59 protein-coding genes and 1 riboswitch (1 of these 60 only partly in view) are annotated in these 54,120 nt (G+C 74.3%); of the genes, 30 read left to right on the top strand and 29 right to left on the bottom strand.

The window, feature by feature from the left end; all coding sequences use genetic code 11:
* Positions 1–261, top strand: partial view of a TetR/AcrR family transcriptional regulator gene (locus ACWERV_RS21085; RefSeq protein WP_452935159.1) — the end only. 492 nt of this gene lie to the left of the window's left edge; 261 of the gene's 753 nt are visible here — the last part of the coding sequence; the start codon falls outside the window, past its left edge; its stop codon occupies positions 259–261.
* Between the two features lie 43 nt (positions 262–304).
* Here ACWERV_RS21085 and ACWERV_RS21080 read toward each other — a convergent pair whose 3' ends face one another.
* From ACWERV_RS21080 to ACWERV_RS21060, 5 genes are all read right to left on the bottom strand, one after another.
* On the bottom strand, positions 305–1,261 hold the full coding sequence (locus tag ACWERV_RS21080) for a cytochrome c oxidase assembly protein (protein WP_452935157.1): 957 nt from the start codon (positions 1,259–1,261) through the stop codon (positions 305–307).
* A 128-nt stretch (positions 1,262–1,389) separates the two neighbouring features.
* Positions 1,390–2,415, bottom strand: coding sequence for a 6-phosphofructokinase (locus tag ACWERV_RS21075; protein ID WP_452935154.1), 1,026 nt, complete (start codon positions 2,413–2,415; stop codon positions 1,390–1,392).
* Positions 2,416–2,616: 201 nt separating this feature from the next.
* On the bottom strand, positions 2,617–3,348 hold the full coding sequence (locus tag ACWERV_RS21070; RefSeq protein ID WP_398190233.1) for a type 1 glutamine amidotransferase: 732 nt from the start codon (positions 3,346–3,348) through the stop codon (positions 2,617–2,619).
* Positions 3,349–3,383: 35 nt separating this feature from the next.
* Positions 3,384–4,622 carry a MurT ligase domain-containing protein gene (locus ACWERV_RS21065; protein WP_398190229.1) on the bottom strand — a complete coding sequence of 413 codons (1,239 nt, stop codon included), beginning with the start codon at positions 4,620–4,622 and terminating at the stop codon, positions 3,384–3,386.
* 185 nt (positions 4,623–4,807) lie between these two features.
* Positions 4,808–5,449 carry a TetR family transcriptional regulator gene (locus tag ACWERV_RS21060; protein ID WP_452935152.1) on the bottom strand — a complete coding sequence of 214 codons (642 nt, stop codon included), beginning with the start codon at positions 5,447–5,449 and terminating at the stop codon, positions 4,808–4,810.
* 148 nt (positions 5,450–5,597) lie between these two features.
* On the opposite strand from ACWERV_RS21060, the gene ACWERV_RS21055 reads away from it, so the two are divergent.
* Positions 5,598–6,827 (top strand): acyl-CoA dehydrogenase family protein, encoded by a 1,230-nt coding sequence (locus ACWERV_RS21055; RefSeq protein ID WP_398190222.1) that lies wholly within the window; start codon positions 5,598–5,600, stop codon positions 6,825–6,827.
* A 24-nt stretch (positions 6,828–6,851) separates the two neighbouring features.
* Here ACWERV_RS21055 and ACWERV_RS21050 read toward each other — a convergent pair whose 3' ends face one another.
* Positions 6,852–7,004 carry a hypothetical protein gene (locus tag ACWERV_RS21050; RefSeq protein WP_398190219.1) on the bottom strand — a complete coding sequence of 51 codons (153 nt, stop codon included), beginning with the start codon at positions 7,002–7,004 and terminating at the stop codon, positions 6,852–6,854.
* Positions 7,005–7,056: 52 nt separating this feature from the next.
* The gene (locus ACWERV_RS21045) at positions 7,057–9,159 is read right to left on the bottom strand and encodes an FUSC family protein (protein ID WP_452935148.1); all 2,103 of its coding nucleotides are present in this window, start codon (positions 9,157–9,159) and stop codon (positions 7,057–7,059) included.
* A gap of 473 nt (positions 9,160–9,632) precedes the next feature.
* On the opposite strand from ACWERV_RS21045, the gene ACWERV_RS21040 reads away from it, so the two are divergent.
* Complete coding sequence (locus tag ACWERV_RS21040) at positions 9,633–10,238, top strand: winged helix-turn-helix domain-containing protein (RefSeq protein WP_452935145.1); 606 nt, start codon at positions 9,633–9,635, stop codon at positions 10,236–10,238.
* Between the two features lie 173 nt (positions 10,239–10,411).
* Entirely contained in the window at positions 10,412–10,759 is a 348-nt protein-coding gene (locus ACWERV_RS21035; protein WP_452935143.1) for a metalloregulator ArsR/SmtB family transcription factor, read from the top strand.
* Here ACWERV_RS21035 and mgtA read toward each other — a convergent pair.
* The 6 genes from mgtA to ACWERV_RS21005 form a co-directional block, all read right to left on the bottom strand.
* Positions 10,742–13,429, bottom strand: coding sequence for a magnesium-translocating P-type ATPase (gene mgtA, locus ACWERV_RS21030; RefSeq protein WP_452935141.1), 2,688 nt, complete (start codon positions 13,427–13,429; stop codon positions 10,742–10,744). The genes ACWERV_RS21035 and mgtA overlap by 18 nt on opposite strands.
* Entirely contained in the window at positions 13,413–13,766 is a 354-nt protein-coding gene (locus ACWERV_RS21025) for an ArsR/SmtB family transcription factor (protein ID WP_398190203.1), read from the bottom strand. The genes mgtA and ACWERV_RS21025 overlap by 17 nt, the downstream gene beginning before the upstream one ends.
* A gap of 77 nt (positions 13,767–13,843) precedes the next feature.
* Positions 13,844–14,095, bottom strand: coding sequence for a hypothetical protein (locus ACWERV_RS21020; protein ID WP_398190200.1), 252 nt, complete (start codon positions 14,093–14,095; stop codon positions 13,844–13,846).
* A gap of 68 nt (positions 14,096–14,163) precedes the next feature.
* Positions 14,164–15,381, bottom strand: coding sequence for a cation:proton antiporter (locus ACWERV_RS21015; protein ID WP_452935138.1), 1,218 nt, complete (start codon positions 15,379–15,381; stop codon positions 14,164–14,166).
* A 5-nt stretch (positions 15,382–15,386) separates the two neighbouring features.
* Positions 15,387–15,869, bottom strand: coding sequence for a cation:proton antiporter regulatory subunit (locus tag ACWERV_RS21010; RefSeq protein ID WP_452935135.1), 483 nt, complete (start codon positions 15,867–15,869; stop codon positions 15,387–15,389).
* Between the two features lie 119 nt (positions 15,870–15,988).
* Positions 15,989–16,453 (bottom strand): universal stress protein, encoded by a 465-nt coding sequence (locus tag ACWERV_RS21005; RefSeq protein WP_398190191.1) that lies wholly within the window; start codon positions 16,451–16,453, stop codon positions 15,989–15,991.
* Between the two features lie 224 nt (positions 16,454–16,677).
* Here ACWERV_RS21005 and ACWERV_RS21000 point away from each other — a divergent pair, with 224 nt between their 5' ends.
* Entirely contained in the window at positions 16,678–17,259 is a 582-nt protein-coding gene (locus ACWERV_RS21000; RefSeq protein ID WP_452935132.1) for an SRPBCC family protein, read from the top strand.
* A gap of 124 nt (positions 17,260–17,383) precedes the next feature.
* Here ACWERV_RS21000 and sigJ read toward each other — a convergent pair whose 3' ends face one another.
* Entirely contained in the window at positions 17,384–18,433 is a 1,050-nt protein-coding gene (sigJ, locus tag ACWERV_RS20995) for an RNA polymerase sigma factor SigJ (RefSeq protein WP_452935129.1), read from the bottom strand.
* Between the two features lie 224 nt (positions 18,434–18,657).
* Here sigJ and ACWERV_RS20990 point away from each other — a divergent pair, with 224 nt between their 5' ends.
* Positions 18,658–19,278, top strand: a complete 621-nt coding sequence (locus ACWERV_RS20990) for a hemerythrin domain-containing protein (RefSeq protein ID WP_452935128.1) — start codon at positions 18,658–18,660, stop codon at positions 19,276–19,278.
* Between the two features lie 29 nt (positions 19,279–19,307).
* On the opposite strand, the gene ACWERV_RS20985 is transcribed toward ACWERV_RS20990, so the two are convergent.
* On the bottom strand, positions 19,308–20,405 hold the full coding sequence (locus tag ACWERV_RS20985; protein WP_452935125.1) for a baeRF3 domain-containing protein: 1,098 nt from the start codon (positions 20,403–20,405) through the stop codon (positions 19,308–19,310).
* 237 nt (positions 20,406–20,642) lie between these two features.
* Here ACWERV_RS20985 and ACWERV_RS20980 point away from each other — a divergent pair, with 237 nt between their 5' ends.
* The 7 genes from ACWERV_RS20980 (at position 20,643) to ACWERV_RS20950 (ending at position 28,858) form a co-directional block, all read left to right on the top strand.
* Positions 20,643–21,218, top strand: a complete 576-nt coding sequence (locus ACWERV_RS20980; protein ID WP_452935123.1) for a hypothetical protein — start codon at positions 20,643–20,645, stop codon at positions 21,216–21,218.
* A 126-nt stretch (positions 21,219–21,344) separates the two neighbouring features.
* Positions 21,345–22,466 carry a DUF4129 domain-containing protein gene (locus ACWERV_RS20975; protein ID WP_452935120.1) on the top strand — a complete coding sequence of 374 codons (1,122 nt, stop codon included), beginning with the start codon at positions 21,345–21,347 and terminating at the stop codon, positions 22,464–22,466.
* Positions 22,463–22,978 carry a hypothetical protein gene (locus ACWERV_RS20970; protein ID WP_452935117.1) on the top strand — a complete coding sequence of 172 codons (516 nt, stop codon included), beginning with the start codon at positions 22,463–22,465 and terminating at the stop codon, positions 22,976–22,978. The genes ACWERV_RS20975 and ACWERV_RS20970 overlap by 4 nt, the downstream gene beginning before the upstream one ends.
* A 96-nt stretch (positions 22,979–23,074) precedes the next feature.
* A complete protein-coding gene (locus ACWERV_RS20965; RefSeq protein ID WP_452935234.1) occupies positions 23,075–24,046 on the top strand; it encodes an AAA family ATPase in 972 nt (323 codons plus the stop codon).
* Positions 24,043–25,389 carry a DUF58 domain-containing protein gene (locus ACWERV_RS20960; RefSeq protein ID WP_452935114.1) on the top strand — a complete coding sequence of 449 codons (1,347 nt, stop codon included), beginning with the start codon at positions 24,043–24,045 and terminating at the stop codon, positions 25,387–25,389. Before ACWERV_RS20965 ends, ACWERV_RS20960 begins: the two co-directional genes overlap by 4 nt.
* Complete coding sequence (locus ACWERV_RS20955) at positions 25,386–25,910, top strand: hypothetical protein (RefSeq protein ID WP_452935112.1); 525 nt, start codon at positions 25,386–25,388, stop codon at positions 25,908–25,910. Before ACWERV_RS20960 ends, ACWERV_RS20955 begins: the two co-directional genes overlap by 4 nt.
* 386 nt (positions 25,911–26,296) lie before the next feature.
* The gene (locus ACWERV_RS20950; RefSeq protein ID WP_452935109.1) at positions 26,297–28,858 is read left to right on the top strand and encodes a glycoside hydrolase family 2 protein; all 2,562 of its coding nucleotides are present in this window, start codon (positions 26,297–26,299) and stop codon (positions 28,856–28,858) included.
* Here ACWERV_RS20950 and ACWERV_RS20945 read toward each other — a convergent pair.
* The 3 genes from ACWERV_RS20945 to ACWERV_RS20935 all read right to left on the bottom strand — a co-directional run bounded on the left by ACWERV_RS20945 (position 28,836) and on the right by ACWERV_RS20935 (position 31,926).
* The gene (locus ACWERV_RS20945) at positions 28,836–29,636 is read right to left on the bottom strand and encodes a carbohydrate ABC transporter permease (RefSeq protein ID WP_398190523.1); all 801 of its coding nucleotides are present in this window, start codon (positions 29,634–29,636) and stop codon (positions 28,836–28,838) included. The two genes, ACWERV_RS20950 and ACWERV_RS20945, sit on opposite strands and share 23 nt — an antisense overlap.
* Before the next feature lie 95 nt (positions 29,637–29,731).
* Positions 29,732–30,637: a carbohydrate ABC transporter permease gene (locus ACWERV_RS20940; protein ID WP_452935107.1), complete on the bottom strand. Its 906-nt coding sequence runs from the start codon at positions 30,635–30,637 to the stop codon at positions 29,732–29,734.
* Positions 30,604–31,926 carry an ABC transporter substrate-binding protein gene (locus ACWERV_RS20935; RefSeq protein WP_452935104.1) on the bottom strand — a complete coding sequence of 441 codons (1,323 nt, stop codon included), beginning with the start codon at positions 31,924–31,926 and terminating at the stop codon, positions 30,604–30,606. The genes ACWERV_RS20940 and ACWERV_RS20935 overlap by 34 nt, the downstream gene beginning before the upstream one ends.
* 346 nt (positions 31,927–32,272) lie before the next feature.
* Between ACWERV_RS20935 and ACWERV_RS20930 the strand changes: the two genes are divergently transcribed.
* Positions 32,273–33,160, top strand: a complete 888-nt coding sequence (locus ACWERV_RS20930) for a putative protein N(5)-glutamine methyltransferase (protein WP_452935102.1) — start codon at positions 32,273–32,275, stop codon at positions 33,158–33,160.
* A 61-nt stretch (positions 33,161–33,221) separates the two neighbouring features.
* On the opposite strand, the gene ACWERV_RS20925 is transcribed toward ACWERV_RS20930, so the two are convergent.
* Positions 33,222–34,292, bottom strand: a complete 1,071-nt coding sequence (locus ACWERV_RS20925) for a Nickel transporter NicT (protein WP_398190144.1) — start codon at positions 34,290–34,292, stop codon at positions 33,222–33,224.
* Positions 34,293–34,516: 224 nt separating this feature from the next.
* A riboswitch (cobalamin riboswitch) is annotated at positions 34,517–34,644 on the top strand.
* Between the two features lie 36 nt (positions 34,645–34,680).
* On the opposite strand from ACWERV_RS20925, the gene ACWERV_RS20920 reads away from it, so the two are divergent.
* The 5 genes from ACWERV_RS20920 to ACWERV_RS20900 all read left to right on the top strand — a co-directional run bounded on the left by ACWERV_RS20920 (position 34,681) and on the right by ACWERV_RS20900 (position 38,131).
* The gene (locus tag ACWERV_RS20920; RefSeq protein WP_398190141.1) at positions 34,681–34,896 is read left to right on the top strand and encodes a CbtB domain-containing protein; all 216 of its coding nucleotides are present in this window, start codon (positions 34,681–34,683) and stop codon (positions 34,894–34,896) included.
* Positions 34,897–34,960: 64 nt separating this feature from the next.
* The gene (locus tag ACWERV_RS20915; protein ID WP_452935100.1) at positions 34,961–35,821 is read left to right on the top strand and encodes a CbtA family protein; all 861 of its coding nucleotides are present in this window, start codon (positions 34,961–34,963) and stop codon (positions 35,819–35,821) included.
* A 35-nt stretch (positions 35,822–35,856) separates the two neighbouring features.
* A complete protein-coding gene (locus ACWERV_RS20910) occupies positions 35,857–36,621 on the top strand; it encodes a (2Fe-2S)-binding protein (RefSeq protein WP_452935098.1) in 765 nt (254 codons plus the stop codon).
* Positions 36,618–37,403, top strand: coding sequence for a precorrin-6A synthase (deacetylating) (cobF, locus tag ACWERV_RS20905; protein ID WP_452935096.1), 786 nt, complete (start codon positions 36,618–36,620; stop codon positions 37,401–37,403). The genes ACWERV_RS20910 and cobF overlap by 4 nt, the downstream gene beginning before the upstream one ends.
* A gap of 2 nt (positions 37,404–37,405) precedes the next feature.
* On the top strand, positions 37,406–38,131 hold the full coding sequence (locus ACWERV_RS20900; RefSeq protein WP_452935231.1) for a cobalt-precorrin-6A reductase: 726 nt from the start codon (positions 37,406–37,408) through the stop codon (positions 38,129–38,131).
* 48 nt (positions 38,132–38,179) lie between these two features.
* Here the strand turns inward: ACWERV_RS20900 and ACWERV_RS20895 are convergent, their stop codons facing one another.
* Together ACWERV_RS20895 and ACWERV_RS20890 are read right to left on the bottom strand one after the other, a co-directional pair.
* Positions 38,180–39,346: an SPFH domain-containing protein gene (locus ACWERV_RS20895; RefSeq protein ID WP_452935093.1), complete on the bottom strand. Its 1,167-nt coding sequence runs from the start codon at positions 39,344–39,346 to the stop codon at positions 38,180–38,182.
* Between the two features lie 27 nt (positions 39,347–39,373).
* Positions 39,374–39,607: a hypothetical protein gene (locus ACWERV_RS20890; protein WP_398190517.1), complete on the bottom strand. Its 234-nt coding sequence runs from the start codon at positions 39,605–39,607 to the stop codon at positions 39,374–39,376.
* 155 nt (positions 39,608–39,762) lie between these two features.
* Here ACWERV_RS20890 and nhaA point away from each other — a divergent pair, with 155 nt between their 5' ends.
* Positions 39,763–41,670, top strand: a complete 1,908-nt coding sequence (nhaA, locus tag ACWERV_RS20885) for a Na+/H+ antiporter NhaA (protein ID WP_452935092.1) — start codon at positions 39,763–39,765, stop codon at positions 41,668–41,670.
* A gap of 27 nt (positions 41,671–41,697) precedes the next feature.
* Here the strand turns inward: nhaA and ACWERV_RS20880 are convergent, their stop codons facing one another.
* Positions 41,698–41,928 carry a DUF6296 family protein gene (locus ACWERV_RS20880; protein ID WP_452935090.1) on the bottom strand — a complete coding sequence of 77 codons (231 nt, stop codon included), beginning with the start codon at positions 41,926–41,928 and terminating at the stop codon, positions 41,698–41,700.
* 264 nt (positions 41,929–42,192) lie between these two features.
* On the opposite strand from ACWERV_RS20880, the gene ACWERV_RS20875 reads away from it, so the two are divergent.
* Positions 42,193–42,621 (top strand): Asp23/Gls24 family envelope stress response protein, encoded by a 429-nt coding sequence (locus ACWERV_RS20875; protein ID WP_398190119.1) that lies wholly within the window; start codon positions 42,193–42,195, stop codon positions 42,619–42,621.
* 75 nt (positions 42,622–42,696) lie between these two features.
* Here ACWERV_RS20875 and ACWERV_RS20870 read toward each other — a convergent pair whose 3' ends face one another.
* A complete protein-coding gene (locus tag ACWERV_RS20870) occupies positions 42,697–43,311 on the bottom strand; it encodes a TetR/AcrR family transcriptional regulator (protein WP_452935087.1) in 615 nt (204 codons plus the stop codon).
* A gap of 68 nt (positions 43,312–43,379) precedes the next feature.
* Here ACWERV_RS20870 and ACWERV_RS20865 point away from each other — a divergent pair, with 68 nt between their 5' ends.
* A complete protein-coding gene (locus ACWERV_RS20865; RefSeq protein WP_452935084.1) occupies positions 43,380–44,261 on the top strand; it encodes an NmrA family NAD(P)-binding protein in 882 nt (293 codons plus the stop codon).
* A gap of 108 nt (positions 44,262–44,369) precedes the next feature.
* Positions 44,370–44,885: an FBP domain-containing protein gene (locus ACWERV_RS20860; RefSeq protein WP_398190110.1), complete on the top strand. Its 516-nt coding sequence runs from the start codon at positions 44,370–44,372 to the stop codon at positions 44,883–44,885.
* 73 nt (positions 44,886–44,958) lie between these two features.
* On the opposite strand, the gene ACWERV_RS20855 is transcribed toward ACWERV_RS20860, so the two are convergent.
* Entirely contained in the window at positions 44,959–45,459 is a 501-nt protein-coding gene (locus ACWERV_RS20855; RefSeq protein ID WP_452935082.1) for an NUDIX domain-containing protein, read from the bottom strand.
* 250 nt (positions 45,460–45,709) lie between these two features.
* On the opposite strand from ACWERV_RS20855, the gene ACWERV_RS20850 reads away from it, so the two are divergent.
* The 3 genes from ACWERV_RS20850 to ACWERV_RS20840 all read left to right on the top strand — a co-directional run bounded on the left by ACWERV_RS20850 (position 45,710) and on the right by ACWERV_RS20840 (position 46,988).
* The gene (locus tag ACWERV_RS20850; RefSeq protein ID WP_452935080.1) at positions 45,710–46,252 is read left to right on the top strand and encodes an MOSC domain-containing protein; all 543 of its coding nucleotides are present in this window, start codon (positions 45,710–45,712) and stop codon (positions 46,250–46,252) included.
* A gap of 159 nt (positions 46,253–46,411) precedes the next feature.
* Positions 46,412–46,534, top strand: a complete 123-nt coding sequence (locus ACWERV_RS20845; protein WP_452935077.1) for a hypothetical protein — start codon at positions 46,412–46,414, stop codon at positions 46,532–46,534.
* Between the two features lie 43 nt (positions 46,535–46,577).
* Positions 46,578–46,988: a hypothetical protein gene (locus ACWERV_RS20840; protein WP_452935074.1), complete on the top strand. Its 411-nt coding sequence runs from the start codon at positions 46,578–46,580 to the stop codon at positions 46,986–46,988.
* A gap of 18 nt (positions 46,989–47,006) precedes the next feature.
* Here the strand turns inward: ACWERV_RS20840 and ACWERV_RS20835 are convergent, their stop codons facing one another.
* From ACWERV_RS20835 to ACWERV_RS20820, 4 genes are all read right to left on the bottom strand, one after another.
* On the bottom strand, positions 47,007–47,540 hold the full coding sequence (locus tag ACWERV_RS20835) for an AAA family ATPase (protein WP_452935230.1): 534 nt from the start codon (positions 47,538–47,540) through the stop codon (positions 47,007–47,009).
* A gap of 32 nt (positions 47,541–47,572) precedes the next feature.
* A complete protein-coding gene (locus tag ACWERV_RS20830; RefSeq protein WP_452935071.1) occupies positions 47,573–47,797 on the bottom strand; it encodes a cold-shock protein in 225 nt (74 codons plus the stop codon).
* A 61-nt stretch (positions 47,798–47,858) separates the two neighbouring features.
* Complete coding sequence (locus tag ACWERV_RS20825; RefSeq protein WP_452935069.1) at positions 47,859–47,990, bottom strand: hypothetical protein; 132 nt, start codon at positions 47,988–47,990, stop codon at positions 47,859–47,861.
* Between the two features lie 23 nt (positions 47,991–48,013).
* Positions 48,014–48,991 carry a DUF6817 domain-containing protein gene (locus ACWERV_RS20820; protein WP_452935066.1) on the bottom strand — a complete coding sequence of 326 codons (978 nt, stop codon included), beginning with the start codon at positions 48,989–48,991 and terminating at the stop codon, positions 48,014–48,016.
* Between the two features lie 21 nt (positions 48,992–49,012).
* Here ACWERV_RS20820 and ACWERV_RS20815 point away from each other — a divergent pair, with 21 nt between their 5' ends.
* Both ACWERV_RS20815 and ligA read left to right on the top strand, forming a co-directional pair.
* Positions 49,013–49,621 carry a CGNR zinc finger domain-containing protein gene (locus tag ACWERV_RS20815; protein ID WP_452935063.1) on the top strand — a complete coding sequence of 203 codons (609 nt, stop codon included), beginning with the start codon at positions 49,013–49,015 and terminating at the stop codon, positions 49,619–49,621.
* A 140-nt stretch (positions 49,622–49,761) separates the two neighbouring features.
* Positions 49,762–51,840 carry an NAD-dependent DNA ligase LigA gene (gene ligA / locus ACWERV_RS20810; protein WP_452935060.1) on the top strand — a complete coding sequence of 693 codons (2,079 nt, stop codon included), beginning with the start codon at positions 49,762–49,764 and terminating at the stop codon, positions 51,838–51,840.
* A 10-nt stretch (positions 51,841–51,850) separates the two neighbouring features.
* On the opposite strand, the gene ACWERV_RS20805 is transcribed toward ligA, so the two are convergent.
* Positions 51,851–52,759, bottom strand: coding sequence for a LysR family transcriptional regulator (locus ACWERV_RS20805; protein ID WP_452935057.1), 909 nt, complete (start codon positions 52,757–52,759; stop codon positions 51,851–51,853).
* Between the two features lie 118 nt (positions 52,760–52,877).
* On the opposite strand from ACWERV_RS20805, the gene ACWERV_RS20800 reads away from it, so the two are divergent.
* Both ACWERV_RS20800 and ACWERV_RS20795 read left to right on the top strand, forming a co-directional pair.
* Positions 52,878–53,225, top strand: coding sequence for a nuclear transport factor 2 family protein (locus ACWERV_RS20800; protein WP_452935055.1), 348 nt, complete (start codon positions 52,878–52,880; stop codon positions 53,223–53,225).
* Between the two features lie 105 nt (positions 53,226–53,330).
* Positions 53,331–53,969, top strand: coding sequence for a hypothetical protein (locus ACWERV_RS20795; RefSeq protein WP_452935053.1), 639 nt, complete (start codon positions 53,331–53,333; stop codon positions 53,967–53,969).
* The last annotated feature ends 151 nt before the right edge of the window (positions 53,970–54,120 follow it).

The following is a 54,120-nucleotide window of genomic DNA, read 5'->3' as shown; positions in this document are numbered from 1 at the left end:
TACGCGGTGGATGCGCTGAGCCTGTACGTCAGCGGCATCGCCGCCGAGGAGGCGACCCGCGCCCACCACGCCAGGAGCGGCGGGAAGGGCCCGGAGATCGCCACCCGGCTGGAGGACTACATCGGCGCCCTGCCGCCGGACCGCTTCCCGATGCTGACCGGCATGACGGCGGAGCTGGCCCGCGACGTCGGCGACGAGCGCTTCGAGTTCGGCATGGACCTGATGGTCACCGGCCTCGCCGCCCACCTCCCGGCGTCCTGAGCCGGAAGGGCGGGCCGGGGGAGCGGGCCGGGGGGAGCCGGGCTCAGCCGCGGCCGCGCGACTCCAGCGAGGCCAGGTAGGCGTTGTACGCGACCAGTTCGGCGTCGCCGTCCCGGTCCGCGGCGCGGTCCTTGCGCCGCGCCTGGCGCTGCTCGGAGGTGTACCACTGGATGAGCAGCGCGATGAGGACCACGACCGAGGGGATCTCGCTGAAGGCCCACGCGATGCCGCCGGCCGCCGTCTGGTCGTCCAGCGCGTTGATGCCCAGCGAGGCAGCGGGGTGCTTGAACGTGCTCACCAGCGGTTCGCTCGCCATCATCACCGCGATGCCGAAGAAGGCGTGGAAGGGCATCCCGGCGAACAGCTCCAGCATCCGCAGCACGTAGCCCGGCCGGTGCGGCCCGGGGTCTACGCCCATGATCGGCCAGAAGAACAGCAGCCCCACGGCCAGGAAGTGCACCATCATCGCGGTGTGCCCGAAGCTGTGCCGCATGAGCGAGTCGAACAGCGGCGAGAAGTACAGCGCGTACAGGCTCGCGACGAACAGCGGGATGGTGAACGCCGGGTGCGAGATCACCCGTACGTAGCGGCTGTGCAGCAGCTTGACCAGCAGCTCGCGCGGACCGGTACGGCCGCGGCCGGCGGCCGGCAGCGCGCGCAGCGCGAGGGTCACGGGCGCGCCGAGCAGCAGCAGGATCGGCGAGAGCATGCTGAGGATCATGTGCTGCACCATGTGCACGCTGAACATGACCATGCCGTAGTCGTCGAGCCGGGTGCACATCGTGACGGCGATCGTCAGCACCCCGACGGTGAAGGAGACCGTACGGCCCACCGCCCACGCGTCCCCGCGCCGCCGCAGCCGCAGCACCGCCCAGCCGTAGAGCACCAGCGCGAGCGCGCAGCCCGCCGCGAACCACGGGTCGCCGCCGGTGACGGCGAGCCCCCGGCCGAGGGTGAACGGCGGCAGGTCCATGTGCATGCCGTGCCCACCGTGGTCCATCCGTCACTCCTCCGTCGCGCCGAGCGGCAGCCGGCCGATTCGACCGATGTGCCCGCACCAGAGTAGAACCGCCCCCGCCCGGTGCTCCGGGCGGGGGCGGACCGCGGTCGTCGTCGCGGATCAGCGCGTCACAGGACGCACTCGGCCTCGGTGTAGCGCTCGGCGGGCACCGTCTTGAGGTGCTGCACCGCCTCGGCGAGCGGCACCAGCGTGATGTCGGTGCCGCGCAGCGCGGTCATCATGCCGAACTGGCCGCTGTGCACGGCCTCCACGGCGTGCCAGCCGAAGCGCGTCGCCAGCACCCGGTCGTACGCCGTCGGCGTGCCGCCGCGCTGCACATGACCGAGGATGACGGGCCGGGCCTCCTTGCCGAGCCGCTCCTCCAGCTCGACGGAGAGCTGGTTGGCGACGCCGGTGAAGCGCTCGTGGCCGTAGACGTCGGTGACGCCGGCGGTGAAGTCCATCGTGCCCTCGCGCGGCTTGGCACCCTCGGAGACGACCACTATGGCGAACTTCTTGCCCGCCTCGAAGCGCTTGCCCACCACGGCGGCCAGCTCGGCGATGTCGAAGGGCCGCTCGGGCACCACGATCGCGTGCGCGCCCGCGGCCATGCCCGAGTGCAGCGCGATCCAGCCGGTGTGCCGGCCCATGACCTCGACGATCAGCACCCGCTGGTGCGACTCGGCGGTGGTCTTCAGCCGGTCCAGCGCCTCGGTGGCCACGGTCACGGCGGTGTCGAAGCCGAAGGTGACGTCCGTCGAGGCGATGTCGTTGTCGATCGTCTTGGGCACCCCGACGATCGGCAGGCCCGCGTCCGACAGCAGCCGGGCCGCCTTGAGGGTGCCCTCGCCGCCGATCGGGATGATCGCGTCCAGGCCCAGGTCGGTGACGTGGCCGCGCGCCGTCTCCACGCCGCCGCGCAGGTGCGCGGGCTGCACGCGGGAGGAGCCGAGGATGGTGCCGCCGCGCGCCAGGATGCCGCTCACGGCGTCCAGGTCGAGCTTGCGGTAATCGCACTCGAGCAGGCCCTTCCACCCGTCGTGGAAGCCGATGACCTCGTCATTGTGGTCCACGACGGCGCGGTGCACGACGGACCGGATGACGGCGTTCAGCCCGGGGCAGTCGCCGCCGCTGGTCAGCACACCAATACGCATTGCTCTCGTTACTCCCGCGACTCGTCGGGACGGCCGGACCACGTCGTCCGGATGGATCACCGCAAGCTTACCGATCCCCGTACCGTGCCCTCCACGGCGACCGCACTGCGGACACCTGACGATTGACCGAACTCCGGGAGACGTTTTACCGGCGGCTTGCCGTCCGTACCCCGACAGGGTACGGACGGCGGGCCCGCGAGGTCACGCGGGCTGCTGCTCCGCGGCCGAGATGCGCTCGGCCCGCAGCGCGTCGTACCACCGGTCGTCGGTGGGCGGCAGCGCGTTGACGTCCAGCGCCAGCTTGATCAGCATGTCGGCGATGTGCGGGTTGCGGGCCATCACCGGGCCGTGCATGTACGTGCCGAACACGGTGTCGTTGAAGGCGCCCTCGGTGCCGTCCCCGGTGCCGTTGCCGCGGCCGATCCGGACCCGGGCGAACGGGCGGGCGGTCGGGCCGAGGTGGGTGACGCCCTGGTGGTTCTCGAAGCCGGTGAGCGGCGGCAGGCCGAGCCGGGGGTCGATGTCGGCCAGCACGTCGCCGACGCAGCGGGCGCCCTCGCCGCGGGTGCTCACCACGTCCAGCAGGCCGAGGCCCGGCTCGGGGCGGCCGAGGTCGTTGACGAACTCGTGGCCGAGGATCTGGTAGCCGGCGCACACCGAGAAGACGATCGCGCCGTTGGACACCGCGCGGCTCAGGCCGCCGTCGCGGCGCAGCCGCTCGGCCGCGAGTCGCTGCGGGCGGTCCTCGCCGCCGCCGATCAGGTAGATGTCGCCGGAGGTCGGAACGGCCTGGTCGGAGCGGACGTCCACCCGGGTCACCGGGACCCGGCGCTGGAGCGCCCGGCGCTCCACCACCAGCGCGTTGCCCTGGTCGCCGTAGGTGCTCAGCAGATCGGGGTACACCCACACCAGGCGGAGGCTGGACTCACTCATTGGGGTATCTCCTTGACGGTCCTTGACGGCCCGGGTCAGTTGCCGACGCGGCGGCGCAGGTCCTGGAAGGCGGTGTAGTTGGCGATGGCCTCGATCCGGCCGGGCGGGGCGGTCCTGACCGCCTCGTCGAGGTCCGCGCAGACCACGAACTGCTGGTTGGCCACCTCCAGGCGCACCGCGAGATCCAGCTTGCGGTCGCCGATCACCATGATCGGGTGCCCGGTCAGCCGGGTGTAGTCCACGTCCCACAGCCACGAGGTGTCGGTGCCGTCCGCGCCGCGCGCGTTGACCGACAGGATCACCGGGGTCGGCGGCGCGTCGATGAGGGAGAAGGTCTCCAGCCAGCCCGCCGGGTTCTTCGCCAGCAGCAGCCGCAGGTCGCGGCCGCCGAACTGCACCACGTCGTAGCGCCCGGCGACCGCCTGCACCTTGTGCATCCGCTCCAGCGCGACCTTCGGGTCGATGCCGAAGGTCGCGGCGACGGCCGCGGAGACGGCGGCGTTGGACTTGTTGGCCCGGCCCGGCAGCTGCAGGTGGATCGGCCAGGCGACGCCGTACGGGTCGACGACGTGGTCGCCGGACAGCGCCCAGGTCGGGGTCGGGCGGCGGAAGCCGCATTCGCCGCAGAACCAGTCGTCGCCCGGCCGCTGCAGCACCCCGCCGCACGACGGGCAGGACCAGGCGTCGTCCTTCCAGGACTGGCCGGCCGCGACCCACACCACGGTCGGGCTGGAGGATGCGGCCCAGGTCACGAGCGGGTCGTCGGCGTTGGCGATGATGACGGCCTCGGACCCGGCCAGTCCCTCGCGCCACTTCTCGGCGAGCATCCGCGTCTCGGCGGCCCGGTCGAGCTGGTCGCGGGAGAGGTTCAGCAGCGCGATGGCCTTGGGGGCGACGTCCCGGGCGACCCCGGCCAGGTACTTCTCGTCCACCTCGATCACGCCGTAGCGGGCGTCGGACCCGCCGGCCAGCGCGGAGGTGATGCCGGCCGGCATGTTGGCGCCCAGCGCGTTGGAGACGACCGGGCCGCCGGCCCGCAGCGCCTCGGCGAGCAGCCGGGTGGTGGTGGTCTTGCCGTTGGTGGCCGACACCAGTACGACGTCCAGGTGCCGGGCGAGCCGGGCCAGCAGATCGGGGTCGAAGCGCAGCGCGACCTTGCCGCCGATCACCGACCCGCTGCCCTTGCCCGCGGCGCGGGACACCGCGGCGGCCGCCCTGCCCGCCGTCACGGCCAGCTTCGCCCGCGGGGTCAGCGGCTCCGATTTGCCTGCCATCCGTCTGTCTTCCCTCCTGGATCCGGCGCGACTGAAGCCCGCGCGCCTCCCGCGGCGGCCGGGTGTTCCGCCGCTACGGGGGCCGCGACGGCGGCCGGCAAGTTCCGGTCGAGGTCAGCCTATCGACTCCGGGCCGCGAGCCCGCACCTCGCCGCCCGGACGGTTACCTGTCCGGGGGCCCGCGGTCACAGCCCGGGGCTGCCCGCGCGGTCGTCGGCCTCGACGAGACGTCCCCACAGCAGATCGGCCAGGTGGCGTACGAGGACGTCGCGGGGCAGCGGGCGCTCGCCGAGCCACCAGTCGCCCGCGGCGTACATCATGCCGACGATGCCGTGCCCCCAGACCCGGGCCAGCTGCGGGCCGTCCGGGCCGAGGTCCAGGCGCTCGGCGATCACCTCGCCGAGATCCTCGCCCATCCGGCGCAGCAGCGGCGCGGAGTGCCGGCCGACGTCGAAGCCGCGCTCGTCGGAGGGCGCCTCGGCGGGGTGCATGAGGAAGCGGTAGACCTGCGGCCGGGTCTCGATGGCCGACAGGTACGCGTGCACCGTCGCCTCGACCCGGTCACGGCGGTCGCCGGGGGAGTCCAGCGCGGTGCGCAGGGTCGCCAGCAGCGCGTCGGTGTGGCGCTTGGCCAGCGCGCGGTAGAGCCCGCTCTTGTCGCCGAAGTGGCGGTAGAGGATGGGCTTGGTGATCCCGGCCTCGGCCGCGATGGCGTTCATCGACGCCTCGGGGCCGTCGCGCAGGACGACCCGCTCGGCGGCCTCCAGCAGCTCGTTGCGCCGCCGCTGCGTGGCTGCCTGCTGCTCGCTCCGCTGGCCGGTCTCCACCCGGAACCTCCCCGTCGTCCGATGGCGGTGGTCTGCGCAACGTAACACCCCTGGCCCCGCACATCCGATGCGGCTTGGCGAGTTGACATCGCTTACCCGACGGTAACAGACTGCTGTTACCGCAAGTAACTAGCATGTGGAGGGGACGATGGGCGACTTCACGCTCGATCTCAACGACGACCAGCGGTCGGTGCGCGACTGGATCCACGGCTTCGCCGCCGACGTGATGCGCCCTGCCGCCGCCGAGTGGGATGAACGCGAGGAGACCCCGTGGCCCATCATCCAGGAGGCGGCCAAAATAGGCTTGTACTCGCTGGATTTCTACGCCCAGCAGTTCTTCGACCCCACCGGCCTCGGCATCCCGATGACGATGGAGGAGCTGTTCTGGGGCGACGCCGGCATCGCGCTGTCCATCGTCGGCACCGGCCTGGCCGCCGTCGGCGTGCTGGCCAACGGCACCGAGGAGCAGATCGGCACCTGGGTCCCGCAGATGTACGGTGACGCCGACGACGTCAAGGTCGCCGCCTTCTGCTCCTCCGAGCCCGACGCCGGCTCCGACGTCGGCGCCATGCGCACCCGCGCGGTCTACGACGAGGCGACCGGCGAATGGGTGCTCAACGGCACCAAGACCTGGGCCACCAACGGCGGCATCGCAGGCGTCCACGTCGTCGTCGCGGTCGTCGACCCCGAGCTGGGCACCCGCGGCCACGCCTCCTTCATCGTGCCGCCCGGCACCCCCGGCCTGTCCCAGGGCCAGAAGTTCAAGAAGCACGGCATCCGCGCCTCGCACACCGCCGAGGTCGTGCTCGACAACGTCCGCGTCCCCGGCGACTGCCTGCTCGGCGGCAAGGACAAGCTCGACGAGCGCCTCGCCCGCGTCCGCGAGCGCGCCCGCAGCGGCGGCAGCGAGCGGATCAAGAACGCCGCGATGGCCACCTTCGAGGCCTCCCGCCCCGCCGTCGGCGCGATGGCGGTCGGCACCGCCCGCGCGGCCTACGAGTACGCGTTGGAGTACGCCAAGGAGCGCGAGCAGTTCGGCCGCCCGATCATCGACAACCAGGGCGTCGCCTTCCAGCTCGCCGACATGCGCACCCAGATCGACGCGGCCCGGCTGCTGGTGTGGCGGGCCTCCTGGATGGCGACCGCGGGCAAGCCCTTCACCTCGGCCGAGGGCTCGATGTCCAAGCTCTTCGCGAGCGAGACGGCCAAGAAGGTCACCGCCCAGGCCGTGCAGATCCTCGGCGGCAACGGCTTCACCCGTGAGTACCCGGTGGAGCGCATGCACCGCGACAGCGCGATCTACACCATCTTCGAGGGCACCAGCGAGATCCAGCGGCTGGTCATCGCCCGCACCCTGTCGGGCCTGCCGATCCGCTGACCCCGGGCGCCCCCGGCGGCGGGGCTACTTGTCCTTGCCGTAGCCGCGCAGCAGGAACCACGCCATCAGCGCGACGCCCACCACCGACACCAGCAGGACGGTACGCATCACCGGTCCCGGGCCCGCGGTGTCGGAGACCGCCAGGGTGCTCAGGTCGTGCATCGCGCCGATGTGCATGGAAGGCTCCTTCTGGTTCCGGCCCCCAAAAGCGTAGACCCGCACCCCCCGGTCACCGCGCCGCGGGGGGTCCGGGCTCGCCCGCGGGGTGCCGGCGGCCCGCCGACCTGGGGCGCAGTGCCTCGGCCAACTCGTCGAGCGTGTCGACCAGCAGCTCCGCGCCGCGCCGTACCACCCGGTCGCCGGCCGGGTCGGACGGCCAGCGCGCCAGCTCGGCGTGCAGCGCCGACCAGTCCGGCGCGCGCCGGTCGCGCACCTGCCCGGCGGCGTGCGCGGTCGCCTCGCGCAGCACCGCGGCGAAACGCGCCGCCTCCGGCACCGGGGCGGCGTCCCGGCCCGGCTGGTGCGCCTCCATGACCAGCCCCACCCGCCCGACCGCCGACAGCGCCGCGTCCGCGTCCCGCACCGCGCTGCGCGACACCCCGCGGTGCCGCACCGGCTCGGCGTCCGCCCGCGCCACCGCCTGGTCCCAGGTCGCCCCGGCCGCCCGCAGGTCCAGCAGCGCGCTGCGCACCGCGCCGGGGCGGCGGCGCGCCGGATCGGCGTGCGCGTCCATCACCGCCGCGACGTAACCGCTGGTCGCCTCGATCCACTCGGCGAGCCGGTCCCGCAGCCGCGGCGTCTCCCACGCCGGGAAGACCGCGTAGGCGGCCATCGCCAGCAGCCCGCCGAGCAGGGTCAGCAGCACCCGGTCGCGCACGGTCTGCTCGACCTGCTGCCCGCCCATGCCCAGCAGGAAGACGACGTACGCGCCCACGCACGCCTGCGCGACCACATAGCCGCTGCGCATCAGCAGGTACATCAGCCCGATGCTGACCACCGCGAGCCCCGCCAGCGCGTACGTGCCCGGGTGCGTCGCCTGCGTGATCGCGGTGCCCAGCGCCACGCCCACCAGCGAGCCGGTGAAACGCGCCACCCCGCGCTCGTAGGTCTGGGTGAAGTCCGGCCGCATCACCATCACCGAGGCCATCGGCGCCCAGTAGCCGTGGCCCAGCGGCAGCGCGCCGCCCAGCACGTAGCCGACGCAGGCCACGACGGACAGCCGCAGCGCGTGCCGCAGCACCGGCGCGTCCCAGCGCAGCTGGCGGCGCACCGTGCGCACCGCGGTCGGCAGCAGCTCGCCCGCCTTCGGGCGCAGCAGGTGCGCGGTGCCGGTCGCGTCCGCCGGGCCCGAGCCCTCCGCCCGCTCCACCGCGGCCGACAGCAGCGACACCAGCCGGGTCGCCGAGCGGCGCGCGCTGCCGGTCAGCTCGGTGCCGGGGGCGTCGGAGCGCAGCAGCGCGTCGGCACGCTCCGGGACCTCCAGCGGCGTGCCGTGCCGGATCGACCGGGCCACCGCGTCCAGCACCACGGCCGCGACCGCCAGCACCTCGCGCGCCCGGTCCCGCTCCGGCCCCTCGGCTGCCGCACCCACCGTGGGGTCGGCGAGAGAGGCCAGCACCGGCCGGATCCGCTCGGCCAGCACCCGCTGCCCGTGCAGCTCGTCGGGCCGCCGCCGGGCCTGGCGGGGCGTCAGCTCGGCGGCCTCGCGGGCGGTCATGAGCGCGCCGGGGTCGAAGGGCGCGACGGGCTCGTGCCGCAGCCGCCGGGCGTAGTCGGCCTCGGCGGCGAAGGCGTCGGCCAGCGCGTCGCGCTGCGCGCCCCAGCGGCGGATCGGGAAGACCACGATCAGCGCCGCCTGCACCAGCGCCCCGAGCCCCACCAGGGCCGCGTGGTGCAGCGCGCTGAGCGCGGAGGTCGGCAGCGTGACCGTCACCAGCATCACCGCGACGGTCAGCGCGGAGACCATGCCGGTCGTGGGGCCCAGCGCCCACGCCAGGCCCGCGCCGAACGACCACACGGCCAGCAGCAGCACGAACAGCACCACGTGGGAGGCGGCCAGATAGCCGAGGAAGGTGCTCACCGCGAGCCCCGCGCCGGTCGCCAGCGCCAGCACCGGCCGCGGCCGCCAGCTGCGCTGGAAGGTCGCGGCACCGGCGGCGAACGCCCCGAAGGCCGACGACGCGGCGACGGGCGGCGACCACAGCCACAGCGCGAGCCCGATGACGATCGCGACACCGGCCGCCGCGCGCAGCGCGACCAGCGGTTCCAGCCGGGTCCGCTCGACCTTCAGGCCGGACCGGGAGGTCTCCCGCAGCGCACGCAACCACGTCATGGAGCAGAGAATAGGCAGTTCAGCGCCCGTTGCGGAGATCCGGCCCGGTCCGGTGCGGGGCCGGATCCCGGCGCGCGGCTCGGGACGCGGGGGAGGACGGGGCGGAACGGGAAGGGGCCGGCGGGGGAACGCGGAGGGGCCGGCGGGGAACGCAACGCCCCCGCGCCCCGCGGGACGTGACGACCACCACCCCGCCCCGGCGCGCACACCCCTCACACCCGCGCGCCGCCTTCTGGTTCAATGGGGGACATGGCCAGCATTACTGACACCGGGACAGGTCGCAGCGACCTCGAACCCTTCTGGCCGTCCCGGCAGGAGCACCACTTCGACCGCTGGTGTTGCCGCGCGATCCCCGCGCGGACCCGCGAATCCCGCTGACCTGCCCGTAGGCCCCGCCCCTCCGGCGGCCGGGCGACAGCAGACGGTCCCGCGCACACGGCGTCCCACGACCCTTCGCGCGAAAGAGCCGAGCCATGTCGAACGTGCCCACCGCTTCCCCCGTCTCCGCCGCCCCGCAGGTGGCCGGAGTGCCCCCGCGACCGGGACTGCCACCGGGTGTGCCGTCCCTCAACCACCCCGCCGCCCGGCAGCGGCTGCGCGCCGTACGGCCCGACGAGGTGCCGCCCGCGCCGGACTTCCTGCCGCCCGGCGCCACCTGGCTGCCCGCGCCCGGCCATGTGCTGCCCAGCGCCCCGGGCGGCGCGCCGATGGTGGGCTACCTGGTGCTGGTGCCCGCCGAGCCGCCCGCCCCCGTGGTGGCCGCGCCGCCCGCCGCGGCCGCTCCCGCCGGTCCCGGACTGCGCATCGACGCCGACCGGCGCACCGTCGAGGTGGACGGCCGCCCGCTGGACCTCACTTACCTGGAGTTCGAGCTGCTGGCACACCTGGTGGCCCACCCGCACCGGGTGCACTCCCGCGACCAGCTCGTCACGACGGTGTGGGGCTACGGCCACGTCGGCGACGGCCGCACCGTCGACGTCCACGTGGCACGGCTGCGCCGCAAGCTCGGCGCGGCCCACCGCGGCACGATCGTGACGGTGCGCCGCGTCGGCTACAAGTACGCCCCGGCGCAGCCCTAGCACCGCGACCTCCCCTCAAGGGCGCCCCGGCCACCGCCGGGGCGCCCTTCGCGCTGTCCGGCGGGGTGTCCCGCCGGGGGCTCGGCCGACCTGCTGCGGGCCCGGCTTCACGCGGCCTAGACTTGCCGCGTTGCGCAACTTCTGAATCCGAGGGGCCATACCGGGGTGCGGTGGTGACAGCGGGTGGGGACGCCGTGGAGGAGCCGTCCGCCGAGGCGGTCGCGCGGGCGGCGGCGGCCTTCGGTGTGCTCTCCTCGCCGCTGCGGCTGCGGCTGGTGCGGATACTGCTGGACGGCGAGAGCGACGTGAGCGCGCTCGCCGCGGCCGTGGGCAACGCGATGTCCACCGCCAGCGAGAACCTGGCGATGCTGCGGGCGGCCGGCCTGGTGCGGTCCCGCAGGGCCGGGCGCCGGGTGCTCTACGCCGTCGAGGATCCGCGGGTGGAGACGCTGGTGCTCCTGATGCTGCGGCGCTTCTCCGTCCCGGACGCGGGGCCGGACGCGTCAGGACCGCCCGCCTGAACTGCGCGCCGTGGCCCGCCCCGTCGTGTGCCGGGACCTCACCACGCGCAGCGCGGCGGCGTAGAGCGCCAGCACGGCGGCCAGCAGCGCGTAGTAGACCGCGGGCAGCGCGGTCATGCCGAGCGTGCGGGCGGCGGGCGACAGGGGCAGGGCCAGGCCGATGACGGCAAGCGTCGCGGCGGCCGCGCGGATCGCGCGCGGGGCGCGGTGCGGCGCGGTGCGGCCGCCGGTGCGCAGCATGAGCATCACCAGGGCCTGGGTGAGCAGGTTCTCGGTGAACCACCCGGCGTGGAAGGCGGCCTGGCCGGCCCGGTGGTCCGAGCCCGGGACGGTGAGGACGAGCACGGCGAAGGTCGCGAGGTCCGCCGCCGCGTTGAGCAGCCCGAAGGCGGTGACGAAGCGCAGCAGGGCGCGCGGTTCGAGCGGCGAGGGGCGCCGCGCGCCGTCGGGGGCGGGCCGGTCGTAGGCCAAAGTGAGCTGGGCGGCGTCGAAGCACAGGTTCTGCAGCAGCACCTGCGCGGGCAGCATGGGCAGGAAGGGCAGCAGCAGACCGGCCGCGAGCATCGCGACGACGTTGCCGAGGTTGGAGGACAGCGCGATGCGGAGGTAGGCCGCGATCACCCCGGTGGCGTTCCGTCCCGCGCGGATGGCGTGGTCGATCGCCGTGAGGTCCTTGGCGGCCAGGACGACGTCGGCGGCCTCGCGTGCGACGTCGGTGGCGTCGCCGGGGCAGATCCCGACGTCGGCGGCCCGCAGGGCCGGGAGGTCGTTGACGCCGTCGCCCAGGAAGCCGGTCGTCCGGCCGGCCGCGCGCAGGGCGCCGATGATGCGGGCCTTGTGCTCGGGGGTGCAGCGGGCGAAGACCGTGGCCCGGTCGGCGAGTTCGGCCAGCTCCCGGTCGTCGAGCCGGTCGACGGCCTCGGCGCTCACGACCGTGCCCGGATCGAAGCCCAGATCCCGGCACACGCGCGCGGCCGTGCCGGGGTGGTCGCCCGTGACGACCTTGACCGCGACCCCGTGCCGCCGCAGGTCGTCGAGCGCGGCCGCCGCGCTGGGCGCCGGGGCGTCGCGCAGGGTCACGAAGCCCGCGAGGGTCAGGCCGTGCTCGTCGGCGGCGCCGTACGGCCCCGGCCGGGCGGGGCGCTCGGCGCGGGCCACCGCGAGCACCCGCAGGCCCTCGCCCGCGAGCCCGGCCGCGAGGGCGGCGGCCCGCTCCCGGGCGGGCGCGTCCAGGGCGGTGTCCCCGTCGCGGGTGGCGGCCCGGGTGCAGCGCCGCAGCACCTCCTCGGCGGCGCCCTTGACGACCACGACGTGCCGGGCGCGGCGGCCGGTCCGCCGGACGACCGCGGTGGAGATGCGCCGCGAGGGGTCGAAGGGCAGAGCCGCGACCCCGTCGTAGGCGTCCTCGTAGGCGTCGCCCGCCGCGGCGGCGGCGTCGAGGACGGCCTCGTCCAGCGGGTCGGCCGCGGGCAGTTCGGCCAGCTGGAGGTTCCACAGGCTGTTCACCGCCGCCCAGTGCAGCACCCGCGGCTCGGGGCGCCCCGCGGCGTCGACGCACCCCTGGACCACCGGCCGGTCGAGGGTGAGGGTGCCGGTCTTGTCGGTGCACAGGACGTCCACGGCGCCGAGGTTGTGCAGCGCGGGCAGCCGGCGCACCACGACGTCCCGCTCGCGGGCGAGGCCCGCGGCCCGGCGCGCGAGCACGGTGGTGACGACGACGGGCAGCATCTCCGGGGTGAGGCCCACGGCCACGGCGACGGCGAACGGCAGCGTCTCCAGGCCGCGGCCGCGCAGCGCCGCGCCCGCGGTCAGCACCAGCGGCGGGGTGACGAGCATGAAGCGGACGAGCATCCAGGAGATGCCGTTGACGGCCCGGTCGAACGCGGAGCGCGGGCGGCTGCCCGGGGAGTGGTGGGCGCGGGCGAACGCGGTGCGCGCGCCGGTGGCCGTGACCACCGCCGTCGCGCTGCCGGAGGCCACGCTGCTGCCCTGGAAGCACACGTCCGCACGGTCGAAGGCGCCGCCCGCGGGTCCCGGCACGTCCAGCGGGCGTTTGGCCGCGGGCGCGGACTCGCCGGTGAGGGCCGCCTGGTGGAGCGTGAGGTTCTGCGCGCGCAGCAGCCGTACGTCCGCAGGGACGACGTCGCCGGGGCCCAGCCGGATCACGTCCCCCGGCACGAGCAGGGCGACGGGCAGCTCGCGCAGCCGGGGCGCGGCGTCCGGTCCCGCCCGGCGCTGCACGGTCGCGGTGGCGGCGACGAGCCGCAGCAGGTCGGCCGCGGAGCGGTCGGCGCGGAATTCCGCGTGCGACCGCAGCGCGCTGCTGACCAGGACCAGCACGGTGATCACACAGGCCGCGCCCCACGAGGAGACCAGCGCGGACGCCAGCCCCAGGCACAGCAGGACGGCGGTGAACGGGTCGCGCAGCGTGCGGGCGTAGCGCACCGGCCAGGACGGCGGGCGGCGGCCGGGCGGGGTGTTCTCGCCGCAGCGGACCAGCCGCTCCTCCGCCTCGGCCTCGGTCAGGCCGCGCGGCCCGCTCTCCAGGTGGCGCAGCACCTCCAGCACGGTGCCGCCCGCCGCGGCGGGCGCCCCGCCGGACCCGCCGGACCCGGCGGGACCGGTGGTCCGCGGTGCGGGGCCGGCCGTGCGGTCAGGCGCCCAGGCCACGGGCGGTCTTGCGGGAGGGCGTCTCGCGCTGGGCCAGCTGGCCGACCATCACGCGGACGACCGTCACCACGTCGGGACCGTCGACCAGGTAGACCTGCCGCCGGCCCTCGCGGCGGGAGCGCACGAGCCCGGCCAGCTTGAGCTTGGCCAGATGCTGGCTGACCGCGGGCAGCGAGGCGCCGACCCGCTCGGCGAGACCGGTGACGTCGCAGTCGCCCTGGGCCAGGATCCACACGATGTGCAGGCGCATCGGCGAGGCGAGCAGACCGAACGCGGCGGCCGCGTCCTGGAGCACCTCGGCCGAGGGATCGCGGTGGTCTCCGGCCGACCTCGTCACGTGAACCTCCCTGCCCCCGGCGCCTGTCGGGGCACCGGACCGCGCACCGCCCGACGGCGGACCGTACCACGCACCGGTCAGGGGCTCGCCCCGTCCCACCCGTAACTCAGCGGGAGCCCGCCGCGGCGGCGGTAGACGTGCAGCGCGGAGACCTGCAGCCCCCGGCCGTCGCCCACCACCGGGCACTCGACGGTCACCTGGAGCACCTGGGGCCGCCCGGCGACCCGTACCCGCAGCCCGTCGGCGGGCCCGCCCTCCAGACCGGCCTCCTCGGGGACCGGCGTCCCGCGCTGACTCGTCGCGCCCGGCGCGCTCTCGGTTCCTGCCATGAGGACAGTTTAGGACTTGCGTAACTGAACAACTGGTGGATGTGAGCAACCGTACGTCCGCCGGCCGGTCAGTTCGCGGCCGCCGTCCGCTCCGGCTCCACCGCCGGTGTCCCGCCGTCGTCCGGCGGCCGCGGGGAGCGCAGCCGGCCGAGCGCCTGGGCGGCGGGCTGCGTGACACGGGCCGCGACCGGCCCGGCGATGACCAGGACCAGCACGTACGCGGTGGCCAGCGGCCCGATGCGGGGCTCGGTGGCGGTCGCCAGCCCCGCGATGACGATGGAGAACTCACCGCGGGCGACGAGCGCGCCGCCCGCCCGCCAGCGCCCGGCGGACCCGACGCCCGCGCGCCGCGCCGCGTACCACCCGGTGGCGACCTTGGTGCCGGCCGTGACCGCGGCCAGGCCGAGGGCCAGCGGGAGCACGGACGGTATCGCCGCCGGGTCGGTGCTGAGCCCGAAGAAGACGAAGAAGAGGGCGGCGAACAGGTCGCGCAGCGGGGTGAGCAGGTTGCGGGCGCCCTCGGCCACCTCACCGGACAGCGCGATGCCGACCAGGAACGCCCCGACGGCGGCGGACACCTGGAGCCGCTGGGCGAAACCGGCGACGACGAGCGTCAGCCCGAGGACGACCAGCAGCAGGAGTTCGGCGTTGCTGGTGGACACCGCCCGGCTGATCAGCCGCCCGTGCCGCAGGGCGACGTAGAGCACCACCGCGACGGTGCCGAGCGAGATCAGCAGCGCGACGCTGCTCCCGGCCAGGCTCATCCCCGCCAGCACCGCCGTGACGAGCGGCAGGTAGACGGCCATCGCCAGGTCCTCGATGACCAGGACGCCGAGGACGACCGGTGTCTCGCGGTTGCCGAGCCGCCCGAGGTCGCCCAGCACCTTGGCGATCACCCCGGAGGAGGAGACCCAGGTGACACCGGCGAGCACCACCGCGGCGACCGGGCCCCAGCCCAGCAGCAGCGCGGCGGCCGCGCCCGGGGTGGCGTTGAGGACGAAGTCGACCACGCCGGAGGGGTACTGGGTCCGCAGGCTGCCGACGAGTTCGGGCGCGCTGTACTCCAGTCCGAGCAGCAGGAGCAGCAGGATGACGCCGAGTTCGGCCCCGGTGGCGATGAACTGCTCGCTGGCGTCGAGCGGGAGGAGGCCGCCCTGCCCGAAGGCCAGCCCGGCGAGCAGGTAGAGGGGGATCGCCGAGAAGCCGAACCGGTCGGCGAAGCGCCCGAGGACGCCGAGCCCGAGGATGACCGCGCCGAACTCCAGCAGCAGGTCGGTGTTCTCCACGTGTGTCACCCTCCCTCGATCAGGTCGGCCACGGCCTCGACGCCCTCACGGGTGCCGACGACGACCAGGACGTCCCCCACCGCGAAGCGGAAGTCCGGCGCGGGGGAGGGCGTCGCCGAGGTGCGCCGGAGCACGGCGACGATCGAGGCGCCGGTACGGGTGCGGGCCTGCGTCTCGCCCAGCAGCCGGCCGCCGAAAGGGGAGCGCGCGGTCACCGGGATCTTCTCCGTCACCAGGTCGATCCCGGCGGGCAGGTACTGCCGCAGCGGCTCGGGGGCGAGGATCTTCGCCAGCGCGTCGGCCTCGTGCGGGTCCAGCAGGACCGTCTCCCGGCAGGCGTCGTCGTCCGCGGGGTCGTGGAAGGCCAGCCACCGCCGGCCGTCCAGATGCGCCACCACCGACACATGGCGGCCGTCGTCGGTGACCACGTCGTAGCGCACGCCGACACCGGGCAGCGGGGTGCGTCGCGGGCGGAACTCGTTGTCCATGCGGGGCTCCAGGGTAGACAGGCCTGGCACCCCATCCAACCATGACCGCCGACCCCTCTGACGTGGGAACGGTCACTGTGCGTTCCCGCCGGGAGGGCCGCGGGGCCCGGGAGCGGCGGCTACGGCACCACGGTGACGGGCCACTTGCCCGCCTTGACCAGCCGCACGGCGACCGAGCCCACGAACCGGTGGCCGGCCCGCTCCGAGGCGCCGACCACGACCGCGTCGGCCTTCAGCTCGTCCGCCGCGGTGGCCAGCCCGCCGTAGGCGTCGCCGCGGAAGGTGTGGAACTCCCACCGCACCTGGAAGGTGCCGCGCAGCCGCTCCACGGACGCGCGGATATCGGCGACCAACTGGTCGGCGATCCCGGTGTCCACGTCGGCCACCGGGACGCCGAGCGCGGCGCCACCGGGCAGGTACGACTGCACGTAGACGAGGGCCAGCAGCGCGTTCTGCCGGCGTGCGAGCCCGGCGGCGTACGCCGCGGCGCGCCAGGACGAGTCGGAACCGTCGAGTCCGGCCACGATGACCTTCGGGCCGTCGGTGCCGCGTTCGAAACGCACAGGGGATTTCTGCTCGTCCACGCGGTCAGGCTATAGGCCCCCGGCCTGCGGTTTCACCCCTGGCGACGCTGAGTGCTCACCCCAATGGGTGTATTGCCACGACATGTGCACCTTTGCGGGGCACGCTTCTCGGGAGGAGTGAAACAGGCGGCGCCCTCCGCCGGGCGCGTGGACCGAGGTCAGGCCCGCGCCTTCGCGCCGGCTCGCCGCCCACGCCGCTACCGGGGAGGTTTGTCATGCCGAGCGTGTCCACGAGTGTTTTCGTGCCCAGGCCGGACACCGAGGTCTTCGACTTTCTCGCCGACGCCCGCAATCTCGCCCTCTGGAGCTCCGGCGTGAGCGCCGTCGACTCCGACGACGTGGTGCCCGGCCGCGACGCCGCCTACCGCTACCGCTACCCCGGCCGCCGACGCCCGCACCGGCTGGTGTGCGCCGACTTCCAGCCCTCGCGCCGCATAGTCTTCCGCGGCCAGCGCATGTGGAGCCCGCTGGGCACCCAGGTGCCCGTCTACGGCTTCGACCTCATCCCGCACGCCGACGGCACCATGGTGCGGCTGTCGGTCACCAGCTGTCTGAGCGCGGCGCTGCTGCTGCTCGCCCCCGTCGTCGCGATGGCCTGGCGCCGGGACCTGCCGGTCGACGCCGGGAAGTTCCGCGATCTGCTCGGCGGCGCCGTGCCCGCCGCGACCGCCGTGAAGAGCCCGGCACTGCCGGTCGCCGGAGCGTCCGCGGGGCCTGCCGCGGGCCCCGCCGCCGGGGCTCTCGCACCGGCCGCGGGCAGCCTGCCGGTGTCGTCGGCGCCCGGCGGATTCGACTACGCTCATTGAGTGTTAAACTAATCCTCGTGGCGAGGCACTCCCCCGAGCCCGCCACTGCGACCGCCCCGGCCTGGTCCCCCCGTCCCGGCCGGGGCTCCGCATGTCCGGGGGCCTTTGTGCGTCCGGGCCTTCCTCACACCTCCCCGCCGGGACCGGCCGCGCCGTCCGGGGCCTGCGCGTCCTCGCCGACCCGGGAGAGCTTGTCCGGGTTGAGCACCAGGTAGATGTCGGTGACCTTGTCGTCGACCGGGTCCAGGTCCACGACCATGACCGCGGTGGGGGAGTCGTCGGTGACGACCACCACGGACGGATCGCCGTTGACCTGCCGGTAGCGGATGTCCGCCGACCGCGGCAGCCGGTTGGCCGCGTAGCCCGTCAGCAGCCGCGCCACGTTCTCCTGGCCCGACACCGGCCGCACCAGCGCCCCCGGCAGCCCGCCGCCGTCCGCCCACAGCGTCACGTCCGGCGCCAGCAGCGTCATCAGGCCCGCCAGGTCGCCGCCCAGCGCCGCGGAGATGAAGCGTTCGGTCACCTGCCGCTGGAGCCGCCGGTCGGCCTGGTAGCGGGGCCGCCGCGCCTGGACGTGCTCGCGCGCCCGGTGCGCGAGCTGCCGCACCGCCGACGGGCTGCGCTCCAGGATCCCGGCGATCTCGGTGTGCGCGTAGCCGAACACCTCGTTCAGCACGAACACCGCCCGCTCCAGCGGCGTCAGCGTCTCCAGCACCACCAGCATGGCCATCGACACCGACTCCCCGCGCAGCGCCGCGTCGGCCGCGTCCACCGAGCGCGTGGCCTGCGAGGAGTCCGCCACCTCCGGCGCCGCCTCGGTGAGCAGCGGTTCCGGCAGCCACGGGCCGACGTACGTCTCGCGCCGCCGGCTGATGCTCGCCTGCCGGGCGAGCGCCTGGTTGACGGCGATCCGCACCAGGTACGCCCGCGGGTTGACGATGTCCGCGGCCCGCCCCTGCTCCGTGCGGCGGGTCCAGGCCAGCCAGGTCTCCTGGAGCACGTCCTCGGTGTCCGCGGCGCTGCCGAGCATGTTGTAGACCACCGAGAACAGCAGCTCGCGATGGCCGACGAACTCCGCGGTCGCGCGGTCGCCCGCGGCGCCGCCGCCGTCCCGCGCGGGCCCGCCGTCCCCCGCGGACCCGGTGTCGTCGTGCGTGGCCGGTGCGTCGGACACGATGCAGCCTCCCGTGGTGCGATTCCCCGTCCCCCCTGGGAGGGTGCGCACCGCCTCCAGCGTGACATCGCGCCGCGCGAGTGTGACGCGCGTCTCTCCGGACGCGTCGGATGTCACACTCCGCGCGGCCCGGACCTCCTGTGAGCGTGGGCCGGTGCGCCGGTCCGCCCCCGCCGCGCCACCGGGGCGGCGGGACCACCGGACAGGAGAGGAAGCGGGCCGCCGTGACCGACTCGGACCAGATCGATTTCACCATCATGTACGCGACCCACCGCGCCTTCCGCCGCGACCTGCAGCGGCTCGCGGCCGCCACGGAGGCCGGCCGCGGGCGCGCACCGCAGGCGCTGGCCGGCTGGGCGAACTTCAGCAGGCAGCTGCACCACCACCACTCCGTCGAGGACGTGGCCCTGTGGCCGCAGGTCGAGGCGAAGATCGCCGGCCGCCCCGACGCCCAGCAGCTGATGAAGGACATGGAGGCCGAGCACGCCGAACTCGGCCCGCGCATCGACGCCGTCGACGCGGCACTGCACAGCGCCGACCCGGACCTCGGGGCGAAGATCGAGGACCTCTACCAGGTCATGGACGGCCACTTCCGGCACGAGGAGGACAGCGCGCTGCCGCTCATCCAGGAGGTCCTGACCCCCGCGGAATGGCGGAAGTTCGGCCTCGCCAACGCCCGCAAGTTCGGCCTCAAGGGCGTCGCGACATACATCCCGTGGGTGCTCGACGGCTCCACCCCCGTCCAGGAGAAGGAGTTCCTCGGGGCCTTCCCGCCGCCGGTGCGCGTCGTCAACAAGCTGTTCTGGCAGCGCTCCTACGCGAAGAACGGCCCCTGGCAGTCCTGACCGGCCGGCCGGGCTCCGCCCCGGCCGCCTCAGTACCTGAGCACCGCCGCCACGTGTCCGACGTCCGCCAGCTCGCCGTCCGGCACGAACCGTACCCGCGCGCCCGTGTCCAGTGCCTGCTCGGCGATCTCGTCGACGATGTCGTCCCTGGCTCCCCGGTCGCCCGCCGCGGCCGGGACCAGGTGGTCGCCGTCGTCGCGGACCGTCGTGCGGTAGCCGTCCTCGATCGCCACCAGCGCCACCCGGGCCTCGGCCACCGACTGCCACACCTCGTCCACGCCGCCCGCGAAGGCCTTCCGGCTGCGGGCCTGGTCCAGCTCGGCGAGCACCTCGCCGACCTCCTCCGCGGCCCGCTGCCCCGCCGCCTCGGCCAGCGCCCTGCGCAGTGCCTCGGCCGGGCCCTCGGCCAGTCCGCCCTGCACGATCTGCCCGGCGGACTCCTTGACCAGCTTGCCCGCGTCGTTCAGCGCGGCCAGCGCCTCCGACTCCGCGACGACGTACAGCGGCTGCGGGTCGGCGGCCAGCACGACCCCGGCCTTCTCGGTCACCTCCCGCAGGAACTGCCGGGTGGACTCGTCGTTGAAGACGCTCGGCGTGTCGCCGATGCGCTCCTCGCGCTCCGGGTCGAAGTCCTCCAGCGCCCGCCGGACCGGAAAGGCCCCGGTGACCTGTTCCGGCGCCCGCCCCTTCGACCCGCTCCACATCGTCGCGACGTCCGCGGACAGCGCCAGCACCCAGTACGGCTGGTTCGCCACGTGCGCGGCCACCAGGTTGCGGGTCAGGAAGGTCTGCGCGAGCAGCACCCGGGCCGGAACCGTGCGGGCGAGCGTCCACACCTGGTGCTCGCCCGGCGCGGCGAAGATCGCCAGCCCGTCCTCGGCGTGCACCAGGTCCACCTCGCCGAGGGCCTGGTCGAGCTGCCCGATCACGTCGATCCGGTCCGCCCGCGAGACCTCCGGATCGTTGTGCACCGCGTCCTTGGCCTCCTCCAGCAGGTTGCGCAGCCTGACGGCGTCCTGGGCGTTGTCCGGCTCACGGCGGTGCGTGGGGAGCAGGATCGAGACGGCCGGATACGGTCGCGGGCGGCGCAGGTCGGCGAGGATGGCGGGACTGATCGGCGCGTGCATGTCGGTGCCCTTTCGGCGGCTGCAACATCTGCCGGAGACGTCCCCCGGGGCGTCTCGTCGTCCCTTCCTGGATATAACAATGTGCCGCCCCCCGCAGCTTGTGGACGCGCCCCCGCTCTCCCGTCCGGGTGCCGCGGCCGGTCACCCGGACGGCCCGCCGGGCGCTGCGCGTACCGCCGCGACCCCGCACGGTGAAGGGGACCGGGCCTGCCGCCCGCGGAGCAGAAGGGGACCGACGTGACCCGACACCGACGACGCGTCCCGGCCGCCGGCCGGCTGCGGGCCGCGACCGCCGCCGCCCTGGTCGCCGCCTGCGCGGGCGGTCTCGCGCTCGTCAGCGGCTGCGACGACTCCTCGGGCGGCAGCACCCCGTCCGGCACCCGGCTGCCCTCGGCGGTGCGCTCCGCGGTCTCCAGCGGGGCCGCGGCCGCCTCGTCGGCCGCGGCGGCGGCCTCCAGCTTCGCCGCCTCGGTCGGCGCGGGCGCCACCAGCGCCGCCGCCTCCTTCGACGCCGCCCTCGCCAAGGCCGCGGGGCAGGGCAACGCGATCGACTCCGTGCAGCTCACCAGCGTGCCGACCGCCCAGACCGGCGGGCTGAACGCGGTCGTCGTCGGCATGGCCAACAACACCGACAAGACCGCCTCCTACGCGGTCAAGGTCGAGTTCGCCGACTCCACCGGCCACGTCGTGAACAGCTCCGTGGTCGGCGCCACCGGCGTCGGCGCGGGCAAAAGCGCCCAGACCATCGCCTTCACCACCAAGGACCGCGGCACCGTCCTCACCCCGCGGGTCGCCAAGGCCCAGCGCTTCTGACCTGCCGCTTCCCGGCCACGCCCCGCGCTCCGCCGCCGCCCCGCCCGACGTCCGGCCCGGGGGCCGCCGCTGACACCCCCGGACCCGTGTGCGAAGCTTCCGACTTCGGGGCGAGGGGAGGCGGCGGTGGACGGGCAGGACGCCACAGCCGGAGCGGGCGGGACGACGGGACAGCCGGACACGCCGGACGGGGCGGGGAAGCCCGCGGCGGCGCCGGGCACCGGGCGGGGGAGCAGGACGGCGGCAGCGGGCACCGCGCTCGCGCTGGTCGCCGCCGCGGGCACCGCCCTGGGCGCCGTGCTGCTGCACCCCGGCCACTCGCTGCTGGCCAAGAGCGGCGGGCCGCTGGACAGCACCGGCGCCGTGATCGTGCTCGCGCTGGCCGTCCTGGGCGCCGGACTCATGGTGGCCGGCCGCTACCGGGCCCGCGTCGGCCACCGCTTCGACCTGCCGCCCTTCGAGCAGCGGCTCGCCGACGCCGTGAGCGTCACGCTGGTCGCCGCCGCCCTCGCGATACCGCTGCTGCTGCTCCTCAAGCACCCCTTCCGGCACTCCCCGGCCACCCCGCCGCCGCCACCCCCCTCCACGGCCCTCCCCGGTCGCGGCACCCACGTCCCGGTCCACGCGCCCCCGACGCACAAGCCCGGCCACGGACCGTCGATCACCCTCCCGCACCTGGTGGTCGTGCTGGCCCTCGTGCTGCTCGCCGTCGTGCTGCTCGTCGCGGGGTACAAGCTGTGGCGGCAGCTGTACCGGCCCTCGGCGCACGAGACCGCGGAGCCGTACCTGCACGAGCCCGACGAGCAGGGAGCACTCGCCGAGGCCGTCGACTCCGGCCGCCGCGCGCTGCTCGGCGACGGCGACCCGCGGGCCGCCGTCATCGCCTGCTACGCCGCCATGGAACGGTCCCTGGCCGGCTCCGGCGTCGCCCGGCACGCCTCCGACAGCCCGCAGGACCTGCTGGAGCGGGCCGCCGGCCGCGGCCTGCTCGGCGGCCCGCACGCCGCCGACCTGACCGGGCTCTTCCGCGAGGCCCGCTACTCCACGCACCCCATGGACACCACCCACCGCGACCGCGCCGCCGCCGCGCTGGACGCCATCGCCGCCCAGCTCGCCGAGGCCGCCGCCCGCGAGGCGGCGGCCGCCCAGGCCGACGAAGCGGCGCAGGCCGCGGCGGACCCGGCCCCGGAGCCCGGCACCGCCCCGCAGGGCCGCGGGCCGCACCCGACGACGGGAGCCCACCGGTGACCCAGCCGCCCGAGCCCGGCACCCCCGGCTCCGTACGCCACTCGCTGCTCCTGCTGGGCGCGGCCGGCGTCGCCGCCGTCGTCGTGCTCGCCCTCGCCGAGGGGGCGGCCGGCGCCGCCGCCGCACTGGCCGTGTGCACCGTCGCGGGCCTGGCCGTCGCCCGCTACGCCACCGGCGCGGGCGCCCAGGACAGCGGCTTCCGGCGGAACGTACGGCTGCTCGGCAGCCGCGCCCCCGCACTCGGCGAATGGCAGCGCATCGTCGACAAGTCGATCGGCGAAGGCGCCGACGTGCACTTCGTCGCCACGCTCCGCCCGCAGCTCCAGCGGCTCTTCGCCGCCCGGCTCGCCGAGCGGCACGGCGTGCACCTGCACCGCCACCCCGAGCGGGCCAAGGCCCTGGTCGGTGCCGACCTGTGGCCCTGGATCGACCCGCACCGCCGCCCCGTGCGGCGCCCCGACCACCCCGAGCGGGTGCTGCGCGCCCTGCTCGACCGGCTGGAGGCGCTGTGACCGCGCCCGCGCCCCGCCGCCCGTCCCACGTCCAGGCAAGGTGAGGAACCGCACGTGACCGAAGACCGCATCGCCGACGCCGCAGGCCCGTACGCCATGACCCCGCGGGAGGCCGGTGAGCGCGCCGCCGGGGTGCTGGCCGAGATACGCACCGCCGTCGTCGGCAAGTCCCGGCCGCTGGAGATGGTCATGCTCGGCATCCTCGCCGGCGGCCACGTCCTCATCGAGGACCTGCCGGGCCTGGGCAAGACCCTCATGGCCCGCTCCTTCGCCGCCGCCCTCGGCCTGGACTTCCGGCGCATCCAGTTCACCCCCGACCTGCTGCCCTCCGACGTCACCGGCGCGCCCTTCTACGACCAGCGCTCCGGCGACATGGTCTTCCGGCCCGGCCCCGTCTTCACCCACCTGCTGCTCGCCGACGAGATCAACCGCACCCCGCCCAAGACGCAGGCCTCGCTGCTGGAGGCGATGGCCGAGTCCCAGGTGTCCATCGACGGCAGCACCCGCCCGCTGCCCGACCCGTTCGTCGTCATCGCCACCGCCAACCCCATCGAGTACGAGGGCACCTACTCGCTGCCCGAGGCCCAGCTCGACCGCTTCCTGCTGCGCGTGCGCATGGGCTACCTGACGGCTGAGCAGGAGACCGGGATGCTGCGCGCCCGGATCGCTCGGGCCGCCCCCGAGGCGGTGCTGCGCACCCTCGGCAGCCCCAAGGACGTGCTGGCGATGCGCGCCGCCGTGGAGCGGGTCGAGGTCGAGGACGACCTGCTGGACTACGTCGTCGCGCTCGTCGGGGCCACCCGCGCCCACCAGCACATCCAGGTCGGCGCCTCACCGCGCGGCGGCCTCGCGCTGGTCCAGCTCGCCCGCGCCCGCGCGGTCCTGGACCTGCGTGACTACGTCACGCCCGAGGACGTCAAGGACGTCGCGGTCGCCGCGCTCGCCCACCGCGTCACCCTCAAGCCCGAACTGTGGGTGCGGCAGATCGACGCCGACGACGTCATCGCCGAGATCGTGCGGTCCGTCGCCGCGCCGCAGACCCTGCCCCGCAGCCGCGTCGCCTCATGACACCCGGGACCGGCCGGTCCGCGGCCGTCGAGCGCGCCCTCGGCGGCCGCGACGCCTCCGGCGGCGGGCCCACCGAGCCGCCGAGCCCGCCGCCGCCCGGCTGGCGGGCCTCCGAGGGCGCGCTGCGGTACGCCACCGTCGCCGCCGTCGCGGTCGCCGCCGCCCTGGTCACCGGGCACGCCTGGCTGCTCGCCGCGGCGGCCGCGCCGCTCGCGCTGCTCGCCCTGGCACTGCCCGCCGGCACCCGCCCGCACCGCATCGACCCGGCCGTGGACGTCCAGCCGCGCCGCTGCTTCGAGGGCGAGCAGCTCACCGTGACCATCACCCTCGGCCTCGACGGCACCGCCGGACGCCTCGACCCGGGCGTCACCCCCGGCCCCGGCCTGCGCCTGGACGAACTCAGGCCCGGCTCGCGGCACCTGACCCTGCTGCTCACCGCGGAGCGCTGGGGCCGCTGGAGCGTCGGCACGGTCGACATCGACGTGTACGACGTGGGCGGCGCCGCCCGCCGCACCGTCCGGGTGGACCTGGGCGAGGTCGCGGTCTTCCCCGTGCCCAGCGCCGCCGCCGTCACCCCCATCCCGGTCCGGCTGCCGCAGCGGCTCGGTGAGCACACCTCGACGCAGCGCGGCGAGGGCGTCGAGGTCACCGGCGTCCACCCGTACGTCGTCGGCGACCGGCAGCGGCGCATCCACTGGCCCGCGACCACCCGCCGCGGCGAACTCCAGCTCCACCAGTTCGCCGCCGAGAAGGCCTCCGACACGGTGGTGCTGCTCGACGTGCTCGCCGACGTCCGCGACCCCGCGACCGGGGCGTCCTCGCTCGACGAGACCTTCCGCGCGGCCGCCGGACTCGTCCGCGCCTACCTGCGCACCCACGACCGCATCGGTGTCGTCTCCGTCGGCGGCGCCACCCGGTGGCTCCAGCCCGGCAGCGGCCAGACGTACTTCTACCGCATCGTGGAAAGCGTCCTCGACGTCCGCAAGGACCTCGGCTACCGCACGACCGGCCTGCGCCGGCTCCCGCCGCCCGCGCTCCCCGAGAACGCGCTCGTCTACGTCTTCACACCGCTCACCGACCAGCGCATCCTCGACGTCCTCGACCAGGTCAGGGCACGGGCCAACCCGCTGGTCGTGGTCGAGATCCCCAGCGGCGACCCGGACGTCGAACCCGGCGACACCCGCGCACAGCTCGCGCTGCGGCTGTGGCGCGCCGACCGCGAGGCGATGCGCTTCGCGCTCACCGAACGCGGCATCGCCGTCGTCACCCACACCCCCGGCGAGACGCTCGACCTCGCCCTCGCGCCACTGCTGCGCACCCGGATCCGCGGAGGAAGCCGATGAGCCGCACGACGGGTGCCCACCGGCTGACCGCCCGCGTCCTGGGCGCCGCACTGGCCGTCGCCGCCTGCAACCCGCCGCGCACCGTGACCGGACCGCTCATCGGCTGGCTGCTCGTCGCCGCCGCCGTGGCCGCCGCGTGGTGGGCCGCGCCGCTCGTCGACGCCCGGCCGGTGCTGACGTCCATGCGGTGGAAGGACGTCGCCGTCCACCGCCGCAACACGCTGCTGCCCGCCGGGGCGGTGGTGCTCGCCGCGGTCACCGCGCCCGCGGCATGGCTCGCCGCGTGCGTGGTCGGGCTGCTGGCCGCGTATCTGCTCGTCACGGACGCCTGGACGATGAGCGCGTCCGCCCCGCCGGACACCGACCGCCTGCGGCCCGCCGCCGCCGTGGCCGCGGCCTGCGCCGTGACCTTCGCCGCGGCCCAGGCCCCGCTGGCCGACACGTCCTGGGCCCGCCTCCCCGCGGCCCTCGCCGTAGCCGCGACCACCACCTGCGTCGCCCTCTCCCTCCGCCACCGCTGAGCAGCCCCCTCCGGGGGACCTTTCGCGCCTTCCCCCGGTGAGTGGTTGCGCGCAGCTCCCTGCGCCCCTGACAGACGCTCAACCGTCCTCCGGCAGGGGATGCGTAGGGCGGCGACACACAGGGGCGCGTGGGGGCACCTCCCGGGCGAAGCCTGGGGGAGAACTGCGCGGTCAACCCTCACCGGCAGCACGGCGCGGAAGCCCACCGCAAGCGGCGGCCCCTGGCGCAAAAGGGCCACCGCACCCGCCGCGAGAGCACTGCGGCGAACCGACCTGTATCGGTTCAGTAAATGTGCCGACCAGGCACGAACCCATCGCTTCCCATCAGGACTTGACGTGCTTTACCGTTTAATGCGCCAGCCACCGCCCCAGGCAAGGGAGAAGCGATGAAGGACGTCACGCCACTGGTCGACGGCTGGAACCTCCGTCTGCCGCGCGCAAGCGCATGCGCAAGCCCAAGCGCAGACGCAGACGCGGAAGCAACCGCCCCGCCCCAGCCCAGCGGCAGCGACACCGTGCGGGCCGTCGTCCCGGGCTGCGTCCACACCGACCTGATGGCCGCGGGTCTGCTGGCCGATCCGTTTCTCGACCGGAACGAGGCCGACGCCGCCTGGGTCGGCCACGCCGACTGGACGTACGAGTCCGTGCTGCCGCCCGTCACGACGGCCCACGAGCGCAGCGACCTCGTCTTCGACGGCCTCGACACCGTCGCCGAGATCCGCCTGGGCGACGGCGTGCTGGGCCGTACCCGCAACATGCACCGCTCCTTCCGCTTCGACGTCACCGCGCACCGTTCGGCCACCGCGCAGCTCCCGTTGAGCGTCGCCTTCACGTCGGCCTACACCGAGGCCGAGCGGGTGCGGGGGCTGCTCGGTGACCGGCCCAACTCCTATCCCGAGCCCTTCCAGTACGTCCGCAAGATGGCCTGCTCGTTCGGCTGGGACTGGGGTCCGACCCTGGTCACCGCGGGGATCTGGAAGCCCGTCAGGCTGGAGCACTGGTCGACCGCCCGGCTGGCGCGGGTCACCCCGCTGGTGACCGTCGCGGACGGGACGGGCCGGGTCGAGGTGCGGATCGAGCTGGAGCGCACCTCCTCCGGCGCGGACCGCCCGCTGCTGGTCCTGCTGCGGGTCGGCGAGCACAGCGCGCGGACGGCCGTACCGCCCGGCGCGGACCGCGTCACCGTCGTCGCCGAGGTCCCCGGGCCCGAGCTGTGGTGGCCGCGCGGCTACGGCGAGCAGCCGCTGCACGCGTGCGAGGTCACCCTCACCGACCCGGCGGTGCGGACGGCGGACGGCGCGGACGGCGTCCTCGACCGCTGGCAGCGCCGCATCGGCTTCCGCACGGTCACGCTCGACACCTCGCCCGACGCGCACGGCAGCGCCTTCACCCTGGTCGTCAACGGCACGCCCCTCTTCGCCCGGGGCGTCAACTGGATCCCCGACGACGTGCTGCCCACCCGGATCGACGCCGCCCGCTACCGGCGCCGCCTGGAACAGGCCGCGGACGCGGGGGTGGACCTGGTGCGGGTGTGGGGCGGCGGGCTCTACGAGAGCGACGACTTCTACGACGCCTGCGACGAGCTGGGCCTGATGGTGTGGCAGGACTTCCCGTTCGCGTGCGCCGCCTATCCCGAGGAGCAGCCGCTGCGCTCCGAGGTCGAGGCGGAGGCCCGGGAGAACGTCGCCAGGCTCGCCCCGCACCCGAGCCTGGTGCTCTGGAACGGCAACAACGAGAACCTGTGGGGCTTCCGCGACTGGGACTGGGAGCCCGCGCTGGCCGGTGCGTCGTGGGGCGAGGGCTACTACCTGGGCCTGCTGCCCCGCGTCGTCGCGGAGACCGACCCGACGCGTCCGTACTGGGCCGGCAGCCCCTGGTCGGGCTCGTGGGAGCACCACCCCAACGACCCGCGGCACGGCACCGCCCACTCCTGGGAGGTGTGGAACCGCCAGGACTACACGGACTACCTCGACAGCGTGCCGCGCTTCGTCGCCGAGTTCGGCTGGCAGGCCCCGCCCGCGTACGCCACCGTCCGCCGGGCGATCGGTGACGAGCCGCTGACGCCGGACTCGCCCGGCATGCTGCACCACCAGAAGGCCGAGGACGGCAACGGCAAACTCGCCCGGGGCCTTGCCCACCACTTCCCCGTCCCGGACGACTTCGACACCTGGCACTACCTGACCCAGGTCAACCAGGCACGGGCGATCGCCACCGGGATCGAGCACTGGCGCGCGCACTGGCCGCGCTGCGCCGGCACCGTCGTGTGGCAGCTCAACGACTGTTGGCCGGTGACCTCCTGGGCCGCCATCGACGGCGACGAGCGCCCCAAGCCGCTCTACCACGAGCTGGCGCGGCTCTACGCCGACCGGCTCGTCACCGTACAGACCCGTCCCGGCGGGCAGGTCGCGGCCCTGGTCAACCAGGCGGCGGGGGAGTGGGCGGGCGAGGCCGTGCTGCGCCGTGTCGCGGTGGACGGCGCCGTGCTCGCCGAGGCCCGGCTGCCGTTCTCCGCCGCGCCCAGAAGCGTCGCGGAGATCCCCGTGCCCGACGAGCTGCTACCCGCGGCGGAGGGCGGCAAGGAGCTGCTGACGGTGCGGGCGGGCGACGAGCGGGCCTGCTGGTTCCCCGTCCGGGACAAGGACTTCGCCTACCCCGAGCCCGCCTGGGACCTCGATCTCGCGGTGCTGCCCGACGGCGCCGCCGAGGTCACCGTGACCGCCCGCGCCCTGCTGCGCGACCTGCTGCTCCAGGCCGACCGGCTCGCCCCCGGGGCGAGCGCCGACCGGGGGCTGACGACGCTGCTGCCCGGTGAGAGCGCCACCTTCACCGTCACCGGCTGGGACGTCCCCACCCCGCAGGCCGCCGCCGCCGCGCTGTTCAGCGTCAACGCGGCGGTACGCGGCCCGCGGCCGGGGACGGCTCCGGCTACTTCGTCGCACCCCGGGTGAACCCGTTGTAGATGAAGCGCTGGAGCAGCAGGAAGACCACCAGGGTGGGCACGATCACCAGGATCGCGCCCGCCGAGATGTCCTCCCAGTGCGCCCCGAAGGGGCCCTTGAAGCGGAAGAGCGAGGTGGAGATCGTCCCCAGGTCGTCCGAGGGCATGTAGAGGAAGGGGATGTAGAAGTCGTTGTAGACGGTGATGCCCTTGATGATGACCACCGTCGCGACGGCCGGTTTCAGCAGCGGCAGGATGATCCGCCAGTAGATGGTGAAGGCGTTCGCCCCGTCGATGCGCGCCGCTTCGTCCAGGGACACCGGGATGCCCCGGATGAACTGCAGGAAGATGTAGATCGAGACGATGTCGGTGCCCATGTAGAGCAGGATCGGCGCCCAGCGGCTGTCGAACAGGCCGAAGTCGTTCACGATCTTGAACGTCGCCACCTGGGTGGTCACGCTCGGCACCAGCGAGCCGATCAGGAACAGCGCGATCACCAGCCGCCGCAGCCGGAAGTGGAAGCGGTCGATCGCGTAGGCGGCCATCGAGCCGATGAGCACCGTCCCGGCGATCGAGAAGACCAGGATGAAGGCGGTGTTCCAGAACGCCCTGAGCATCTTCCCGGCCCGGAAGGCCGTCACGTAGTTGTGGTAGTTCAGCCAGTTGTGCGGCAGCGTCAGCGCGCCGCTGCCGTCGGCCATCTCGCGGGAGGTCTTGAGCGACGTCAGCAGCACCGCGACCAGCGGCAGCAGCACCACCACGCTCGCGGCGACCAGCGACAGGTACATCAGCGTCCGGGCCACCGTGCGGCGGGCCCGCGTCCCCCCGGTGCCGTCGGCCGCCGCCGCGGGCGCGGCGGGCGCTTTGCGGACGAGAAGCGAGGTCATACGAGATCGTTCCTCTCGTCGGGCACCACGATGCGCTGGAGCCAGGTCACCAGCAGGATGATCACCAGCAGCGCCACGGCCGCCGCGGAGGCGAGCCCCATCTTGTTGAACTCGAAGGCCAGCTTGACCGTCTGGATCACGAAGGTCTGGGTGCCCGCGGCGCCGCGCGTCATGATGTACGGGATCTCGAACGCCGACAGCGAGCCGGAGATCGCCAGGATCGCGCTCAGGCTCAGCACCGGTTTGATGCCCGGGGCGATGATGTGCCGGAACTGCTGCCAGCGGTTGGCGCCGTCCAGTTCCGACGCCTCGTACAGCTCGCCGGGGATGGACTGGATCGCGCCCAGGAAGAGCACGAAGTTCAGGCCCATGAAGCGCCACACCGACACCCCGGCCAGCGAGGTGTTGCCCATCCGCCCGCTGCCCAGCCAGAAGTGGTGGCCGTGCGCGCCGAAGGCGCTCAGCACCGTGTCGAGGGTGCCGTGCGGCTGGAAGAAGTACAGGAAGACGAAGCCGATCGCGACACCGTTGAGCAGGTAGGGGAAGAACAGGATCCCCTTGAAGAGGTTGCGGAAGCGCACGTCGAAGCTGAGCACCGTCGCGAAGTACAGCGCGAGCACGATCTGCACGACGGAGGCGACCAGGTAGTAGACGCTGACGAAGAAGACCTGGAAGAGCTCGGGTCTGGTGAACAGCTCCACGTAGTTCCTGGTCCCGACGTAGTTGCGGTCCGGGCTGACGCCGTCCCAGTCGGTGAAGCTGTCCCTGATCATGTTCCCGACCGGGACGTAGGTGAACGTGATCAGCAGAGCCAGTGGCACCGCCAGGTAGAGCCATGGCGTCACGGTCCGCCAGACCCGAGCGCGGTTCACAGGCTCGCGGTCTTCTGTGCGGCCGACCACTTCTTCGCGAGGTCCGCGAAGATGCCGTCCAGGTCGCCGCCCGCCGCCCCGCGTGCGACGTCGATGAGGTGCTGGCGGTAGTCGGGCTTGTCGGTCATGCCGATCTCGGACTGGTTGTCGATGCCGGTGACCTTCGCGGCCTGCGCCTGCGACATCTGCACGAACTGCACCCCGGCGTCCTGGAAGGGCTTGAGGGCGCTGGGCATCTCACCGCCCCTGAGGGTCGGGACGGCCTGGTTGTCCTGCACGTAGCCGGACTTGTCGGTGAACCAGTCGATCCACGCGCGGGCGGCGGCCTTGTGCCGGGAGTGGATGTTCACCGCCTCCTGGTAGTCGGGCGCCACCGGGGTGCAGAACTTTCCGTCCTTCTGCGAGGGGAAGGGCATGTAGCCGATCTCGGACGGGTCCTTGCCCGCCTTCTTCGCCGCGTCCTGCATCTGGACGATCGCCCAGGACCCCAGCCACATGGTGCCGATCTTGCCGGTGGCCAGCAGGTTCTTGCTGTTCTCCCAGTTGGTGGTGGTCGGGTCCTGCTCGGAGAGCTTGCCGTGCACGATGTCGTACAGCAGCGTGTCGCCGGCGTTCAGGTCGCTGCCGGCCTTCCACGGGTCGGGGTCGTCGGCCGGCTCGTCGGTCGCCCTGGGGTCGCAGGTGACGGCGCCCTGGACCTGCGTCCAGGCGGTCAGCGGCCAGCCGTCCTTGTAGTTGGTGTAGTACGGCGTCGCGCTCGTCGCGGACTTGATCGCCCGCAGGTCGGCCAGGAACGCGTCGGGCGTCTTCGGCCAGTCGGTGATCCCGGCCTGCTGCCACACGGTCTTGTTGTAGACGAAGCCGTCGGCGTTGGCGAAGTTGGCGATGCCGTAGACCTTGCCGCCGACGGTGGCCTTCTCGGTGAAGGTGTACTTCTTGCCCAGCTCCTCCGCCGTGCCGAGCGAGGCGAAGAACTTCGGGTAGTCGGCGGTCTTGACGGCCGCCGGGATCATGAGCACGTCGCCGTAGTTCGACGTGTTCATACGGATCTTGACCTCGCCCTCGTAGTCCGTGATCCCCTCGAAGGTGACATGGACCTTGGGGTAGATCTTGTTGAACTGCGCGGCGTACTTCTTCATCGTCCCGTCCTGCACCAGGTCGGTGCGCTGGGTCAGGACCTTGACGTCCCCGGTGACCTTGGACGGATCGGTCGGCGAGGCGGCCGACTCGCCGCCGGACGACGAGCCTCCGCCACCGCAGGCCGTGGCCAGCAGCGCCATCACGGCGACCAGCGAACCGGCGAGTGCTGTGCGCTTCATCTGCTCCCTCTCCGTTTCCACGACGTCCGACCGAGTCCAGCGGGACGACGGCAACTTAAGCGATTCAGTTGCAGAACGACCGCACTATTGCATTGGGTTGTTGGCCGGTAAAGACGCTGATTCCGCGCTGATGCTCAACCGTTACATATCGATTCGGTGCCAACGCCCGCCGGTGCTGGGGTAGGTTGGGCGCCGACCGGCGGCGAGGCCGCCGGCACGCGCCACGACTGGCAGGGGAGGTGGGACCGATCACCGCGCGTACGCACCGCACGTTCCCGCCGTACGGCCGCGGCCCCGGGGCTTCCTGACCGGTTCCGCCGGCCGCCGCACCCGCCGAGAGGCCGCCATGCCGCACACCCCGGAATCCGCCGGACCCCTGCCCGTACCTCCCGTACCTCCCGTCCTTCCCGTAGCGGGATCCGCGCCGGAATCCGGTACGGAATCCGCACACGCCGCCGTCACCGCCCGGCTCAGGGCCGCGGGCTGCGTCTTCGCCGAGGACGAGGCCCGCATCATCCTGGACACCGCCGCCACCCCCGCCGAAGCCGCCGCGATGACCGCCGCGCGCGCCGCCGGGCGGCCGCTGGAACACGTCGTCGGCTGGGCCGAGTTCTGCGGTCTGCGGATCGAGGTCGGCGAAGGGGTGTTCGTGCCGCGGCGGCGCACCGAGCTGCTGGTGCGCGAGGCCGTCGCGCTCGGCCGCGCCGAGTGCGCCGCGCGCGGGCGGGCGGTCGTGGTCGACCTGTGCTGCGGCTCCGGCGCGGTCGGCGCCGCACTCGCCGCGGCCCTGGGGCGTACCGAACTGCACGCCGCCGACCTCGACCCGGCCGCCGTCGCCTGCGCGGCGCGCAACCTCGCCGCCGCGGGTGGCCGGGTGCACCGCGGCGACCTCTTCGCGGCGCTGCCCGCGGCGCTGCGCGGCACGGTCGACGTGCTGGCCGCCAACGTGCCCTACGTGCCCAGCGGCGCGGTCGCCCTGCTGCCGTCCGAGGCCCGCGACCACGAGGCCCGGCTCGCCCTCGACGGCGGGCCCGACGGCCTGGACGTGCTGCGCCGGGTGGCCGCGGAGGCCGCGCGGTGGCTCGCCCCCGGCGGCTCCGTCCTTGTCGAGGCGGGCGAGCGGCAGGCAGCCGCGGCCGCCTGCGTCCTCACCGGCGGCGGCCTGTCGGCCCGTACCGTCACCGACGACGACCTCGGCGCGACGGTCCTCGTCGGCACCCGCCCCGCGTCCTAGACGGCGAAGGCCCGTACCTCCTCGCGCGGGGGTACGGGCCTTCGCCGTGACGGTGTGCGGGTCAGTCCGGCTGCTCGGCGGTGCGCAGCCCCGAGGACCACTTCTCCTCGATGTTGCCGAACTTCCACACCGCCACCGCGACCGCCCAGGTGGCGAAGAAGAGCCCGACGATCACGTAGCCGACGATGTTGAGGTCCAGGCCGCCGATCCAGTCCCAGAAGGCGCCGTGCAGACCGGCCTTGTCGCTGACCAGGCCCAGCAGTTCCACGGTGCCGATGATGAGGGCCACCGCGACCGACAGGCCGGTGATGGTGAGGTTGTAGTAGACCTTGCGGACCGGCTTGGAGAAGGCCCACTCGTAGGCGAAGTTCATGAACGAGCCGTCGATCGTGTCCAGCAGGCACATGCCCGCCGCGAAGAGCACCGGCAGGCACAGGATCGCGTACCACGGCAGGCCCGAGGCGGCGCCGGACCCGGCCAGCACCAGCAGGGCGATCTCGGTCGCGGTGTCGAAGCCCAGGCCGAACAGCAGCCCCAGCGGGTACATCTGCCAGGGCTTGGTGATCGACTTCATCACCCGGCCGAGCAGCCGGTTCATGAACCCGCGGTTGTTCAGGTGCTCTTCGAGCGCCGCCTCGTCGAAGTGCCCGCCGCGCATCTGCCGGAAGACCTTCCAGATCCCGGCCAGGATCAGCAGGTTGATGATCGCGATGGCGTAGAGGAAGGTGCCGGACACGGTCGTGCCGATCCAGCCGGTGACGGTGTGCAGCTGCGAGTCGTCGTTCTGGACCGGGTCGGAGAGCGACTTGATGCCCAGCGACAGCAGTACGGCCAGTCCGAAGACGATGCTGGAGTGGCCCAGCGAGAACCAGAAGCCAACCGACAGCGGGCGCTTGCCCTCGTGCATGAGCTTGCGGGTGGTGTTGTCGATCGCCGCGATGTGGTCGGCGTCGAAGGCGTGCCGCATGCCGAGGGTGTACGCGGTCACGCCGATGCCGATGCCGAAGGACTTGGTGCCGACGCTGTAGTGCTCCGGTGCCACGATCGCCACCAGGGTGAACCAGCCGATCACATGGAGCGCGACGATGAACGCCGCCATGCCGCCGAGCCGGGTCCACTCCGCCCGGGTCATCGAGCTCCTCATCCGTCGCAGGCGCGATCCGGCAGGTGCCGGGGCCTCGGTGGTGCTGCTCATTCCTTCGTCCTCCGGGGAGCGGCCGGTGTGTCGCTAACCGCATCAGCGTACTAGTTGCGAACGATGTGCAATAGGCCGCCCGGCCCCCGGAGAGCTTGATCACATGGGCGGAACCCCTGGTGATCGCCGGTTCGCCCTGATTGACGCATGACAGAACGGAGCCCTACGCTCGCCGGGTAAGTGATGACATGGGGAAGCCGGTGAGACTCCGGCACGGTCGCGCCACTGTGATCCCGCCGCCTTCGGGCGAGACGGGAAGTCAGATACCCGCTCATCACGACGCCCAGCAGACCAGGGACGCACGATCCCCGAAGGAGGGCTCATCTTGAGCAGCATTTCCCCCGCCCGCCCCGCCGCCACACCGGTCGTCCTGCCGGTCACCAAGGCCGCGGTCTGGCTCGTCGGCGCCACCGTCCTCGCACTGCTCGCCTACTACTTCATCGGCGTCGACCAGGGCGCCGTCTCCGTGTTCGGCAAGGACATGCACATCCACGAGTTCGTCCACGACGCCCGGCACTTCCTCGGCTTCCCCTGCCACTGACGGCAGCGGGCCCGCCCGCAAGCCCCCGCGTCCCCTGTCCCCCCTTCACAACGGACAACTCCACATGGAAAAGAAACTCGTGCTGCGCGGCGTCCTCGCCGGCGCAGTCGCCGGGCTGCTCTCCTTCGTCTTCGCCCGCATCTTCGCCGAGCCGTACATCAGCAAGGCCATCGACTACGAGAGCGGCCGCGACGCCGCGCAGACCGCCCTCGACAAGGCCGCCGGGATCGCCCCCGAGGCCGCGGGCTCCGACCTGTTCAGCCGCACCGTCCAGGCGGACGTCGGCATCGGCGTCGGCATGGTCGTCTTCGGCATGGCCATGGGCGCGCTCCTCGCCGTCGCCTACACCGTCTGCCTCGGCCGGGTCGGCGGGCTACGCGCCCGCAACCTCGCCCTGCTCGTCGCGGGCGGCGGCTTCCTCGGCATGTACCTGGTGCCGTTCCTCAAGTACCCGGCCAACCCGCCGGCCATCGGCCACGAGGAGACGATCAGAGCCCGCAGCGGCCTCTACCTGATCATGGTGGTGTGCTCGGTCGCCTTCCTCGTCGGCGCCGTCTGGCTGGGCCGCCGGCTCCAGGCGCGCTTCGGCAACTGGAACGCCACGCTGCTGGCCGGCGCCGCGTTCGTCGTCGCCATCGGCGTGGTCATGCTGCTCCTGCCCTCGCTCGGACACCTGGGCTGGAACAAGGAGCACTACGGCGACCACGCCACCGAGACACCCCAGCCGCTCACCGACCCCAAGGGCGACATCGTCTTCCCCGGCTTCCCCGCCGACGTGCTGTTCGCCTTCCGCTTCTACTCCGTGGGCGCGCAACTCCTGCTGTGGTCCGCGCTCGGCCTGGTCTTCGCACCGCTCGCCGAACGCGTCCTGCGCCCCGCGACGGCAGCCGCTCCCGCCCGCGGGACGGCGCCGTCCCCCGCATGACAGCACACGCACCGGGAAGGGGGGACCGGGGCGCGGTGATCGACGAGATCACCGCGCTCGGGCCCTTCTTCGCGTTCACGACACACCCGGACCCGGCGGCGGACCCGGGCCGCGCGGCGCCCGGCCCGGCAGCCGGCGCCGGATCCGGCGAACCGGTGTGGCAGGCCCTCGACGGGCCCGCCGTCGCCGCTCGGGCCGAGGCCGTCCGGGCGTGGCTGGCCGCCGCGAGCGGGCGGCCGCCCGAGGCCGTCGAGGCCCGCGTCGGCGCGTCCGTCGCCCACCTCGGCCTCGCCGCCCGCCTGGTGTCACCCGCCCTGGCCGCCGCCGTCCTGCACGGCGTGCTCCTGGACCACCGGCTCGCCGCCGTCCGCTGGCAGCCCGTCCTCGGCGGCCCCGCGCCCCTGTCGCTGCCCGCCGCCGCGCTGCGCGGCCCCGCCCTGCCGCCCGCGCCGCTCGCCGACGCCTTCGCCGCCCGGCTGCACGACGGCCCGCTCGCCGAACTCGCCGCGCTGCACGTCCCGCTCGGCGTCTCCCGGCACATCCTGCTGGGCAACACCGCGTCCGCCGTCAACGGCGCCGCGGCCATGATCGCCGGCGCCCGCCCCGACCTGGCCGCCGCCACCGCGCGGTTCGCCACCGCGCTGCTGGACCGCGCACCGCTGCGTGCCCAGCGCGCCCGCACGCCCGCGGGGGCCTTCCGCCGCCGCAGCTGCTGCCTGATCTACCGCGCCGCCCCCGACCGCCGCGGCGCCCTGTGCGGCGACTGCGCCCTGCACCCCACCACGGACACCCGCCCATGAGACACGTGCACGTCATCGGCATCGGCGCGGGAGACCCCGCCCAGCTCACCCTCCAGGCCGTCGACGCCATCGGCCGCACCGACGTCTTCTTCCTGCTCGACAAGGGCGAGGAGAAGGCCGACCTGGCAGCCCTGCGCGAACTGATCCTGCGGCGGCACGCGACCGGCCCGCACCGCGTCGTCACCGCCCGCGACCCCGAGCGCGACCGCACCGCGCCCACCCCCGGCTACGCCCCCGCCGTCGACGACTGGCGCGCCCGCCGCGCCGCCCTCTACCGCCGGATGATCGCCGAGGAACTGCCCGACGGCGGCACCGGCGCCTTCCTGGTGTGGGGCGACCCGGCCCTCTACGACAGCACCCTGGCGATCCTCGACGACCTCCACGGGGACGGCGCCCCCGCCTTCGAGTGGACGGTCGTGCCCGGCGTCAGCAGCGTCGCCGCCCTCACCGCCCGGCACCGCGTGACCCTCAACCAGGTCGGCGGCCCCGTCCACATGACCACCGGCCGCCGCCTCGCCGACCACGGCCTGCCGCCCGGCGCCGACGACGTGGTGGTGATGCTCGACGCCCGGCACGCCTTCACCGCGCTCACCGGCCAGGGCCTGCACATCTACTGGGGCGCCTACCTCGGCACCCCCGACGAGATCCTGCTGTCCGGCCCCCTCGACACGGCGCTGGCCGAGCGCATCACCGCCGCCCGCACCGAGGCCCGCACCCGCAAGGGCTGGATCATGGACACCTACCTGCTGCGCAGGCCGCGCCCGCAGGCCGCGCCCCGCTGATGCTGCGGGTCCTCGTCCTGGGCGGCACCGGGGAAGCCCGGGAGCTGGCCGGACTGCTGGCCGCCGACCCGCGGCTGGAGGTCACCAGCTCGCTCGCCGGGCGCACCCCGCAGCCGCACCTGCCCGCCGGGCAGGTCAGGTCCGGCGGCTTCGGCGGCGCCGACGGCCTGGCCCGCTGGCTGCGCGAGCACCGCACCGGCGCCGTCGTCGACGCCACCCACCCGTTCGCCGCCCGGATCAGCGCCCACGCCGCCCGCGCGGCCCGCACCGCGGGCGTACCGCTGCTGGCGCTGCGCAGGCCCGGATGGGCGGCCCGGCCGGGGGACCGGTGGCACTGGGCGGCGGACACCGCCGAGGCCGCGGCGCTGCTGCCCACGCTCGGGCGGCGCCCCTTCCTCACCACCGGCGCCGGTGAGCTGGCCGCCTTCGCCGCACTGCCGCTGCACTTCCTGGCCCGTACGGTCACGGCCCCGCCCCCGCCGCTGCCCGCCCGCTGCGACCTGATCACCGCCCGCGGCCCCTTCACCCCCGACGGCGAGCGCGCCCTGCTGCGCGACCACGGCATCGACGTGCTCGTCACCAAGGACAGCGGCGGACCCGCCGCCAAGCTCACCGCCGCCCGCGAGGCGGGCATCCCCGTCCTGGTCGTCCGCCGCCCGCCCCCGCCCCCCGGCGTTCCGGCCGTCACCACCGCGCGGGCCGCCGCCCGCTGGCTGGGCGCCCGCTGACCCGCCGCCGCGCGGCGGGAGCGGCGGGCGGCGCCGGGTACGGGGGGCTCAGTCGATGTCGACCCGGCCGTTCGCCGCGTCCGGGCCCTTGCCGCGCACCTCGACCTCGGCCGACGGCCGGGCGGCGGGCGAGGCGTCGGAGCGCAGGTTCTTGCGGACCGAGTCCAGGATCGTCAGGCCCTGGCCGACGAGCCCTGCGGCCATCTCGCCGAGGCCGTCGGCCCCGTTGATGACGTTGACGTTGGCGCCCCGCAGGCCGCTCGCGGCCTCCTTGACGATCTGCGGCAGCTGGTCGATGATCATCCGCTCCAGCGCGACCCGGTCGTGCGACGCGGCCGCCTCCGCCTGGATGCGCATCCGCTCGGCGTCGGCGACGGCCAGCACCCGGATGCGCTCGGCCTCCGCCTCCGCGGGTTTGACGATCTCGGCGACCAGCTGCTGCTGGCGCAGCTCGGCGGCGCGCAGCGCCAGTTCGGTCTGCGCCGCTATGACCTCCTGCTGGGCGTGCGCCTGCGCGAGCGGCCCGGCCTGCGCCGCCTGCGCCTGGGCGCGGTCGACCTGCGCGTTGAACTCCGCCTGCACCACCGCGGTCTGCCGCGCGTACTCCGCCTGGTTGCGCGCCGCGGCCTGCTGCGCCTCCACGGCGGCCTGCGTCGCCTGGGCCTGCGCGATCTGCGCCTGCCGCTGGATGGCGGCCTTGTGCGGGGCGGCCATCGCCTCGATGTAGCCGGTCCTGCCGTCGTCGATGGACTGGATCTGCAGCGAGTCCACCGTCAGGCCGATCTTGGCCATCTCGGTCTTGGACGTCTCCAGCACCTCGGTGGCGAGCTTCTGCCGCTCGGTGACGATCTCCTCGACCGTCATCGAGCCGATGATGGACCGCAGGTGGCCCGCGAAGATACGGCCGGTGAGCACCGACATCTGGTCCTGGTCGGACAGGAAGCGCTGCCCGGCGTTGACGATGCTCTCGTGGTCGTTGCCGACCTTGAAGGCGATGACGGCCTTCACCGTCAGCGCGATGCCCTGCCGGGTCACGCAGGTCTCGGAGACCTCCGCCTCGCACATCGCGAGCGTCAGGAAACGGGTCTTGCGGAAGACCGGCAGCACGAACTTGCCGTGCCCGGTGACCACCCGGAAGGGAGCTCCGCCGAGCCCCCGGCGACCCCCCGAGATCAGCATCGCCTCGTCTGGATCGGGAACGCGATAACCGAACATCCTTGCCTACTCCTTCGTGTGCGCGGCTCAGCCGGCCGGGTCGCCGGACGGGTCGTCCCACGCGATCACGTCGACCTGCCTGGTGCCGCGGGAATCCACCACGAGCACCCGGCTGCCCCGTTCCAGCGGTGCGTCGGACCAGGCGAGAAAGGTCTCGGTACCGCCCCTGACGCGTACCAGCACCTCGCCGGGTCCCGCGGATCCGCGGGTGCCCAGCAGCAGTTCCCCGACACAGCCGATCACGGCCTCGTCCCGCGCCACCACCGGCCGCGCCCCCCTCGTCGTCCTCCGTCGCCGTCCCGCGGTCGTCCACGTGCCCGGCCTGCCCCATCCTCCCACCACGTGCTGCCCGCGGGCCCCTGGTCTGCCGGAATGTGCCAGGGTTGCGCCCATACACGCAACGAGCGGGAGGCTTGATGTTCCGGGGCTTCACCACCCCCCTGACGGGTCGGACGGAACGGGACGAATCGGGGGTCTCGTCACCGTGGGCGTTCATCCGCACCGAGTCGGGCAGCGCCGCGGTGCTGCTCGCCGGGACGCTGGCGGCGCTCGCGTGGGTGAACATCGCACCTGACGGCTACGCGTCGTTCTGGGAGACCCGGCTGTCGGTGCGGCTCGGCTCGCACGGCGTCGACATGGATCTGCGCGAGTGGGTCAACAGCGGCCTGATGACGCTGTTCTTCCTCGTCGTCGGGCTGGAGGCGCGCCGCGAGTTCGACATGGGCGAACTGCGCGACCGCAAACGGATCCCGCTGCCGCTGCTGTGCGGGCTGTGCGGCATGGCCGTCCCGGTGGCGATCTACCTGGGCATCAACGCCGGCAGCTCCTCCGCGCACGGCTGGGGCACCGCGATGTCCACCGACACCGCCTTCGCGCTGGGCATGCTGGCGCTGCTGGGCTCGCGCTTCCCGCGCCGGCTGCACACCTTCATCCTCACCGTGGCCGTCGTCGACGACTTCCTCGCCCTCGCGGTCATCGCCGTCGCCTACAGCGAGAAGGTGTCGTGGACACCACTGCTGATCGGCGCGGGCGCGCTCGTGGTGGCCGGCTTCGTACGCCGCACCGGCACCCGCCGCGGCGGGGTGTACGCGGTGCTGGGGATCGTGGCCTGGGTGGCGTTCGTGCACTCCGGCGTGGACCCGGTGGTGGTCGGCCTGATCCTGGGCCTGATGTCGTACGCCTACCCGGCGCCGCGGGACGCCCTGGAGCGGGCCAGCGGCCTGTTCCGGTCCTTCCGCGAGCAGCCCACCGCCGAGCTGGAGCGCGAGGCCCGGCAGGGCATCGCACTGGCCCTGTCGCCCAACGACCGCCTCCAGCGCCTCTACCACCCGTGGAGCAGCTACGCGATCGTGCCGCTGTTCGCGCTCGCCAACGCCGGGATCGAGATCAACGGGTCGCTGCTGTCCAGCGCCTTCACCTCGCCGATCACGCTGGGCATCCTGTTCGGCTACGGGCTCGGCAAGCCCGCCGGGATCCTCGGCGCGTCCTTCGTCGCCGACCGGCTCAGCCGCGGCCGGATGAAGCCGCCCGTGGGCTGGGCGGCCGTCGCGGGCGGCGGCACCATCGCCGGCATCGGCTTCACCGTCTCCCTGCTCATCGCGACCCTCGCCTTCGACGGGCGGCAGCTGGAGCAGGCCAAGATCGGCGTGCTCAGCGCCGTCGTCTTCGCGATGCTGGCCACCTCGCTGGTCGCCTTGGTCACCTCGCGGCTGCCCAAGGCCCGGCGGGCGAAGGCGCTGCTGGGCACCGCCGAGTCCGTCGTCGACCTGGCCGAGCCCGTGGACCCCGAGCGCGACCACGTCCGCGGGCCGCTGGACGCGCCGGTGACGGTCGTGGAGTACGGCGACTTCGAGTGCCCGTTCTGCGGCCAGGCCGAGCAGGTGGTGCGCGAACTGCTGGCCGACTTCGGCGACGTCCGCTACGTCTGGCGGCACCTGCCGCTGCCCGACGTCCACCCGCACGCCCAGCTCGCCGCCGAGGCGGCCGAAGCCGCCGCGCTCCAGGGCGCGTTCTGGGAGATGCGCGACCTGCTGATCACCCATCAGGAGGAGCTGGGTGTCAAGGACCTGCTGCGGCACGCCCAGGAGCTGGGCCTGGACGTGGACGCCTTCCGGGAGGCGCTGCGCGGGCGCAAGGGCGCAGCCCGGGTGGAGGTGGACGTCGAGTCCGCCGATCTCAGCGGGGTGGCGGGCACGCCGACCTTCTTCGTCAACGGGCGCCGCCACCACGGGGCGTACGACATCCAGAGTCTGTCGTCGGCCGTCGTCGCGGCCCGGGACCGCGCCGTCCTCATCGACGGCGCCTGGCCCGGGTCGGACTGCTGACGTGCCGAGGTGCTCGCGGGGCGGATCTCAGCGGGGTACGGGGCGGACGGCGAGCGGTGCGTCCAGGGACTGGTGGCCGCCGCTGGCGACCATGCGGACCTCGCCGTCCGCACTGATCTCCGCGCGGACGATACCGGTGTCGTCCGCGTAGATCGGGTAGCCGCCGGCGCCTGACCGGTCGGTGCGGTGCACCAGCACCGCGTCGTCCTCCACCGCCGCGGCGTGGAAGACCAGCTCGTAGGTCTCCGGATAGTCCATGGCTCTACCTCCGGGCATGGGCTTGCCGGTCCCTTCCATGGTCCCTCACCCGCCCGCCGGGCGCGCGCCCGGGGGGCGGAATCCGGCCGGAGCCCGGCGTACCGGGGCGTGCCGCGGTGCGAAGTGGCGCGTCCCGGGTGGCGGTCGCACAGTGGAAGGGAGGGCCGAAGCGCCGGTGCGCGCCCGTAGGCCCGCCCGCCGGGCCCCGCCCGCGGTACGGCTCCGGCGGTCCGCCGCCCGCCCTACCCACGTAAGGGGATATTCATGGCAACCGACAACGACTCCCGGTCCGTCTCCAGCCGCCGCAGCGACGTCGGCGGCAAGACCACCATCGCGGATTCCGTGGTGGCCGTCATCGCCGGTATCGCCGCCCGTGAGGTCGACGGGGTCCACACGATGGGCGGCGGCGCCTCCCGCGCGATGGGCGCCGTACGCGACACGGTGTCGCGCTCCACCGACTTCACCCGCGGCGTCAAGGTCGAGGTCGGCGAGAAGCAGGCCGCGGTGGACCTGGACGTCGTGGTCCTCTACGGCACCGAGATCGACGACGCCGCCAAGCAGATACGCTCGCACGTCGCCAACGCCGTCGAGCGCATGACGGGCCTGGAGGTCGTCGAGATCAACATCGGCGTGCGCGACGTCTACATCCCCGGCGAGGAGTCGGACGAGGAGTCCCAGTCCCGCGTCCAGTGACCTCCCGCACGCCCCTGCCGGGCCCGGCCGCCCTCCGCGCGGCCGGGCCCGCGGCGTGCGCGGGGCCGCGGCCGGTCAGCGGGCGGGCAGCGCGGCGGCGAGGGCGGCGCGGATCGGGGCGAGGTCGACGTCGGCGGCGATCGTCGCGGGCTCGGGCCGCTCGGTCGCGAGCTGCTCCATGCCGAACAGGGCCCGCAGGAAGCGCGGGTGGACGGTACGGGCGAGCAGGTCGTCCGCGACCCGGTCGGCGTCCTGGGGCCCGAGCCGGCAGTTCTCACCGAGGAAGCCGGCCAGCCGGGCGTGCGCGGAGCCGATGACCGCCTCGTGGTAGCGGGCGGACGCCTCGGGCAGCCGCTCGGCCTCGGCGATGCCCATCCGGCACATCCGCAAGGTGGGCTCCCACAGCAGCGTCTGGAGGAAGCGCCCGCAGTACAGCACCGCGGCCTCCGCGGGGTCCTCGGCGTAGTCGCCGGGCGTCCCGAGCCGGTCGAGGTACAGCCTGCGCACCAGGTCCACGACGGCGAGGAAGAGCTTGTCCTTGCTCTCGAAGTGCGCGTAGAGCGTGCGCTTGGACGTCTCGGCGCGGGCGGCCAGCTGGTCCATCGAGGTGCGTTCGAAGCCCGTTTCCAGGAAGACGTTCTTGGCCGTGAACAGGATGTGCTCCCGCAGTTCGTCGCCGCGCCTTGCCATGCGCCCTCCTGTGCAGCAAAGTAAACGGTACGGTAGAGTTTACTTGAGTCGAGGTCGAGGAGTCCGACATGATCGTCGTCACCACACCCACCGGAAGTATCGGCCACCAGGCCCTTGAGCACGTCATCCGTGCGGGCGCCCCGGTCCGGGTCATCGCCCGCGACCCCTCCCGGCTGCCCGCCGCAGTCCACGAGCACGCCGAGGTGGTCAAGGGCGCGACCGACGACCCCGCCGCCCTCGCCGAGGCCCTCACCGGCGCCGACACCGTGCTGTGGGTGCTGCCGCCGGACCCGCGGGCGGCGAGCGTCCACGCCCACGTCATGGACTTCACCCGCCCGCTGTGCGACGCGATCGTGGCCCAGGACGTGCGCCGCGTCGTCGCCGTGTCCAGCCTCGGCCGGACGGTCGCCCGCAACGCCGGGCAGATCTCCGCGGTCTTCGCCATGGACCACCTCGTCGAGAGCACCGGCGTGCACTACCGCTCGCTCGGCATGCCCGGCTTCATGGAGAACACCCTCGGGCAGCTCGGACCGATCAGGAACCAGGGCCTGTTCTTCGGCACCCTGCCCGCCCGCCGTACGTCCCCGGTCGTCGCCACCCGCGACATCGCCGCCGTCGCCGCGGCCCTGCTGCTCGACCCGCAGTGGACGGGCCAGGAGAGCGTTGCGGTGCCCGGCCCCGAGGACCTGTCGCCCGACGACATGGCGCGCGTCATGACCGAGGAGCTGGGCCGCCCGGTCGCGTACCGGGAACTGCCCCGCGAGGACTTCGTCGCCGCGATGACCGGGCACGGCATGACCCGCGCCTGGGCCGAGGGCATCGCCGGCATGACCGCCGCCGTCGACGCCGGCCTCTACGACGCCGAGTCCTACCCCGACCGGGCCGTCACCACCCCCACCACCTTCCGCCAGTGGTGCCGCGAGGTGCTGCGTCCCGCGCTGGACGCCTGACACCCGGCGGCCGGGCCGCGCCCGTACGCCCCCACCAGGGGCGACGGGCGGCGGGCCGGGCCGAAAACCGTTCGAGGGCGGCCACGGCGGGCAGGTAGCGTCGGCGGTATGGACCCCCTGACCGACGCCGAGCTGCGCGCCTCCTTCGTCAACTGCTCCAAGGGGGAGGCCGGGCGCATCAACCTCCCGCGGGACCTGCCCGCCCTGCCCTGGGCGGACCTGGACTTCGTCGGCTGGCGCGACCCGGGCGCCCCCGACCGCGCGTATCTCGTCGCCCCCGCCACCGCCCCCGGTGGCAAGGCGGTCGGCCTCACCCTGCGGATCGCCCCCGGCGCCCGGCGCAGCCTGATGCGCAGCAGCCTGTGCGGGCTGTGCCTGACCGGCCACTCCGGCGGCGGCGTCGACCTGCTGGCGGCCCCCCTCGCGGGCGCCGCCGGGCGGCAGGGCAACACCGTCGCCCTCTACATGTGCGCCGACCTGCAGTGCTCGCTCTACATCCGCGGCAAGAAGACGTCGGCGCTGGTCCGCCGCATGGAGGAGACCCTCACGCTGGAGGAGCAGATCGGCCGCACCCGGCGCAACCTCGACGCCTTCCTGGCCAAGGTCACCGTCCGGGCGGCGTGAGCGGCGGCCGCCGCGCGCTCGCGCGCTCCCCGGTTCGGGCGGACGCCGGGCGCGGACACCGGTGCGGGACCGGTCACAGGCCGACGGGCACCGGCGCGTCCGGAAGGCCGTCCGCGGCGAGCCGCGCGAGCAGCCCGCCCAGGTCGCGGGGGGAGAACAGGTCGGTGCCGCGGTAGCCGCGGATGTCCTCGGGCCGCCACCACCGCGTCCCGGTGACGTTCTCCGCGGCGAGCTGCTCGTCGGTCAGCGCGCCGCGCGGGCCGAAGTGCGGGGTGCGGACGAGGAAGTAGTCGTTCACGACGCCGTCGTAGCCGGGCGCGTGCGCGGGATCCACGACCTCCTGGTGCCAGACGTGCGGCGGCTCGCCCTCCAGCGCGAACCCCACCTCCTCGCGCAGCTCCCGGCGCAGCGCGTCGAGCGCCGTCTCCCCGCGCTCGACGCCCCCGCCCGGCGCGGCCCACACCACCAGCGTCCCGCCCGGCCGGGCGAAGGCGAACCGGCACAGCAGGATCCGCCCGCCCCGCTCGTCGAGCAGGAGCGCGCGGACGGCGTGACGCAGGTTCAGCGGCGGCATCCGCACACGATAGCCACGTGGCGAACGGCTTCCGTCGCCGGACCGGCTCCGCGCCCGGACGGCAGCCTCCGGGGAGGACTGCCCGGACGGCTTTCCTTCCCGGGGCCGCGCGAGCCCGGCCCCGGGGACGCCGCGCGCGGCCGTCACCGCAGGACAGGCCCCTCCCGCAGGCCGCCGCCCGGGGCCGCTCCGGCATGATGGAGGTGTCGGCCGGCCGCGGAGCCGGTCACCGAGCAGGAGGGGGCCGGAGATGCGCGCAAGCGTCACCGCGGTCAGCGCCAGTGGTGCGTACACGTTCACCAAGCCCAACCGCGGCGGCATCCGGCTGATCGCCGGTCTCGGCGTGGAGGGCGACGTGCACTCCGGCGTGACCGTCAAGCACCGCTCGCGCGTCGCCAAGGACCCGACGCAGCCGAACCTGCGCCAGGTCCACCTCATCCACGAGGAGCTGTTCACCGAGGTCGCCGACGCGGGCTTCACCGTCGCCCCCGGCCAGCTCGGCGAGAACATCACCACCAGCGGCCTGGACCTCCTCGGCCTGCCGACCGGCACCCTCCTGCACATCGGCGCCACCGCCGTCCTGGAGGTCACCGGCCTGCGCAACCCCTGCCGCCAGATCGACGACTTCCAGCACGGCCTGCTCAAGCAGGTCGTCGGCCATGACGCCGAGGGCAACGTCGTCCGCCGGGCGGGCGTCATGAGCGTCGTCCGCGAGGGCGGCACCGTCCACCCCGGCGACCCGATCACCGTCGACCTTCCGTCCACCCCCCACCTGCCGCTCGCCCCGGTCTGACCCCGGGGGAGGGGATTTCGACGGCACGGGAGGCCGGAGCAGCCCTGCTGGGCGGAGGTCCTGCGGTACGCGGGGGTACCGATCCGGCAGCACTTCGACGTGCTGGTGGGGGCGGGGAGCAGCACCGTCCACCGGCCCCGCGGAAGGCCGCACCCGACGGTGCCCGCCTACGTCTGCCCGCTCGACCACGGGTACGTCGACGGCACCGACGGGGGCGACGGCTCCGGGATCGACGTGCGGCTGGGCACTCCCGCGGCGCGGGGCCCGCGGCGCTTCCTGTGAACCGCCTCCGGCCCCTGGCAGGCGGTGCGCCGGGTGCGCCAGGATGGCCGCCATGATCTTCGTCGCGGTCGCCTCGGCCGCCTTCCTGGCGGGCGCCTTCGGTACGGCGCGGGCCGTCCTGCACGGCGCGCGCTGCCTGCGGGCGCGCCGCAGCGGCCTGGAACTGCAGGCCGACGTGGTCGGCAACGACAGCGGGCCGACCGCGAACGCCGGGCGCTACAGCCTCACCCCCGTCGTCCGCTACCACGTCGAGGGGCGCGCCATCGTGTCCTCCCTCGTCAACGCCTCCGGCAGGCCCGGTCCGACCGGCGGCGCGATGACCGTCGTGGTCGACCCGGCCCGCCCCTACGAGCCCTACGACCGCTACCGCCTCCTCGGCGCCGTGGACGGCGGCTCCGTCCTGCTCCTCCTGCTGGGCGGCGCGCTGCTGGTGTGGTCGCTGGTCCTGCTCTGAGCCCGCGCGGGAAGGGCGCTACCCGGCGACGCGGGCCGTGCCGAGCCCGGCCAGGACCGCCTCGACCGTCTGCCCGGGTGTCAGGTCGGAGGTGTCCAGCCACAGTCCGCGGCGCGGTGTCCGCCGCAGCTCCTCGTCGAGCAGCCCGACCGTCCAGCCGCCGCCGTAGCCGCTCTTGGGCCGCCCGGCCTCGCGTGCCGCGACCGCTTCCGCCGTCGGGGCGAGGACGACCAGGTACAGCGGCCGCGCCGTCACGGCGTCGAGAAAGCGGGCCAGGTGCTCGCCGAGGACGACGTCCTGGACGACCACGGTCCAGCCTTCCCGCGCGTACAGGTCCGCCACCGCCGCGCAGGCCCGGTACCGCAGCAGCAACTGCGCCGCGGCCCCGGGCGTCGGGCGCGGCGTGAACTCCTCGCGCCCCGACACGACCATCCGCCGGAAGCCGTCACCGCGCAGATGCACCGACCGCGGGAGCCGCTCGGCCAGCAACTGGGCCACGGTGGACTTCCCCGACGCCATGACCCCGGTGACCAGCACCACCGCGCCCCGCAACTCGCCCACCGCCGTCGCCCCGTGCCCGGCCGTCAGCCGGCCAGCGGCACGATGCTCACCGCGCAGTAGTCGTACCCGTCCTGCTTGCCACCGGGATCCTCCCAGACCAGCTCGACCCGCTGCCCCGCCGTCAGCGTGCGGAAGCCGTCCATCCGGATGTGCGAGAAGTGCCCGAAGCACCCGCCGGGCGTCTCCGGCGAGTCGAGCACCCCCCAGCCGTCCTCGTCGCTCCACTCCCGGACCGTCGCGATCACCATGACAGCCACCCTACGAGCCCGCCCCCGCCCGCGGGGTGCAATTTTCGGGCCCCGGCCCCCCTCACCCCAGCCGCCGTACGGCGAACTCCACGACGGCGGCCGCGAGCAGAAGGCGCCACTCCGTCTCGTTCTGGCGCGCGACATCGCCGCCGGGCCTGTCGGGGCCGTCGTCCCGCGCCCGACCGGGAGCCACCCGCGCCCCGCAATCCCGCCGGCTCAGCCCCCCTGCTGCGGGTAGGTGCTGACCTCGATCAGGTTGCCGTCCGGGTCGCGCAGATAGGTGCTGGTGAAGGGGCCGAGCGTGCCCGTGCGCGGGACGGGGCCGGTCTCGACGGGGACGCCGCAGGCGGCCAGGTGTTCCAGGACGCGGGCCTGCGGGTGCGGGGTGACCAGGCACAGGTCGGCGCTGCCGGGGGTGGGGCGGGCGGCGTGCGGGAGCAGCTCGGCGCCCGCCTGGTGCAGGTTGATCTTGACGGTGCCGAAGGTCAGCGCGCGCCGTCCGTCGCCGAAGGTGACCGGCCGCATGCCGAGGACGCGTTCGTAGAAGGCGACGCTGGCCTCGACGTCGGAGACGGTCAGCACCAGGTGGTCCAGCCCGCCGACCAGCGGCCCGGTCACGGGACCGGCGCCGTAACGGCCGAGCAGCCGCGTGCAGGCCTGCTGGGCGGGCGCGGACAGCAGGCCGCGCGAGCGGGTGAACAGGTCGGCGAGATCGGGGCCGTAGCGGGCCGCGAGGTCCGCGTTGTGCGCGACCAGGTCGAGTTCGTTCGCGGCGGTGATCTCCATCAGGGCCCGCAGGTCGGCCTCGGCGGGGACGCCCTCGGCGCCGGAGAAGCGGTCCCGGAAGACGACGGGGGAGCCCTGGCCGAGCTGCGGGTAGACCGCGGAGCGGTCGCAGCTCGCGTAGAAGTGGACCAGCTCCTCCGCGCGTTCGCCGACGAGCGCCGCGAGCCGGGCGCGCTCGCCGGTGCCGATCAGCGCCTCGTCGAAGCCGTCCGTCCCGTACGCGGCGTGGCACAGCCCCGCCGTCCGCACGTCCGGGCCGGCGCCCCACTCCTCCAGCAGCCGCTCGACCCGGCCCAGGTGCGCCAGCAGGGTGCCGCCGGGGTGGGGGATGCGGTCGGCGCCCCGCTCGCGCAGGAAGTCCTCGATACGTGCCCGGTCGGGCTGCGGTTCGTTCCGGCTCATCACCATGTCACGAGTTATAGTCGTGACGTGAACGCCGAGGCAAGCGATATGGGCGAGGACGTGCCCGCCGGGGAACTGCAATTCAACTTCCGCTCCGGCCGCCTGTGCCTGGCGTTCGTCGCCACGGTCGGCGAGCGCTGGCGCGGCCGGTACGAGCGGCTGCGCGAACCGTCCGACCTGGCCCGCTGGTACTGCGAGGCGGGGCTGCTCCAGGAGCCGCCGGACGTCACCCGGTCCGGCCTGGAGGCCGCCCGGGTGCTGCGCGAGGCCGTCCACCGCCTCGCCCGCGCGGTGCTCGCCGGGCAGGCCCCCTCGCCCGCGGACGAGGCCGCCGTCAACGCCGCCGCGGCCGCGCCACCCCTGGTGCCCGTCCTGAGCGGCGGTACCGGGCGGCTGACCCTGCCGGCCGCGCGCGGGCAGCAGGCGGCCCTCAGCACGGTGGCCCGCGACGCCGTCGACCTCTTCTCCGGCCCCGCCGCGGCCCGCCTGCGCGCGTGCGCGAGCCCGGAGTGCGCCCTGCTGTTCGTCGACACCAGCCGCCCGGGGCGCCGCCGCTGGTGCTCCAGCGAGGCCTGCGGCGGCAAGGACCGCGCCGCCGCGTACCGCCGCAGGCGCGCCACGACGCCGGAGGGCTGAACCCACGCGACTGCCGGACCCCGCGGCTGTCGGAGCCCCGCGATTGCCAGACTCGCGCGACGGCCAGACTCCCGCGACGGCCAGACACCCGCGACGGCCAGACCCCGCGATTGTCAGACCCCCGCGCGAGGATGGCGGGTATGACGACAACTCCCGCCGTTGAGGCGTTGGCCACCCCTGCCCAGTACCGGGACGCGGTCACCCGCGTCCGCGAGGCCGCCCGCGCCTACTACGGCGGAGACGGTGACTTCGCCGCCGAGAGCGTGCTGGACGACGCCACGTACGACGGGTTGCTGCTCGCCCTCGCGGCGTACGAGCAGGCCCATCCGGACGAGGCGGCGCCCGACTCCCCGACCACCCAGGTCGCCGCCGGGGCCGCGCCGGTCGGGGACGTCGCGCACGGTGTGCCGATGCTGTCGCTCGACAACGTCTTCTCCGCCGAGCAGCTGACCGCGTGGGGTGAGGGACTGCAGCGCCGCCTGGGCCGCCCGGTCGAGGGCGGCTTCACCGTGGAGCCCAAGCTGGACGGCGCGGCGATCGCCGCCCGCTACCGCGACGGGCGCCTGGTCCAGGTGGTCACCCGCGGCGACGGCCGGTTCGGCGAGGACGTCAGCCATGTCATCGGCACGATCGACGGCCTGCCGCAGTCGCTCGGGACGGCGGTCACGGTCGAGGCGCGCGGCGAAGTGCTCTTCACACAGGAGCAGTTCGAACGCGCCAACGAGATCCGTGTCGAGCACGGCGCCACGGTCTTCCGCAACCCGCGCAACGGCACCTCCGGCACGCTGCGCGCCAAGGACCGCCCCTACCGCCTGGCCATGACCTTCTGGGCGTACGGCGCCGTCAACCTCGACGGCGGCACCTTCCTGCCCGAGGGCGCCTCGCACAGCGAGGTGCTGGCCCTGGTCTCCGCGGCCGGGGTGCGGACCACCCGCGACAACCCGGCCGGGCTGCGCCGCGTCGGCACGGTCGAGGAGGCGCGGCGGCGGGTCGAGGAGATCCAGGCGATGCGGCCCGGCCTGCCCTTCGGGATCGACGGCGTGGTCGTCAAGGCCGACACCGCCGCCGAGCAGCAGGCCGCCGGCTCCGGCTCGCGCTTCCCGCACTGGGCCGTCGCCTTCAAGCTGCCCGCGGTCGAGCGCACCACGGTGCTGCTGGACGTCGAGTGGAACGTCGGCCGGACGGGCGTCATCGCCCCCCGCGCGCGGCTGCGGCCCGTCGAGATCGACGGCAGCACCGTCGAGTACGCCACGCTGCACAACCCCGCCGACATCCGCCGCCGCGACCTCCACCTCGGCGACACCGTCACCGTGTACAAGGCGGGCGACATCATCCCCCGCGTGCAGGCCGCGGTCGTCCAGCTGCGCCCGGCCGGTGCGGCCGAGGTGCCGCTGCCCGCGGTCTGCCCGAACTGCGGCAGCGACATCGACCGCAGCCAGGAGCGCTGGCGGTGCGTCAAGGGCGCCGCCTGCCGGCTGCCCGCGCTCATCGCCTACGCCGCGCAGCGCGACTGCCTCGACATCGACGGCCTGGGCAGGACGTACGTCACCTGGCTCGTCGACTCCGGCGCCGTCATCGACATCGCCGACCTCTACACCCTCGACCTGGCGACGCTCTGCGAGGCGGCCGGGAGCGACAAGCGGGGCGCCAAGCTCGCCGACCAGATCCTCGCCGCCAAGGCCAAGCCGCTCAGCCGCCAGCTGTGCGCCCTGGGCATCACCAACACCGGGCGCCGCCTGTCCCAGCGCATCGCCGCCCACTTCCGCACCATGGACGCGGTGCGCGCCGCGAGCGCGGAGGCGTTCCAGGACGTGGACGGCATCGGGCCGGAGAAGGCGCCCGGCATCGTGGCGCAGATAGCCGAACTCGCCGCGGTCATCGACAAGATGGCCGCGGCCGGCGCCGCCATGAGCGAGCCGGTGTCCGACACCGCGGTCGACGGCCCGCTGACCGCCGAGGACGGCCGCCCGAAGAAGGTCGTCGTCACCGGCAGGATGACCGGCCCGCTCGCCGCCCTCAGCCGCACCGCGGTGAAGGACCTCATAGAACGCGCCGGCGGCAGGGCCGGCGACAGCGTCACCGCCGAGACCGCCTGCCTCGTCGCCGCGCCTGCCGCGAACGGCAGGCTCAGCAGCAAGGCCGCCAAGGCCGGGCAGCTCGGCGTCGAGGTCCTCACCCCGGAGGAGTTCGCGGAACTGGTCGCCGACTACCTTCCCTGACCGGGCGCGTTCAGCGCGCGGGCGGCGGTGCCGGAAGGCCGGCGCCGCCGAAGGCCCGGCGGGCGTGCTCGACGGCGGCGCGGACTGCCGGGTCGCCGGTGTCCTTCCAGGCCAGCACGAGCAGCGCGGGCGAGGGGACGTCGGTGAGGGGGCAGGCGCCGAGCCGGTCGCGGTGCCGGGCGGCCATGGATTCGCTGAGGACGGCGACGGCCAGCCCGCGGCAGGCGAGGTCGGCGAGCGCGTCGGCCGCGCTGGCCTGCAGCGCGATCGTGAGCCGCAGGTCCTGGGCGGCGCACGCCCGGTCCAGCACCGCCCGCAGCCCGGTCCCGGCGGGCATGCAGGCGACCGGGTGGGCGCTCAGCTCGCGCAGCGTCACCGCGTCCCGTCCGGCGAGCGGGTGCCCGGACGGGACGGCGGCGACGAGCCGTTCGCTGACCACCGTCAGCGTGGACAGCCCCTCGTGGGCGGCCTGCGCGGTGCCGACGAGCGCCAGATCGACGGTGCGGGCCCGGACCGCCTCCAGCAGCCGGTCCGAGCCGTCCTCCAGCAGCGACATCCGCACGCCGGGATGCGCCCGGTGGAAGGACGCGAGCGCGTCGAAGAGCGGCGCGAGCGTGCATCCGGTGACCATGCCGACCGTGAGCTGTCCCCGCAGCAGGCCGCTGACCTCGCTCACCGACCGCCCGAGCGCGTCGGCGGCGGCCAGTGCCGCACGCGCGTGCTCCAGCGCGGCCCGGCCCGCGGCGGTGAGCGTGACGGCCCGCTGCGAGCGGTCGAACAGCTCGGCGCCCAGCTCGCGTTCGAGCCGCCGGATCTGCGCGCTGACGCCAGACTGGCTGATGTGCAGCCGGTCGGCCGCCCGGGTGAAGTTGCGCTCCTCGGCCACCGCGACGAAGTACTCCAGGTGCCTCAGTTCCATGACCGATGATGCTAGTTGTCAGAAGAACGAGCTGTTGGACTTCTTGATCGCCCGCGACCAGGCTGGAGGCGAGAGCGCGGCCGGCCGGCCGCGTACCGCCGGAAGCCAGGAGGAACCCGTGAGCACGCCCTCTCCGGAAAGCGTCGCCGCCGCCTATTTCGACGCCTGGAAGAGCAACGACATCGAGCGGGTGCGGCCCCTGCTCCACGACGGCGTCGACTTCGTCGGCGCGCTCGGCACCGCGCAGGGCGCCGACGACGTCCTCTCCGGCCTCGGCGGCATGTTCGCGCTGACCCGGCACGTCGAGGTCGTCCGGCGCTGGGCGGACGGCCCCGACGTCATCACCTGGTTCGAGCTGCGGACCGAGACCTCGGACCCGATGGCCGTCGTCAACTGGAGCCACGTCGAGGAGGGCCGCATCAGCAGGATCAGGGTCACCTTCGACCCGCGCCCGATGCTCGCCTGACACCGCGTCACCCCCCCCGTGCGGGAGACGGCGGCGGACCCGGCCCGGTGCCCCGGTCGGACGTGCATCTAGGATGACCACTTCCGGCTGAACGGGGGAGGGCTGATGACCGTACGTCTGCGCGGGCAGGGCACGCGGGCCGCCGCGGCGGCGGCCGCAGTGGCAGCCGCGGCCGTGCTCGCCGCGTGCTCGGGCGACGGCGGCCCGGCGGCACTGTCGCAGGCCGGGCTGCACGACAAGGTGCGCTCGGCGGCCAAGGAGTCCACGCACTGCCCGCTGGACTACGACCTGGACAAGGCCGCCTCGGCCGCGCACGTGTCCGGGGCGGCGAGCCCGGTCTCGGCACATGTCGATCTGCCGGAGGACGCGGACAAGGACGCCGTGCTCAGCACCGCGCACGCCACCGACGTGGAGTGCGACTACCGGCTGGGCACCCAGCCGGTGTCCGTCGAGACCCTCGCCGCCGAGAAGGGCACCGCGGCCGCCCTGCTGGCCCCGCTGATCCAGCGCGACGCGGGACTGTCCTCCACCGAACTGGCGGCCTACCTCGGCGAGGTGACCAAGGCGTCCACCGGCACCCCCGTCGTCACCTCGACCGGCAACGTCGCCCTCGTGCGGCTGCGCGGGGCCGGCGGCGACAGTGTCGCCCTGATGCTCTCGGCCGGCACCGACGGCCACGCGGAGCTGACCGCGAAGCAGGTCGGCGCCCTCGCGCGGAATCTGGGCGGCCAGGCGCACTGGTGACGGCGCCGGGACGCCGCACCCCGGCCGGACGGTTCCGGCCCGGTGGCCTGCGGGCGCCAATAGGGTCGGACGCGCGCCAGTCTGTCATTTGCCCGACGGGCCGTCAACGCTGCGCCGTACGGGCAGGTGAGGCGGTGTGCGATCGGTGCGA

Source organism: Streptomyces sp. NPDC004031, assembly GCF_053604375.1.
The sequence above is the reverse complement of the archived record's forward strand: the minus strand, read 5'-3'. Positions and strand labels throughout refer to the sequence as shown.

What these genes read in the sequence shown, in the direction of transcription:
- ACWERV_RS20950 (WP_452935109.1), top strand. Translation starts at nt 26,297, where the DNA reads ATGAAGGACGTCACGCCACTGGTCGACGGCTGGAACCTCCGTCTGCCG.
- ACWERV_RS20935 (WP_452935104.1), bottom strand. Translation starts at nt 31,926, where the DNA reads ATGAAGCGCACAGCACTCGCCGGTTCGCTGGTCGCCGTGATGGCGCTG.
- ACWERV_RS21040 (WP_452935145.1), top strand. Translation starts at nt 9,633, where the DNA reads ATGTCGAACGTGCCCACCGCTTCCCCCGTCTCCGCCGCCCCGCAGGTG.
- ACWERV_RS20860 (WP_398190110.1), top strand. Translation starts at nt 44,370, where the DNA reads ATGGACCCCCTGACCGACGCCGAGCTGCGCGCCTCCTTCGTCAACTGC.
- ACWERV_RS20875 (WP_398190119.1), top strand. Translation starts at nt 42,193, where the DNA reads ATGGCAACCGACAACGACTCCCGGTCCGTCTCCAGCCGCCGCAGCGAC.
- ACWERV_RS20925 (WP_398190144.1), bottom strand. Translation starts at nt 34,292, where the DNA reads ATGACCCGGGCGGAGTGGACCCGGCTCGGCGGCATGGCGGCGTTCATC.
- nhaA (WP_452935092.1), top strand. Translation starts at nt 39,763, where the DNA reads ATGTTCCGGGGCTTCACCACCCCCCTGACGGGTCGGACGGAACGGGAC.
- ACWERV_RS20830 (WP_452935071.1), bottom strand. Translation starts at nt 47,797, where the DNA reads ATGGTGATCGCGACGGTCCGGGAGTGGAGCGACGAGGACGGCTGGGGG.
- ACWERV_RS21010 (WP_452935135.1), bottom strand. Translation starts at nt 15,869, where the DNA reads ATGGACAACGAGTTCCGCCCGCGACGCACCCCGCTGCCCGGTGTCGGC.
- ACWERV_RS20960 (WP_452935114.1), top strand. Translation starts at nt 24,043, where the DNA reads ATGACACCCGGGACCGGCCGGTCCGCGGCCGTCGAGCGCGCCCTCGGC.
- ACWERV_RS20820 (WP_452935066.1), bottom strand. Translation starts at nt 48,991, where the DNA reads ATGGTGATGAGCCGGAACGAACCGCAGCCCGACCGGGCACGTATCGAG.
- ACWERV_RS20915 (WP_452935100.1), top strand. Translation starts at nt 34,961, where the DNA reads ATGGAAAAGAAACTCGTGCTGCGCGGCGTCCTCGCCGGCGCAGTCGCC.
- ACWERV_RS20855 (WP_452935082.1), bottom strand. Translation starts at nt 45,459, where the DNA reads ATGCCGCCGCTGAACCTGCGTCACGCCGTCCGCGCGCTCCTGCTCGAC.
- ACWERV_RS20795 (WP_452935053.1), top strand. Translation starts at nt 53,331, where the DNA reads ATGACCGTACGTCTGCGCGGGCAGGGCACGCGGGCCGCCGCGGCGGCG.
- ACWERV_RS20880 (WP_452935090.1), bottom strand. Translation starts at nt 41,928, where the DNA reads ATGGACTATCCGGAGACCTACGAGCTGGTCTTCCACGCCGCGGCGGTG.
- ligA (WP_452935060.1), top strand. Translation starts at nt 49,762, where the DNA reads ATGACGACAACTCCCGCCGTTGAGGCGTTGGCCACCCCTGCCCAGTAC.
- ACWERV_RS21050 (WP_398190219.1), bottom strand. Translation starts at nt 7,004, where the DNA reads ATGCACATCGGCGCGATGCACGACCTGAGCACCCTGGCGGTCTCCGAC.
- ACWERV_RS20840 (WP_452935074.1), top strand. Translation starts at nt 46,578, where the DNA reads ATGGCCGCCATGATCTTCGTCGCGGTCGCCTCGGCCGCCTTCCTGGCG.
- ACWERV_RS20945 (WP_398190523.1), bottom strand. Translation starts at nt 29,636, where the DNA reads ATGTACCTGTCGCTGGTCGCCGCGAGCGTGGTGGTGCTGCTGCCGCTG.
- ACWERV_RS20965 (WP_452935234.1), top strand. Translation starts at nt 23,075, where the DNA reads ATGACCCCGCGGGAGGCCGGTGAGCGCGCCGCCGGGGTGCTGGCCGAG.
- ACWERV_RS20955 (WP_452935112.1), top strand. Translation starts at nt 25,386, where the DNA reads ATGAGCCGCACGACGGGTGCCCACCGGCTGACCGCCCGCGTCCTGGGC.
- ACWERV_RS20870 (WP_452935087.1), bottom strand. Translation starts at nt 43,311, where the DNA reads ATGGCAAGGCGCGGCGACGAACTGCGGGAGCACATCCTGTTCACGGCC.
- ACWERV_RS20805 (WP_452935057.1), bottom strand. Translation starts at nt 52,759, where the DNA reads ATGGAACTGAGGCACCTGGAGTACTTCGTCGCGGTGGCCGAGGAGCGC.
- ACWERV_RS20985 (WP_452935125.1), bottom strand. Translation starts at nt 20,405, where the DNA reads ATGCACGCGCCGATCAGTCCCGCCATCCTCGCCGACCTGCGCCGCCCG.
- ACWERV_RS21080 (WP_452935157.1), bottom strand. Translation starts at nt 1,261, where the DNA reads ATGGACCACGGTGGGCACGGCATGCACATGGACCTGCCGCCGTTCACC.
- ACWERV_RS20865 (WP_452935084.1), top strand. Translation starts at nt 43,380, where the DNA reads ATGATCGTCGTCACCACACCCACCGGAAGTATCGGCCACCAGGCCCTT.
- ACWERV_RS21020 (WP_398190200.1), bottom strand. Translation starts at nt 14,095, where the DNA reads ATGGCAGGAACCGAGAGCGCGCCGGGCGCGACGAGTCAGCGCGGGACG.
- ACWERV_RS21070 (WP_398190233.1), bottom strand. Translation starts at nt 3,348, where the DNA reads ATGAGTGAGTCCAGCCTCCGCCTGGTGTGGGTGTACCCCGATCTGCTG.
- ACWERV_RS20895 (WP_452935093.1), bottom strand. Translation starts at nt 39,346, where the DNA reads ATGTTCGGTTATCGCGTTCCCGATCCAGACGAGGCGATGCTGATCTCG.
- ACWERV_RS21045 (WP_452935148.1), bottom strand. Translation starts at nt 9,159, where the DNA reads ATGACGTGGTTGCGTGCGCTGCGGGAGACCTCCCGGTCCGGCCTGAAG.
- cobF (WP_452935096.1), top strand. Translation starts at nt 36,618, where the DNA reads ATGAGACACGTGCACGTCATCGGCATCGGCGCGGGAGACCCCGCCCAG.
- ACWERV_RS21065 (WP_398190229.1), bottom strand. Translation starts at nt 4,622, where the DNA reads ATGGCAGGCAAATCGGAGCCGCTGACCCCGCGGGCGAAGCTGGCCGTG.
- ACWERV_RS20930 (WP_452935102.1), top strand. Translation starts at nt 32,273, where the DNA reads ATGCCGCACACCCCGGAATCCGCCGGACCCCTGCCCGTACCTCCCGTA.
- ACWERV_RS20850 (WP_452935080.1), top strand. Translation starts at nt 45,710, where the DNA reads ATGCGCGCAAGCGTCACCGCGGTCAGCGCCAGTGGTGCGTACACGTTC.
- ACWERV_RS21055 (WP_398190222.1), top strand. Translation starts at nt 5,598, where the DNA reads ATGGGCGACTTCACGCTCGATCTCAACGACGACCAGCGGTCGGTGCGC.
- ACWERV_RS21075 (WP_452935154.1), bottom strand. Translation starts at nt 2,415, where the DNA reads ATGCGTATTGGTGTGCTGACCAGCGGCGGCGACTGCCCCGGGCTGAAC.